Below are 56,161 nucleotides of genomic sequence, written 5' to 3' on the forward strand. Positions count from 1 at the left end.
TGGTAACGAATAGAAGGCGCCCAAACAGCATCTCCATGTCGAACTGTTCTGTAATGTTCTATAGGAAATAAATTTTGCAATGCATATCCAACCAATTCCCAGTTTACAAGATCTTTAGAATGAAGAATAGGAAGTCCCGGCACGCTATTAAAACTTGATGCCGTCATGTAATAGCCATCTTCTCCGACACAAACATCAGGATCGGAATAATCTACATGTAAAATTGGGTTTTTGTACTTTCCATTTCCTAGGTCTGCATTCCAGCCTTGTCCAGCTGCTACTAAAGACCAAAAGAATACTAAAGCCAGCAATAATTGTTTGAATTTCATTGTGTTGATTTTTATTATATAATTCACTTCATTAAAAAATCATAGCGATAATCTATATTCTTTTAAAGTTTAGTTTCTATCTGTTCAATTAAAACTCAGTACATAGAAGTATCCTCAACCACAAGGATACTTCATGAAAGTACTGAAACCACTTAATTAACAAAACTTAAGAAAACTTAAGGCAACCATCTTGTATCTCCGACTCTGTTGGTCACGATTGGAGAATTTGGATCTTTAATCATCAAATTGCCATTAGCAGGATCTGCAAATATATTCTGCGCACTAACTCCTAATTCTGTTCCTTGAATTGCAGAAGCTCCTAATAGATAATTTGTTGTTGTATAATTATTACCGTATGTCGTTGTTGTATTAGCTGCAATTGCCTGAATTACTTTTCCGCAAGCAGAAGCCATTAAAACATTTTTAAAGATTAGGGTAGATCCTACCGCAGACGGGATATTAATTAACGCTCTGTTATAAGCATAATCGTAAATCGTAATATTTTGATATTCTAAATGAATTGGATATGCCGATGTACCGTAATCCCAAAGATTTTTAAAGTTTCGATTCTGATCTGTTGTCTGATAATAATCTCGCATGAAAGTACAATTAGAGAAAACTGCTTTCTTTACATTATCAGCACCCGCAGAACCAAAGGCAAATGTTCCGTAAGGTCCTGTGTGTCCACCAACTTGATCAAACGTACAGTAGCTCATATTAAATTCGCCTATTTCTTTGTATTTACCATTACCTTGATGTCTCCAGAAACCGCGTTTGAAGTAATTGAAAACACAATTGTAGAATATAATCTGGTCTATTTTCCAAGCTGTTCCACTGTTAAAGAAATAACTTGCATCGATGGTTTGATAGAAACGAATATTTTCAAAAGAAAGAGAAGACAAATAAGATCCTTCGGCGATATTCCAGTTTCCATTCATTTCAATCTGAGGACGTTCTCCTTGAGTTCCTCCTGTCAGTTTAAATCCTTTTGAAATGGTAAATGGTGTAATTTTAAATAATGAACCCGCTTCTAAGAAATATTCTGTTCCTTCTGGAATAGTTGGATCGTCATTGTTAGTTCTTAAAATAGCATCCAAGTCCATTCCTTTTGTTATAATAATAGTAGAAGCTGAAGGTCCAGCAGAACGGAATGAAACCTGATTATACGGCTTATCATAACGTCTTGGTTTATTGTTATCAAAGATGTTTACATTGTATAAAGTATTCTTTTCTAAACCAACTACTTTAGCTTCTCCTTTACTCATCTCATCGGCAGTTAATTTACGTCCGATAGCAGGAATTTCGGCAGATTGTGCAGGCGCAACCGAAATACTGTCAACTGGATTTTTAGAAGAAACTGCCCAAGTTACTGTAACATCTGTTTCGGTAATATTTACTCTTTCTACAGGATTCAAAATTGCATCAAAAGGAGGACGATCTTCTGTCAATGCATTCGTATACGCCCATTGAGAATTGTAAGCACCGTTTACATGATTGGATCTTACTCGAATATAAAACTGTGTTTTATAAGGAATATCGTCCATTAAGATTTGCGTTTCGGTTGTAGTATACGATTTGTACAAACTTTTATAGTAGTTGTCTAAATGCAATTCTACCGTATAAGACGCTGCGTCGTTTACTTTGTACCAAACTACGGCAATCGAATTACTTTTTACTAAAGGAGCAGTCAGTACAAATTTTGGCTGAAATAAATCTTCTACAGGTTTATAGCGAAATTCATCATTATCGCAAGATTGAAGCATTTCTCCAAAAATAATTATTCCGATAAGGGATAAAATATAAATTAGTTTTCTTGAATTTTTCATGATTGATTCAATTAAAAATTAAAACCATATAAGTTTTGAATGGCTCCACGGTGATCTGTAATCACTTTTGATGGATAAGGACATAAATAACGCAAAGGAGTAGTTGGAGAAACCGATGACGAATTATTGTAGTTTATAAATCCTCTAAAACTCCATTTGATTTCATTTATTGGTTCGTAACTAGCTGTATCATTATTTAATGAATACCAACTCATCGCAAATGGATGCACAGTATAACCAGCAGGATTAGCTGTCAATATTTGATTAATTCCTTGTATGTCAAGAATTTTTCTGCTAGAATTTGCTGGATCTGTTACAAGTTTATAATAAACATTTCCTGGAACCTGATCAATACCTGGAACATAAGCTCCATTGGCAACGCGCCCCCAGTTAAATAGTTTGAAATACTGATTATAAACCACTTCACTATATTTATTCCAACGAGCCAAGTCGAATTTACGTTTGCTTTCTCCTCCAAATTCCCATTTACGTTCGTCCATAATCGCGTTAAAGAAAAGTTCTGGTGATGATTTAGAAGCTACATAATTATCAACTTTAGTTCCCCAATCTGCTTGCGCGAAAGCTCTTCTTCTCACACGTCTTAAACATTCTTTAGCATCTTCGCGTGGGCCAAAAAGTTCGTTTACAGCTTCGGCATACATTAACAATACATCTGCAAAACGCATCCAAGAATAATTTACTCCTGTACCTTTTTCACTAGTGCCTCCTAAAGGGCTAGTCATATACAATTTAGACCATTTTCCAACAGCTAAACGGGCCAAGCCTAGACGCATTTCCTGATTTAAGTTTAGGTCGTAACCATAAGGAGCACACGTAACATCTCGTCGCAAATCTTTATTATCGAATGAAAAAAGATATTCTCCACATAAACTAAGCATTCCTGAAGCAGATCCGTAAGGATGATTTCCTTGTGCAATTGGAATTCCTGCGAAATAACCATACTCTCCAGAAGAGTTTTTAAGCATTGGAATAGAGAACATCACATCATCATTAACCGGCGTTTCCCAATTGTTTTGTTTAATCCAAAATTCTTTAAATCCTAATTTCAAATCATGTTGTCTTCCTAGAATTACCTTTTCTAAATATTGAATTGCAATGTCATAGTAAAGCTCATAATTTTTCCCTCTTTCCATATGACCAATACTTGCCGGATTGTTTTCGTCTGGGCGAAGAGTCCAACCGCCACGAGTAAGCGCTAATAAACCTATTAAGCCTTGATTAAAACTTCTTGAAGCACGCTCTACACCATAATCTAATTCGCTAGCATTTTTCATTAAAGGTTCAACCGACTTTAAATCATCAATAAGGAATTCTAAAATGGTATTTCTATCTGTAACTCCTACAGCAAAATTTTCATCTCCTGTTGAAGATTTAGTACGAAAAACAACATCACCCCAAATACGAATCATATCTAAATACACCATCGCACGGATTGTTTTCACTTCTCCATACATTTGTGTTACATTTGAAGGTTGTGTTTTTGGATCAGCTTTATACAAATCTGAGCTTTCAATTCCTTCAAGAACATCATTAGCCATATTAATAATTTTATACATGGCACTCCAAGTAGAGTTTAATGTTGTCCAATATGGTTTTGGATCATAACAAGCAATGTCCGAACCGTTTCCGTTTACTGTATTGGTTCCAACACCAGACATTTCTACATCGGTATTGGTATTAAAAACAAAAGCAACACGGTTAGAATAAGCGTCTTCAGCAAGCATTAAAGTATAAACGCCCGCAACAGCAGATTGCATGTCTTTTTCTGATTTAAAAACTTCTGCTTGGGTAAAGCCCGATCCAGGCTGTACATCTAAGTACTCTTCGCAGGCTGTAAAAGTCAGCGTAAAAATCAACAGAAAACTTAATAATATCTTTTTCATCATTTTGTGATTTAATTCGTTTAATTAAAATGACAGCTGTACTCCAAAAGCGTAATTACGCGTTCTCGGATAAGCATTGTAATCTATATTTGGCGTTAGACCAGTTTCTAAATTGATATCTGGGTCATATCCTGAATAATTGGTCCAAACAAATAAATTACTTCCTGTAGCATACAATCTCACTCGGCTTAAGCCAATTGCTTTACTTTGCTGTTTTGGAATTGTGTAACCAATACTCAAGGTGTTTAGTCTTAAGAAAGAACCATCTTCAACTGCGTAAGACATCGCAATAGGACGGCCAATACTTACAGGATTCCACATTGTAGCATTTTCATTTTGTTTTGCCAATAATTCTGGAGAATAACGAAGATCATTACCCATATCGTCATAATTTCTCCAACGATTATTCAAACCTACTTCCATTCCAAAATTGTTTTGGTTATTTTGGAAGAAAGAAGTCATCATAATCTTGTTGGCATTATACACATCAAAACCATACATGAAATTGAAGAATGCTGTTAAATCGAAGTTTTTCCAAACAGCATTTACACCAAATCCACCAGAAAAATCAGGATTGGTATCTCCAATTACTTTTCTGTCTTTATCACCAATTACATAGCTGTTTGGGTCTGAAGGATCAACAGGAGTTAGTTTCTTAAACTTCGCACTTCCAGGAACTGGTTCGCCAGAAAGATTTTTAGAATTGGCAACTCCATCTTTTAGTTTCCATACTCTTGTTACAGCATCAAAAGATTCAAAATCGTCCATAGTATAGAAACCATCATTTACGAAACCATAAATCAAGCCTTTTGTTCCGCCTACATACGCACGATAATCATCATCATTTAACAATTGAGTTCCTGCCCATCCAGAACTTAAAATCCATTCTTGTTCACCGCTTGCCAGTTTGTCAATTTTATTTTTGTTGTAACCAATGTTAAAAGTCAAATCAACCTGAAAATCTTTTTTCTTAATCACACTTCCATTAACCGCCAATTCAACCCCTTTATTAGAAGTTTGTCCGACATTGGTCATCATTTTCGTAAACCCTGAAACTGATGCGATATCAGACGGAACCAATAAATCTTTTACTTTATTGTAATAGAAATCAAGTGTTCCTGTTAATCTTTCTTTGAAGAAACCAAAATCAAGACCAACGTTAGCCGTATATGTTGTTTCCCATTTTACGTTTGGATTGTTTAGATATTGGCTGTTATAGAAATTATAGTAATATTGATTTTCTTCTCCCCATCCTACAGAACGATCTCTGGAAACGCCATAATATTTTGCATATAAATCTGCTTTTATTCTGTCATTTCCAGAAGCTCCATAACTCAAACGAAGTTTAAGATTAGAAACAGTCTGACTTTCTTTTAAGAAACTTTCGTTTGAAATTCTCCATGCAAAAGCACCAGCAGGAAAAACTCCCCATCTATTATCTGGACCGAACTTTGTAGAACCATCAGTACGAACAGTAAACGTAAAAAGATAACGATCATCGTAACCGTAATTGGCTCTTCCAAAGAATGAAGAAATTCTATTTGGAGATTCAGCTTGTGAACCATTATCAAAAGGAGTTCCTAAAGCCAAATTATCTAAAGCTTTTGGCCCTGAAATATCATCAGGAAAATAACGGGAACGGTAAAATTTTGCCTTAGATTCCTGATCTTTTATTTCCTGTCCGATCATTAACTGAAAATCGTGACGCTCATTTACTTTAAATCCGTAATTTAATACGTTATTCAACTGCCAGCGTGGCGATTGTGTCATAGACCAATATACTACAGGTAAATTGTTGTTATCGGTAGCGGTACGTGTATCTGTACCCCAGAAACGTCCATCTTCTTGATATTTATATTCATAACCAAAAGAAGAACGCAAAGTCAATCCTTTTTTGATTGTCCATGTTAAAGCTCCAGTTGTATTGAATATTCTAGTAATACGTTTGCGGTAATTTTTGTCTGCTTCTTCAAGCGGATTAAAACGAGGTTTTGTTTGATAATCTTCAGGATCGAAATAAGTATTATCCTCTGGCAAAGTCATATAATCTTCTAAACCTGCTGTTGGCGCTTCGCGCAAAGCTCTAAGCAAACTAACACCTTCTGTTCCTGATCCGTCAATAGTTTGATTGGTCAAACGCGTCTGATACTCAAAAGTTAAGTTATCTGTTAACTTGGAATTCATTATTAAGTAAACATAATTCTGACGCATTCCCGTTCCGACTAAAGCTCCTGGCTGATCCTGATTTACAAACGTAAATTTGAATTTCGTTTTCTCACTTCCTCCATTTACATTGATATCTGTATATCTTGCAATTGGATTGCTTCCAAAAATTTCATCTTGCCAATCTATACCTTTGTTTCCTTTATAAATGTATAATTCGTTAGCTTTGCCGTATTGATTATAAAAACCAGTTGGATTAGAACTTCCTTTACGTGCATTCTCATATTGTAGCATTACAAACTCATACGGATCCATTACATCCATATGTTTGGCCAATGTTTTAATCTGAGTATAGTTATGAATGTTTACTTGAACTTTTCCTGCTTTTGGAACTTTGGTTGTAACTATAATTACTCCATTCGCACCTCTCGCACCGTAAACTGCTGTAGACGCCGCATCTTTTAAAACTTCCACAGATTCAATATCTGTTGGCGGAATATCATTTAAATTCGCAACCTCAAAACCGTCAACTAAAATCAATGGCGAATTGTCTTCTGTAATAGATCCTCCTCCACGAATTCTAATTTTCACTTCTGCTCCTGGCGAACCATCAACAGTAGTAACCTGAACTCCCGGAAGTCTTCCTGTCAAAGCTTCTGCTACGTTTGCTGTTGGTACTTTTGCCAGTTCCGTTCCTTTTATACTGGCAACGGCTCCTGTTAAGTTTTTACGTTTTTGAGTACCATATCCAATAATTACGACTTCATTTAATTCACTATTGGCTTCTTTCATCAAAACGGTAATTCCAGAAGTTCGACCTTTTACGGCTACAGTCTCATCTGTTAAACCAATAAATTTGACAATCAAAACTGCTGTTTCTGGGTTATTTACAGCAATACTAAACTTACCGTCAAAATCAGTAACTGTATTAGTGTTTTCATTTTTTACAATAATTGTTGCGCCTGGAATACCTCCCATATTATCCCTTACTGTACCGCTTACAGTAACGCGCTTCTGAGCATAAGCACTAACTGTCAGAAATAGGACGGTTAGAATGCTCCAGATATATTTTTTTATCTTCATAACTAGAATATTTCTTTAATTATTTTAAAAGCCAGATAATTAGATTTTACAGGAATTTGCAAAAAGCCATAATGCCGATACATTGTATTACACGTTCCTGCCTTTATGAAATCAATCAAAAGGCTAATTATATTTTGTAAGTATTTTAGAAAGCAGAATTTTAAAGTGCGTTCAAATAGAAATCCGCATTTGTAACTTTGTTGGCTTCAATGGCGAAAGTTCCTTCAATCTCTTTTGTTTTTACCACCTGCTGGTTCTGGTCTAAACATTCGATTTTAATTCGCACATTATTTACAGGATCGCCCGTTTGAAATAGAATAAAATCTTCTGCGTAATTAATTCCGCCACTTGTTGTAGCCTTGCTTCTAGTTACGAACATATCTTCTTTTATATAAGTTCCGTCCGAAACTTTATAACCGCTTCGTTTTACAGAAATGGTAGCTTTTATAGTCGTATAGCTTCTATCTGCATTTACATCTAAAGATTTTAAACGAAGTATTCCTGTTCGAGTCAGAATGTTCAGCGTAAGAGGTTGATCAAAAGGCGAAGCATAAGGCATCGCATCGGAAAGATTTACATGCTGATTGGCTAATGCCGGCTGTGGCACAATAAGGTCATTCAGATTTGTTGGAGACGGAATCATCTCCGCTGGATAATCTGAGGCTACAAATTTGTATTTTCCATCATCTAGCGAAAAAGGATAAAGCGAACTGTAGTTAGCAAAATACTCTCCGTTGTCTTTGTACACAAAAAGCGGTCTGGTAGAAATTCCGACATTCAAATTCCACGGTACATCGTTTAATTGAAAATCTAGTAGTTTTACTGTAGAGCTTTCGTATTTAAAATCGTCACTTGAGCAAGAACTTAATATTGAAAGCAATATCCCCGCTCCAAATATTAGTTGTTTCATGATTTTCATAACAGCAAAATTTAAAGATGACTACTATTTTGCTTTTCGAACTTTCTACAGCCGTAGCTTATAGATTTTGTTTTTGAGAGTTGTGTTAAAAATTTGGTTTGGTTCATAATTTTGGTTTTAAGGTTAGTTAGTAAAAATCCGTTAAGATTATGAAGCAAAACTAGATATAGCGTATTGTAATGAGGGGTAAATTTTGCTTTTCGAAAAGGGTTAAATCGCTATTTTACCTTAAAAACATATGTTTTTACCAATTATTTACCCTGTTTTTTATTTCATGTAAAAAATAAGTCACAAATAAAAACACATATCACAATATGATTTACAAATATTGAAAAAACAAAAAAAAGCAATTTAAACGTATTGAAAACCTATTCATATTATTATATCACTTTAGTTCTGATAGTGCCCCAGCGGGGCATAATATTTATAGAAATTCAATTATACAGAGTAAAAAAAGCTCCAGCGGAGCGACATATTACTAACATTGTAAATAATTATGTCGCTCCGCTGGAGCTCGTATGCAGATAATGAACACGATTTCTATAAATATTTCGCTTCTCCGAAGCTTACAAAAAATTATTAAATACCTATAGAAAACATTTCATTTCCTTAACGAAATTGTCGGCGATATTCTGCAGGAGTATAATTGTATTTTGATTTAAAACATTTTCCGAAATATTTCAAATCACTGAAACCGACTTCAAAACAGATTTCTTTAATCAATAAATCTTCATTTTTTAGCAGATTCGCCGCTTCATTTAATTTCATGTCTCTTATAAAAACAACTGGAGAAACTCCCGTAACATCTTTCAACTTATTGAAGAAACTCGCGCGTGACATACACATCAATTTTCCTAATTCATCTACAGAAAAATCGGTCTTAGAAATGTTTTCTTTTACAAGCTCTATGACTCTCAGCATAAATTTATTGTCTTTATCTGAAATCTGTAAAGGCTCTTCTTTTGCAATTTGTGCAATACTTCCTGTTGAATACAACTGCTGTAAACGAATGCGCTGTTCCAAAACATTTTTTACTCTTGCTTTTAAGAAACTCACATTAAAAGGCTTTGTAATATAATCATCAGCTCCATATTCCATTCCTGCTAATTTACTTTCAATAGCCGTTTTTGCACTCAGTAAAATCACAGGAACATGACTGATTGCAAAGTTGTTTCTAATAATTTTAAGCATTTCAATACCATCCATTTCCGGCATCATAATATCGCTGATTACAAAATCTGGAGATAATTCTTCCGCTTTCAAGTGTCCCTCTTCTCCATTTTCAGCTGTGTAAATAATATAGTCGTCTTTTAAAATGGAAAGAATAAAATTTCTTAATTCCGGATCATCTTCAACTATTAAACCAACTGGTTTTTCTCTTATTTCCTCTGCAACTGGTTCCTCAGTTACTATTTCATCTACTTGAATATCTTCTGTAAAATGTTCATCTGTGTCTTCAAAATGAATTTCCACATCATCAGAAAAGTGATCATAGCCTTTTTGGAAATTAATTTCAAAACTGCTTCCCTTTCCTAATTTGGTTTCAACTGAAATTTCCGCTCCGTGTTTTTCAACCGAATCTTTTACAATCGAAAGCCCGATTCCTGTACTTGGATTAAAAGGGTTTTCATTGTAATTAGAAAAACGTACAAAAAGTTTTTTCTGAACTACAGCGCTAATTCCCGGGCCATTATCACTAACTTTTAAGCAGACATTCTTTTCTGTTTCTTCTACTTTTACTTCAATAACATTTCCTTTTTTACAATATTTAAAAGCATTGGAAAGCAAATTCACTAAAATTTTATCCAAATTATCAGGGTCAACCCAAATATGCGGTTTTGTCTCGCTGATACTTACTTTCAATTGTATATTTCGGCGCAAACTTACTTCTGTAAAACCTTCACAGACTTCTTTTACAAATTCGCCTAAATCAATTTCACGCACTTCTAGCTTTCTATCTTGCATTCTTCTAAAATCCAGAATCTGATTGACTAAATTCAATAATTTATTACTGTATTTTTCAATAATCCGAAGCTGTGATTTTGCTGATTCATCTAACTTATTATCCGAAAGCATCACTTCTAATGGAGCAGTAATCATCGTAAGCGGTGTACGGATTTCATGTGAAATATCAGTAAAGAAATTTAGCTTTAAGGCGCTAACTTCTTTTTCTACACGTACATCATTTCGCAGTTTTAGAATTGTAGCAATTGCACGTCTTACCAGTAAAAACAAACCAACAGCTAATACCAAATAACAGAAATAAGCAAAATAAGTTCCCCAAATAGAAGGCTTTATTGTTATTTTAATTTGCCTTTCATTATCCAACCACAAATTATGTCCGTTTGTGGAAGATACTATTAAGGTATAAGTTCCTCTTCCCAGATTAGTATAATTAATTGACTGCCCGCCTTTAAGATAATTCCAATCTTTATCGATTCCTTCTAATTTATATCGGTAAACAATATTCTCATTTTTGACATGATCTAAAGCCGAAAACTGAACTCTAAAAAAATTCTGATCGTGTTTTAAAGTAACTTCAGTTAAAAGATCAGGATTCTTTGGCGTTTCAGGATTTACTTCAAATAATTCTTTATTGTTAACCAAAAATCCTGAAATGGCTAAATAGGGTTTAAACTTTGAAGGTTTGATGGCTTCGGGCTTAAAATAAATTATTCCATCTGAATAACCGGTTACAATTTCACCGTTGGATAATCTGCATTTGGTTGCTTCCGAAAATATTTCAGTTCCAATAATCGATTTTAATTCTGGAAAAGTTTCACTGCTGTTATCTTTTGGATCAAAACGAACGATCTGATTATCGCCCATGAGCCATATTTTTCCAAATTTATCTTCTTGCATGCCAACGACACCTTCTAAAGGAAATCCGAAGTTTTCACTCCAAAATGTTTCCTCTTTTATTTGATCTTTTTTATCGATATCAACCAGAATAAGTCCTTTTCCGTTTGTAGATAATGCCAATTTTCCTTTTGAAGTCACAATAATATCCAAAATGTCATTTCCTGAAGCCTGAAAATGATCTTTAAACTGCATTTTATCTGTGGATAGTTTTTCGTCAGATAAAGAAAATAATCGATAAGAGGAAACAAAGAAAATTCTATGATCTTTGGTTTCTACAACCGAACGGACTTTATCTGCTCTGCCGATTGGATAATTTTTAAGTTCATTTCGATAACTGATAAAACTCGTTTTCCCCGCCGATTCTTTAATCAAATTAAGTCCGCCTCCCCAAGTTGCCAAATAAATCTGGCCATTTGAAGATTGAAAAATTTTATAAATATCATCAGAACTAATGCTGTATAAATTGTCTTTATCATATTTGTACTGTTTCACAGAAAAGCTGAAAGAAGACGATTTTGGAGTCAGACAAAAAATACCATTTCCTCTTGTTCCAATCCATATTCGGCCTTTGTTATCCTGCATCATACTATAGATATCGGCTCCCCAGCCCGGACTGTTTGGAGACAAAGTACCGTCTGAACCTAAATTACCTATTCTCTTTTTTTGTGCATCGAAAATTTCAATTTTCTCATCACGACTGGCAACCCAGAGATTTCTTTCTCTGTCTTCCATCAAACTTCGCACATTGTGTTTTTTATGGTTTCCTGATGCGCTTAAATTTAATTTTAGAAAATTACTGTTATTAAAAACAATCAAATCTAAACCTTGTTTATGAGAACAAAACCAAAGATTTCCGAGTTTATCAAACGCTGCTGTATGCATTACATCTGAAAATGTTTCCTTAGATTCTTTGATGCATCTGATAACAGAAAACAATCTGTTCTGTTTTTCATCCCAATACGAAAAAGCGCCTTTGCCAGACTGAAGCCAAACGGTTCCATTTGGAGAAGTCAGCAAAAAACTTTTCTGTCTTCCCGCTGCAGCAGAAGGTTCGCTTGGATCTACTTCAAGTTTCTTCAATTTTTCAGTAGTCAGATCGAACATAAATATTCCAGAATTTGGAGTATCAAACCAAAATCGACGTAAAGATGTAAGTCCTAAAAAATTAATGCTTTCATGCGGAAGACCAGCTAATGAAATACTGTTATAATTATTGAATTTTCCTGTTTTAATATCGTACGTACAGAAACCTTCCTTCTTTTTTACAATCAATATTTTGCTGTCACCAATTTCTTTTAAAAGCAGAATATCATCTTGAATTCCTAAATCTAAATCAAAAAATGTAGTTGATTTTTTATTGTATCTGATAAATTTTCCGTGATCACCTCCAAACCAAAGATCGTCTTTTGTTTCAACAGCAATATTAAACGAATTTCCTTTTCCTGCGTGTTCTGACGCATTAGTAAAGAAATATTCAGGCTGTTTAGCTCCTTTATTTAATCTTGAAAGTCCTGCATTGGATAAAAACCATGTTATTCCAGCTTTATCTTCTAATACATCAGCAATTTTTCCAAAATTTCTAGTGTTGTTGAAACTAACTTTTCTAATTTGTCCATTACTTTCAAAAGCTATCATTTCGTTTTTATCTTTTGGAAAAAGCCATGTTCTTCCGGAAGCCATGATTTTGAATTGTTCAAAAGCGAATTCATCAGGTTTTCCTTCGATTGCATTATGAAACTTTAATTCGTTGGTGTCAAAATAATAAACATCATTTTTTTCCGACTGAATCCAGATTCTTCCATTAGTATCAAAATTAAATTTAGAAACACGATTGGATTGTATGTTTAATGAAACGTCTTCTTGTCCGACTTTAAATTTTCTAAAAATATTTCCGTCATAACGAATTAGACCGTTAAAAGTAGCCAGCCAGATAAATCCTTTTTTATCCTGCTGAATTCCCAAAACTCTTGACTGGCTTAATTTACCATCATTCGAGAAATGAGTCAAAACGCCCTGAGGCTGAGATATACCTTTAATACAGATAAAAGAAAATAGAAAGACGAGTAAAGTGTGTTTCAACATGGTAAGTTTTTCATTTTGGCAGGAATAACAAAAATATCAAAATTCTTTACCTAACCTAGAACTGAGGGCTTAAATAGCAGAATGTCCTCCTTTAATTAGCAATTTATCTCCCTTCGCTCTTTTTCGAAAATTGATAAAAATAGACTCTAAGCTTTACAGCACCCTTTAAATAGCAATTAATACTCAGCTAAAAAATACTAAGATTTAATTTTGTATTTTCAAATGTTCTAAACACTTACGAAAAAACCACATTAAAAAAAGAATAACTATCAAACCAAAAAACACCCAAATAATTTGATGAAAAAAGTTTACAAATTGGTGTTAATGTTAAACTTTGCTACATTAACCACTTTCGCACAGGAAAACCCTGCCTTTAAAAATCCTAACTTACCTATTGAACAGCGCGTAAATGATTTAGTTTCCCGAATGACTGTCGAGGAAAAAATCAGTCAGTTGATGGATTCTGCGCCTGCAATTGAACGTCTTGGCATTCCAGAATATAATTGGTGGAATGAATCCTTGCATGGCGTTGCTAGAGCAGGATTTGCTACTGTTTTTCCGCAGTCTATTTCAATTGCTTCTTCTTGGGATCGTCAATTAGTTTTGGATGTTGCCAATGCCATTTCAGATGAAGCTCGTGCTAAACATCATGAATATTTAAGACGAGGACAACATGGAATCTATCAAGGATTAACATTTTGGTCGCCAAACGTCAATATTTTTCGTGATCCACGCTGGGGACGCGGGCATGAAACTTATGGAGAAGATCCATATCTAACTGGCCAGTTGGGACTTAATTATGTAAAAGGCCTTCAAGGTACCGATCCAAAATATTTAAAAGTAGTCGCTACAGCCAAACATTACGCGGTACATTCTGGCCCAGAACCTTCTCGTCACGAATTTAATGCCAATGTTAGCGATATAGATTTGTATGAAACCTATTTACCAGCATTCCGCACTCTTGTAAAAGATGGAAACGTTTATTCTGTTATGGGGGCTTATAATCGTTTTAGAGGCGAATCTTGCAGTGCCAGTCCGTTTTTGTTTAATATTTTGAGAAATGACTGGGGCTTTCAAGGTTATATTGTTTCAGACTGCGGCGCTGTGACCGACATTTGGAAATATCATAAAATTACAAATGATGCCGCTTCGGCTTCGGCTCTTGCTGTAAAAGAAGGTTTGGATTTGGAATGTGGCAGCAGTTATCAATCTTTAAAAGAAGCATTGGATCGCAAACTACTTTCAGAAGCAGATATCGATTTGACTATTAAACGTCTATTTACGGCTCGTTTTAAATTAGGAATGTTTGATCCTGACGAAATTGTACCTTATGCTCAGATTCCGTTTTCAGTCAATAATAATGCTGCAAATGACTGGCTGGCGAGAATCGCTTCACAAAAAAGTATTGTTCTTTTAAAAAATCAAAATAATGCTTTACCGCTTTCTAAAAACTTAAAAACAATTGCGGTAATTGGCCCAAATGCCAACGATGTACAATCTTTATGGGGCAATTACAGCGGCGTTCCAAGTAATCCTGTAACGGTTTTAAAAGGTATTCAAAATAAAATAGAACCTAATGCAAAAGTACTTTATGCAAAAGGAACTGATCTTGCCAAAGGTGTTCCAGAAATGACGGTTATTCCATCTATTTATTTTCAAAATGAAAACGGAAAACAAGGTTTAACTGGCGAATATTATGATAACAGCAAATGGCAAGGAAATCCGCTTTTTACACGAAATGATGATAATATTGATTTTCATTGGGATATTAATACACCAGATCCAAGAATGAAAATGGGGAATTACAGTGTAAAATGGTCGGGCTATCTAACTGTACCAAAATCTGGAATTTACGAAATATCAGACTGGGCAAAACCTTTTATGACTGTTGAAATTGAAACTGGAAAATCAACGGGTGGAAAAAACAATCATCATCCGAGAATTCGTCCTCAGAAAATTCAATTAGAAGCAGGAAAAAAATATAAAATTGAGGTCAAATATCAAAACTTCTATGGAGATGCTATAGCTCAGCTTTTATGGGCAGAACCCCAAGAAAATGTTTTGAAAGAAGCCGTGGAAACTGCTAATAAAGCAGATGCAGTCGTTTTAGTTTTAGGACTTAACGAACGTCTGGAAGGCGAAGAAATGAAAGTCGAAGCCGATGGTTTTGAAGGTGGCGATCGTACAAGCCTTAATTTACCAGCCAATCAAGAAGAATTAATGAAAGCTTTAGTTGCTACAGGAAAACCAGTTATTTTAGTTTTAATTAACGGAAGTGCGCTTTCCATCAATTGGGCAAATGATAATGTGCCTGCAATATTAACAGCAGGATATCCAGGACAGCAAGGAGGAAACGCGATTGCCGATGTGCTTTTTGGCGATTACAATCCAGCTGGGCGATTACCAGTTACGTATTATAAATCTGTAGATCAGCTTCCCGCTTTTGAAAACTATGATATGAAGGGACGCACTTATCGTTATTTCGACAAAAAACCTTTATATCCTTTTGGTTTTGGCTTAAGTTATACCAAATTCAAATACAGCAACTTACAGCTTCTATCAACTGCAACAGCAGATAAAGATTTGAAAGTATCTGTTGATGTAACTAATGTTGGAGAACGTGACGGCGAAGAAGTAGTTGAGTTATATATTAAAGATGAAAAAGCTTCAACTCCTCGTCCGATCATTCAATTGGAAGGTTTTGAACGTATCAACTTAAAGAAAGGCGAAACCAAAACAGTTGATTTTATTTTAACTCCAAGACAATTATCATTAATCAATAAGAAAAAACAAAGAGTTGTAGAACCAGGATGGTTTACGATTTCAGTTGGAGGAAAACAGCCAGATGGTTCTGCTGATGTTCAGACTGGAAGAATAAATTTTACAGGCAAAACAGTATCACTTGAAAAATAATTTTCAAATTAAAAATGTATAAAAAAGAGCTTCAAAAAATTGAAGCTCTTTTTTATTCAAACCAAATCGTTGATGGATACAAAATCAATACACTTCTATTTCTCCTATTTTCAATAAAGATTGAGAAGTTTTGCTTTCAAAATAAAATCTAACTTTTGAAGATTTCACTTTATCAAACTCGATTTCATTTATAGTATTTGCAACTAATTGAGTTGAGCTTGAAAGTTTTTTCCATTCTCCATTTTCTAAAATTGATATTTTACATATTGCATCAATAAACTTTTTGCTTTTTTCGTCTATAAATGATAAAACAGTTTTGTGAAACTCTTTTTCTGTTCCAAAGTCAATTTCTATCCAGTTTTCTTTTTCTGAAGAAAGTTCGCATTCATAATAATTTCTCACATTATCAAAATACCAAATTCTTCCATCGTTTAATTTATTCAATTCTTTTACATCTGAATCTGATGAAGAAACTTTTGGATAATCTTTTTCTTTAATATTCACAGCCAAATTGAGTTCTTCTTTTGAAGGTTGATCAATATTCTTTACATCCGAAAGATTTATTGTTTTCTTTCCTAAAATAGAAGGTTTCAAAACCATTTTTCCATCAACATAAACAGATAATCCTTTTCCTTTTTTATAATGATTTCCATTTTTATCATATAAAATAGTCAAGTTCTGACCATGATAGCGAATATTCTCTAAACAGAAATTAGCAATCCTTATTTTAAAAAGGTTTAGCTATAGTGAGGTACAAATAAGGTACATTTTTTTTTGATTAAAAAATCTTACAAAAACAACCATCGTAAAGAGCCGTTTTTCTGGAAAACAATCATGCTTTCAACAGAACATTTCAATAATGTAGTTGCACAAATATATTAAATAATTGAAATAATAATACTCTTGATAAGTTATTTAACAGCTACTTCCTCTTATGGTGTTCTATAAGATGCCTCACTTAACTTATTTCAAATAGAAACTAACCCTTAACCAATTAGCAAAAGATGATTTACCAGAAATTATTTTCTCAATTATTTTCCAACATTTCGTCAAAAATGAACTTCTAAATTTTTCTCCTTGTTATTTCATAACGAACTTATCCGCTCGAAAAAAAAAATCTTAAAATATATTTTTTTAAAATTTTTAAAGAAAAAAACTCACTTGACTTAATATAATATGGTCAAAATGACTGTATTATTTCAGCTCACTAGATTTCAGCGATTCGCAAAAAATGTTAGTTTTACACTTCAAAACCAACAATTTGTAAAATCATAAAGTTTTAAGGACCTGAAGCTTCAAATGTGACAAAAGACACACAACAGCCAATTTAGATTATATAATTTCGTCCTCAGAATAAGAGTTATTTCTTGTGAATCTCTGAATTACAAGTTGAAATCAGAAGTTAATGAAATGACTAGTGTTTAAGGATATTACTGCTATTACAAAAAACCACGTATGCTTAACCACACCCAAAATTCAGAAAATGGCAGTTTTCGGGCTATTCTGCAATTTAGCATCTCTTCTATTTATTTGAAAAGATAAGGTTGCTTATTAAATGATGGACCAATAAAGAATTGCCTGCCAGCAGTTCTTTCCATATTAGCTGAGATTTTTTTTTACCCATTCTACTATATCGATTTCGTTAAATCAACAAACTCAAATTGAGAAAGAAAAAAAAAGAAAATTATGACCAACCAAACTCAAACCATTTTTACATTCGGCAATAAGCTGGCGGAAGGAAACGCATCAATGAAAGAGCTGCTCGGCGGCAAAGGCGCCAATCTCTGCGAAATGAATTTAATAGGAATACCCGTGCCGCCCGGATTTACCATTACAACTGATATGTGCAGGCTGTATCACAGCAGCGGAGAAAATCAGGTTTTGGAATTTATGTTCAATGATCTTTTCAAGGCCATGCAGTTTATAGAGGAGCAGACCGGAACCAAATTCGGCGATGCCACTAATCCATGCCTTGTTTCTGTCCGTTCAGGATCCCGCGTCTCAATGCCTGGAATGATGGACACAGTCCTGAATCTGGGATTGAACGAAAAATCAGTTCAGGGCTTAATTGACAAGACCGGCAACGCCAGATTTGCATGGGACTCCTACAGGCGATTTATCCAAATGTATGCTGCCGTGGTAATGGGCGTCAAAGCAGCTACTGACCAGGACGAGGACCCTTTCGAAAACATTATACAGGAAGCAAAAAAAGCAAAAGGAATTAAGCAGGATAATGACTTTACGGCTCAAGACCTAAAAGAAATTACTGCCCGCTTTAAAGAGATAGTTAAAAAGGAATCGGGTAAAGACTTCCCATCGGATCCCTGGGAACAGCTTGGGGGAGCTGTGATTGCGGTATTTAACAGCTGGATGAACGACAGAGCCGTATATTACCGTGAACTAAACCACATACCGCACCACTGGGGTACCGCGGTAACCGTTCAGGCCATGGTATTCGGAAATATGGGCGACCATTCTGCAACGGGCGTTGCTTTTACACGGGACGCTGGTACCGGAGAAAATCTCTTTAACGGAGAGTATCTCATCAATGCCCAGGGTGAAGATGTGGTGGCAGGCATCCGCACGCCCAGACAGATCACCATTGAGGGTTCCAAGAGATGGGCCGCTTTGTGCGGCGTGACTGAAGAAAGGCGAAGCGAAGAATTTCCTTCATTGGAGGAAACTATGCCTGACTTATTTCGGCAGCTGGCAGAAGCCGGCGCGATTCTCGAATCCCATTTCAGGGACATGCAGGACATAGAGTTCACCATCCAGGAAGGAAAACTTTGGATCCTTCAGACCAGAAACGGCAAGCGCACCGGTGCCGCCATGGTAAAAATGGCTGTAGATATGCAGCAGGAAAACCTTATCGGCCAGCAGGATGCAATAATGCGAATAGACCCCAACAGGCTGGATGAGCTGCTTCATCCCATATTTGATCCATCGGCCGCATTAAAATGCAGAGAGCTTGGCCAAGGACTTCCCGCCTCGCCCGGCGCAGCTTCCGGCCGTATGGTTTTCTCTGCCGCTGATGCGCAAAACTGGACAGCGGACGGCGAGCAGGTTATCCTGGTGCGCACAGAGACTTCTCCTGAAGACTTGAAAGGAATGGTGGTAGCAGAGGGTATACTTACTGCAAGAGGCGGCATGACATCGCACGCCGCTGTGGTTGCCAGAGGGATGGGAAAATGCTGCGTGGCTGGAGCCGAAGCCGTAAAAATTGATTACAAAACGAGAACAGCTCTATTTGGCGGCGAAATTCTCCAAGAGGGAGACTGGATATCGCTGGACGGATCTACCGGCAGAATCTATAAAGGCAAAATTAAAACCACCGAAGCCGAACTCAGCATTGACTTTGACCGGCTAATGCTTATGGCAGACCTGCATGCGCGCATGCAGGTGAGGACTAACGCGGACACTCCGCAGGATGTGCAGACCGCAAAACGTTTCGGCGCTAGAGGAATCGGACTCTGCAGGACCGAACATATGTTTTTTGAAGATGGCAAGATTACGGCGATGAGGGAAATGATTCTTGCCGAGAACGAGGACGGAAGGCGAAAAGCGCTTGCCAGACTCCTGCCTATGCAGCGAAGGGATTTTGAATCGATTTTCAGCACTATGGACGGACTGCCGGTTACTATACGCCTGCTTGATCCTCCCCTTCACGAGTTCGTGCCGCACGAGGACAGCAGCCAGAAGAGACTCGCGGACCAGATGGGAATTTCCCAAAAGACGGTCAGGGAAAAAATAGACAGCCTGCATGAATTTAATCCCATGCTGGGACACCGCGGCTGCAGGCTTGGCAACACCTATCCTGAAATTACCGAAATGCAGACCAGAGCGATTTTGGAAGCAGCTTTAAACCTGAAGAAGGAGTGCATTATAAGCAGGCCTGAGATTATGATCCCTCTTACAGGAACTGTTGAAGAAATGGAGTTTCAGAAACAGATAATAGAGGCAGCGGCTCAAGCCGTTTTCGATGACTATAATGACCGCATTGACTATCTGGTAGGCACTATGATTGAGGTGCCCAGGGCAGCGCTTACTGCCGATAAGATTGCAGAGTCCGCCGAATTCTTTTCCTTCGGCACCAATGACCTGACCCAGATGACCTACGGCTATTCGCGCGATGACGCCGGAAAATTCCTGCCCCTGTATCTGGAGAAAGGCATATTAAAACACGACCCATTCCAAATACTGGATCAGGAAGGCGTCGGCCAGCTGGTCAATATTGCTGTCAAGAAGGGGCTTTCTTCACGAAAAAACCTGAAAATAGGAATCTGCGGCGAGCACGGAGGCGAACCCGCTTCTGTAGAGTTCTGCCATAATGCAGGGCTCCATTATGTCAGCTGCTCGCCCTACAGGGTGCCGATAGCAAGGCTGGCTGCAGCTCAGGCATCCATTAAGCAAAAAAGGGCAGAAACTGAAATGCTGGAAAAACTCCAGATATAAAACCTCCCACAATTTACAGAACATGATTTTAAGCCAATAATCATTTTTTTTTAATTTAATTGTTTCTTGATTTTCATTGCAATTTCCGGATCTTGTCCTTCATGGAGCCGCAATGAAAGAAAAGAGCTGTCTTATTAGGACAGCTCTTTTTGATTTCTCCACAATCAAACATTTTAATCTTTTTATGCCATTACAATGCCCTGCAGTTTATGTTACCTTGCTGTGTTGCTTCTCTGCTCAATTTCCCTTCTTATTTCCGAAATGGTTTTTATCCTTCCCGATTTAATCCAGTCCAGCAGTTCGGTTTTTATAAAATACAGTTTTTTGCCCTGTTTGTTTACCGGTATTTCATTGCGGCACACTTTGGAATAAATGGTGGCCACTGAAAGGTTAACCAGCTTGGAAGCTTGTATGATAGTGAGAAGTTCCGGATCGAAATCCTCAGAATTGCGGCCGTTTCTGATTTCCTTTACCATGCGCTCGATATTTTCCATGCGCATGGCAAGAGTTCCCAAAATATTAGGAAGATCTTCAAATGTGAATGGTTTCATGACGCTGTTATTTTACGTATCTCAAAATCAAAAAAATAAATCCTGCTGCCCCTGGTTTTCTTAAAAGAAGGCTCATAACGCAGATAGCCGTACTCGTGAAGTTCCTGCAGACATTTATGATAGGTCTGCTTGGAAGATATCTTGGCTACAGGCGAGAGCTGCACCCTGAAAATTTCAATTGGATTGCTGAATTCCCTGCCAGCCCGAAAACAGAGCAGCGCAGTATAAATGGCAATATGCGCGCTGCTGATCCGAAAATCTTTTTCGATTGCCGAAAAGAAATCGGTTAAGGGTTTTAGATTTTCCATAAGACACCATTTTTATTGGATCCGCACAGCTCTTTTATTCTTCTGCCTTACATTCTTCTTTGCTGCGCCGGTTTTCTGCTTCTCATTTTTAATGTTTCTTCCCCTGAGGGCCGAAAGGTTAATTTTTTTGAGATTCCCATCATAAATATCCACCGTCTTAAACTGCGGATTGGCGGTCAGCGTAAAGCTGTACTCTCTTTCCTTTACTTCCAGGACAGCGGTCACGGCTTCTCCATTTCTCAATGCCTTTTCCAGCTCATCAATCTTATCTGCATTTTTATCTTTTAAAGGCAGCCTTTCAATGGCATTTTTCAAATCAAATCCGTAATCTGAACGGAATTCTTTGATTCGGTACGAGCCTTCAGCATTTCTGTCATTAAGGTCAAGCTGGATATAAGATCCGTCCTTCTCAACGGCTCTGCCGCTTAGAAGATGATACGCTTCCCTTGTATTATAGGACGTTGGGACGTTTCCGAAAAAATGCTCTCTGAAACTCTCAGAACTGCTTTCGTAATGTAAAGACGTCTTGAATCCCTCAAAGCTGTAGCCACCAGAAATATCCTTGACAAACAGCAGCTGATGATCCATATGTTCCTTTTCATTCTCATAATTGGAAACTAAAACGGTAAACCGGTCCCTGCCTGATTCCAGTTCCTGCAGCATCTTTTCTCTTGGAATTTTAAATCCTGCACTTTGAACGGCATCAAACAGCTTTTCCCTGCTTTTTAGAGATTTTTTCTGAAATGAAGCGGAATGCCGGTCTTCAGCTGTCAAAATATGAAATGTTTTTCGCAGCAGATGAACAAATCTGTTGGGATAAAGCACCTTCTCCAGTTTTTCCTTCTCAATCTGAATCCTTTTTAAAAGATATAGTTCGTCAGGATTCTCCGTTGCTTTAAACTTCGATAGCAGATAGGCAAAATGTTTAACCTTCTCAGATAGAAGCGGGCTGTCCTTTACATCATCGGATGGGAACAGTATTCCCATTCTTTCTTCGCGGGCTTTGAATTCAAGCATCTCCCGTTCCACTCTGTTTGAAAACTGTTCCATAATCTGATTTTTTATTATTTGCTTTTACAGGGATGCTCCCTGTCTTCGCGACTGCTTCTTTTTCTTCCCGCCCGCCTCTTCGGATTCGCCCTCTGTGTCTTGTCCCTTTTTAACTTCCTTGGAAACGCCTGCAGACTGCGACTCGCTTTTTTTCTGATCTTTGCTCTCACGATCGTTGATGCGCTGCATGCTGGAATCATACATTTTAACGGTTTTAAACTGCGGATTGGCTTCCACAAAACGCTTTCTTTCCTCACCGTTAACCACCACGGTCACCGACTGGATATTGCCTTTTTTAAGGGAGTTTATCAGATCTTCCTTAAATTTGGGCGTCTCAAGTTCTTTTATGGAATGCTTTTCCAGCGATGCTTCGAGATTGTATCCGTAATTCTGATGGTAGTGCGTCATTTTAAAGTTGCCGTTTGCCTCTGCGTCCTTGAAATTTAAAGACACCCACGCATTGTAGCCCTCTCCCTGCTTATTGACCAGATCCTTGTTTACCGATCTTCCTTCCAGCAGGTTGAAAGCCTCTTTCATGGTGTAATTGTTCTCTTTGCCCACATAAAAAATCTGCTCCAGGCTATGTGGCTCACCTTCCTTATGAAGCATGGCCTTATAGGAATTGAAAAAATAGAGGTCGCTCTGGTCTGACTTTTTGAAGTTGAGTTCCGATTTGAGTATGCCGCCCTCAAAATTTGCCTCGTGGGAAATCATAAATTCCTTTTCCCCTTTTTCCAGCTGCTCTTTCAATGCGGGCTGCAGCGCTTCCCCAAAACCAGTGTATTTAATCTGGTCTGCTAAAAAATCTAGATTTTTCTGATTCATAACCGTAGTTTTTAAATTAATTTCTTCCGTTTGGTTCTTTTCTATAAGCTGCTTTGCCGCTTGCGTGAGATCAAGAACCTTATTGATTGCATTATGCAGGCCGCTGTCCATAACCGTTTTTAAGTCACGGTGCAGTTCGGCTGTGGGCATGCTCTTAAAATACTGCTTCCCGTCAGTCATTACGAAACAGTATTCTCGGGCGTCCATTGAACTCCTGAAAAACTCAACGCTGTCGGCATCGCAAAGCTTGTGCACCGGAAATGCTGCATGGGTGTATCCGAGAATTTTGAATTGTTCCACTGCTGAAATCATAAATTCTATTTCATCCGTATTTAGCTTCAAACTAAAATTATCGAGATTATATGACATTGCTTGGAGGATTTACAGCGGAAATATTTTACCGGCGAAACTTCCTTTAATGTCCACCTCAAGATGTCTGCCTCCATTATTTTCGATAAGCTGGATCGTCAGACACCTCTGCTCCGGTATTGTAAATTTCGGCAGCGCATACACAGCAGCTGCTTCAGATTTATCAGCAACAGTTTTCAGTTCGTTCAGTGCAAAGACGGGCATGATCTCAATCTCCTGCGATGCTGTGCGTCTGGATTTTTTCTGGTCCCTGATGAAAAAACGCAGCTGGTCGATCTCATAATTTATTTTAGATGCATTCTCAACTGCCAGCCTGAAATACATTATGTCGTCGTGAATGAATATGCCGCTCACTGTGAGCTTCATCTCAAATTTTGATCGCTTCAGCCCGTCTAGCTTTTTCTTTTTTGACAGTGCAAGCCCCGCAAACTGTTCAATTTTCTGCTGGTTTTCAATTTCCGCCGGAAAGGCTGCACCATGATTGGCTGCCGTCCGATTATCTATGGCAATATTCAGATCAGGGCAGTCGTCATTATAATTCAGGACAAAGACATAAAATCGGCTGTCCGCAGTCACCACAGTAAGATTGGTTTGGACGAAGCCTTTTTTGCCTGCTTTGACCAGCAGGATATTTTCGACCCCTTTCGCCTTCTGCACCAGTATATCCCCACTCCCTTTATCCATGCTTTTGATGGCATAGGGAAAAACGATGCTTGTTGTTTTATAAAAGCTGATCTCCAGACTCTTAATATCGGTGGAAGGATCTTCATTTCTGGAAACCGGCTGTCCAAGGAATGGAGCAGCGTTTAAAAGCAGCATTGCAAAAATTATTCTCAGTATTTTTTTCATAGTGTCATCTAATTATCATATTTTTGTTTTTCATCATAGAGCAGCACCCGGTATCCGGCTTTGACTGCCACTTTCACCAGTTTGACTTTTTTGCTCAGCAGGCTCTTTGCCGCTTCAACGCCCATCCCCGCGGCCTGGGCGCCCCATGAATCGCTTACGCCTGAAAGTCCTATGCTCTGCATGGAGCGGTCCGCTGAGGCTTTCGCCACATCCCTGTCAATATTCCCTGGAATGCAGATGCCTTTTATGCCGTCCAGATCGTAGACCTGGAGTTCGACGGGCAGTATGGAATTCTGATAACGGACTGCCTCAATTTTGATTTCAAGCCTTTCACCTTTTAAGGAAGCCGTTCCGAATACAAACGTATTACGGGGTACCGGCACTCCATTAAGTGAAATATCCCCCGTAAGCCTTATCTTCACAATCGAACCGCTGGTCAGAGTCTGCGTCTCATGCACCACTGCCGGCAGCGCGTTCTGACCGCTATCAGTATTCTTTTCATCTTCAAAAGAATAAAAACGGTTTTCCGCAGGCTGTGAAGAAAGGTTTAAAGATGGCTGCAACAGGGACGAGTTTTCATTTTTTTTGTCCATGCTTACGGAATAAACATTTTTCTGCCTGTCCCTGCTGTTTTTCCTCAGCTTTTCCTGAACGCGTTCGGGGTACTGTATATCCAAAATATTTTCCAGCATCCCTCCCAGCTGCGCCAATTCGGGATCTGGCTCAGACGGCGCATTCATCGCCGCCATCAGCTGTTCCAAGTTTTTCATTTCCGCCGATTCGCCGTAAGGCGGTTTCTGGTACTGGAATTCTCTCATGTCCTGATCATGTCCATTTACCGTAGGAGGTTCTGCAATTGCCTTCTGGAGCGCCTGAAGTTTCTGGTACATCCTCTGCTCATTTTCCGGCTTTAAAAAACCTTTGTTAAGTCCGCCATTTTGGCTTGTCATTGAAGTTACATCCGACTCAAAAGAGCCGCCAAATTCAAGATTACTATCGTCTGCCTTACTTATCGAGTAATTGGGATCTTTTTTCTTCAGCTCCTCCAGTTTCAATGAATCCGATGATGCCTTATCATAGTAGCTCATTTTATCCAATGAAGAATCCTCCTTTAACTTTGGGTTTGGAAGCAGCATATTAAATCCCGGTTTCTTATCTGCCGAAAGCGCTGTTTCTTTTCCTTTGCCTCCACCAAGAAGCCAGAAGAGGATTGTTATAAATGGAAGTACAAGCAGAGGAAGCGCCAGCATCATCTTGCGGTTGTTTCGGTCTTTCACCGAAAGGATCTTATTTTCCATGATTTCTTATATTATAGTTAGCTGTATTATTCTCTGAACACTCTGCAATCTCTTAAAAGCCTTCAGGCTTTGAATTGTAATTCTTATCCAGATCGGATGAACCGGATTCATGCACTATACTGTCTATACGGCTGTTCAGGCCGGAATGAATATCCTTCCTTTTACGGGAGAGTTCCGGAAAATCCAAAACTTTGCCCTGTTCCCGGCAGACAGGCTTAATGACCGATATTCCGTCAATTTTAATAGATTCGGTGCGGTACAGCAGTAAGCTGCTCGTTATTTTGTAAAGACAAAAAACGGTTCCGGCAAATATGAATATGATCAGACAAATCCGAAGCTGTGATTTGGACAGCTTTTCTGTTATCCCAGTCATTTTCGTCACCCACCAAAATCTGATTATAAGATAAATTCGTGAATCCCTATTAATCTTTTTACGTCTTCTAAATAAGCTGCTCATGGTTTTCTGCTTACAGTTCCAAGGTCTTTATTCTCAATTGTATTAAATCGCTCAATGAGAAAACCGTGCGGGTTATTATCGCTCCTTGAAACATTCCGGAGAGTTCCCTCCGTAATAAGGTTTCTGCTTAAAATGCTGGTTGTTCTAATAATGCTCTGCCTGGAAAAACATTTAAAGCGGTAGGGATATTCATTAATATCAATTTTTACGCTGTCTACAACAATTGTCTGGCTTATATTTCCTGATATAATTCCGGAATAATAACTGTTTTCTTTTAGATCATCATAGATGCGCTTAACCGAATTGTCGGCCAGATACAGTGCTTTTGTCACATTGGCCTTAATCACTTTATCATCAGGATCAAGGCTGAAGAAATATTGGTGAAATGTCTTTATATGATCCCTTGCCTCAACCGGCACGTTATCTTTACGGTCTGAGGCGTATGCTTCCAGCGCTTTTCCGTTTGCAAGGATATAAACCTTATCCTGCATCAACGCCACAGAGCTGAAACTTTTATAAAGCGCATAACATGTAATGACCGTACTGCCTGCAACGACCAGAATTGTAAATCCTCGTACATGGCGGAAAGCCGTATCTATATTTTTCATCTTGCTGAACATAACCGAATGCTTTTAATTTTTAGAATTTCCTTTGAGCTTTTCGCTCATGTAGCTGCCCTTCTCTTCAAAATAAGGAGAAGAGGCCGATGAAGCGGCCATGCTCTGCCTCATTTCTCCCGCAGCATTGCCCATCGTATCCATTACCATCCCTGCTCCAGTTGCTGCTCCGCCGATTACAGAAGAAGTTGAGCCGCCAAACAGACTGGTCACTTTCTGCCCCAGAGCGCTTCCGCCTGAAGCGTGTACAATATAGTTGGCAACGGAAGGAACAGTAAAATACCCTACAATGCCTATAATCATGAAAATCAAGTAGCCCGTCTTGTGGGCCACTCATTCGGAGGATATGAAACTGCCTTTGCCATAACCCAGACCCCACTATTTGCTGCGGCAATTGCCGGGGGAGCGATAACGGATCTGAATAGTTTTTATCATACTATAAACAGCAGCTCCGGCAGATCTGAAATGTGGCGTTTTGGAACAGAGCAGTGGTCCATGCGCAAAACACCATATGAGGCACCTGATTCCTATCTATCCAACTCTCCGCTGACACACGTTAAGCAACTACAAACTCCTCTGCTATTATGGGCAGGAAAAAATGACTGGCAGGTGGATACGCATCAGAGTTTAGAATTTTATTTGGCACTGCGCAGGCTTGGCAAAAAAGGAATTATGCTTTTGTATCCGAATGAAATGCATTCATTATCAAACCCTGTAAATCAAACCGATCTTACTGACAGAATTTTGCAATGGTTTGATTTTTTCCTTAAAGGCAACAAGCCTGAAGACTGGATCGAGAAAGGAATTCAATAAACTGTAAATCAAAACAATGCAGTGCCGTTTTGGCACTGCATTGTCTTTTTTAGTGAAACATTTTAATTTACGGGTTTGTACAACGGGATTACACAATTGTTGGATTGATTGTCGTACGCCAGAGGGCCAGTTGTACCGCTAATGTGACAGAGAGGATTAATTGGGTCATCATCACAGTCTACTGCGATGTTTCCGCATTTTCCGTTAGCAAGGGCATTAAATCCCTGTCTGTACGAAACGCTGCTTTTCTTTGAAGCGCTCTGCATCGAAGTAGTGGCAAAAGCCCCTGCCAAAGCCAAGGCGATTACCCCAGCTGGCAGCATGTTTTTGAAAAATAAGGTTTTCATAATATTAATTTTTTATATGAATGTCTGATCTACTTTTTTCTACAGGTTTTCGATCTCTCTCCTGACACCGGCCGGTATTTCTTTCCAAATAAAAAATACTATCGAGACAGCATTTCTTTTTTGATTATCTGATTGAATCTGTATACAGCCAAACGACTCCCGATTAGCGCATACAAATTATTTTCTGTTACTGCAAAAGAATTAAGTTTCATGTTCCCAATATTATAAATGGGAAAGCTGAGAAGGTATTTATTGGTTTTAAGCTCATATACATCAATTATACAGGCGCGTTCCCAAAGTTTATTGCTTTCGTAGCTCCCTTTGATCTTGGAGTTCACAAATAGTAGATTTTTATATACTGCCGCATTCGCGTTTACAATAAATGATGGCGCTGACATCGCGCGTTCGGTATCATCATTAAGAGACGCAACTTTTATTTTCGCATGTTTTATGGTATCAATAGTATGCCCCCTGTAGGATAAACCACCTTTTTGATCGGCAACGATAAACTCATTTCTGTAGTAGTAGAGATAAATTATTTTTCGCAGCTCAGAACTGTAGAGCAGTATCCCATCAGTATCAAATATACCGTCAACCTGCTTTTGAAGCAGATCTCTGCAGTAGATCGTCTTAGTAACAGCTTTCTTGTTAAAAACGCCAATTACATTTGCCGCATTTTTCGCATTATTAGATCTGAATACCAAACTATTATCATCCACTGCCACAGCTCTGGTAAAGAATGGAATTCCATTAAATTCATCATTTATTTTCCAATTCTTTATGCTTCCCGTCAGGTAGACTGGAACACTGCCGTCAAATAAATAAAAAGACGAGTCACGAACCATTACCGTAACTTTCTTAAAGTATATATTTTCCGCATCCAAGGTAATGTTATGGTATTGCTGTTTATAGTTACTTTGATCTATAGATCTAACGGTAGCGGGCGTAGTAAAATTACCAAGATAGAATTTGCTAAGGTCTGAACCCGCAAAATAATAAGAGTTATATTTTAGATCTATTTCATGTACATACTCCGCAGGATGTGAAGGAAATCGTCTGATAAAAGGATTGTCCTCATGCATTATTTTTTCAGAAGAAATAAACAGTGCAACAACTGCAACGATACTAGCTACAGCCAAGAAACCGATTTTCATTATTACGCTTCTGAATTTTAAACCATGTGACGTAATATCATTTGAGCCGCGTCTAAGTACAATTGCCCCGGCTGCAAGAAAAACAAATAAAATATTAAACGCAAGGTGTGCATTCCAACTCATTTTAGCTAGAACACCTCCGCAGGAGCACGGCACAAAGGAACTGAAGTGAAGGATAATAAAAATATACGAAGTGAACATTACCATAAGACTAAAAGCGGCAAATAAACCAAATAGCCTGAGTCTTGGGATGCACAGCAGTATTGCAATTGTGATTTCAATAATTGGAACCATGTATGATACCCATCTTGCATAAGCGCTTAAAAGCGGCGACTGTCCCAGCTGCACCTGAAAATTCTCAAAATCCAGAATTTTGCTTACCGCCGCATAAACAAAAAGCAGCACAAAAAGCATGCATATAATTTCAATGATAATGTTGCGTATTTGAGGTTTAAGAGTCATAGGATTAACTGATTAGACATGTAACAAAATGCGTTTAGAAAAAAACATAAGCAAATGTAAATCAGTATTTTCGCATAAAACATATCAAAATCACGGATAAATTTTTCCAAATTAAGGTTTTTGCCCTAAAACCGCCTCTGAAAGAAAAAGCGCGCTGCAAATCGGCTAGATTTGCAGCGCGGCGGGGACGCATTTCGTCATAAATGCAGGCAGCGAGAACTGCCTGCATCAAACTTTAAAAAATAAATTCAATTCTGCGCTGCATACGAACCGATTCCCTTAACGGCAAAATCAAGACACAGGTCAAAAGCTTTCTGCGAGCGCAGCTGTGCCGTACCACCCATCAGAATAGATGAGAGTTTTGCCTCGTCATTCTTGTACTTTCTCACATTCTGAAAATAGCCCGTAACGGCGTTATACGCCCCAAAAACTGTTCCTTTGGTAGTTTCGGTCTGCTGTGAGGGATGGCTCATGGCATACTCAAAGGCATTTTCCACCATATTGTTAAAGACGGCAGACAGCTCTGCGCTTTTTCCCTCCTGCAGTTTTTTGAGTACTTCCCTGCTCGGCGCCATAGCGTGCTGAATAAGCTTTTTAACTTCCCTATCTGAGATGCTGGTCTTAGACCAATAGTTAAAAACCTCCTCAAGGTTTGTCCCCAGCTGGTCGCTGATTCCCATTACTTTGTGCGCCTGCTCCAAACGGTCTTTGGCGTTGGAAGTGTGGCGGATGCGCACCGTATTGGTTTTGGACTGCATAGCGGCGTTAAGGGTATTGGCGCAAACTATACGGATTGGGGTAAAAGCAGCGGTAATGCTGCCGCTTCCATCATGAGAGGTGGTCAGAAAAAGATACTTTTCTATCAAATCGTCTTTCCCCACCCTGATATAATCGGGCAGTTTGGCGGTTATAAAAATGCGTTCGCCGCTGCCGAGCGCTCCTGCGGTTTCATATAAGATGCCGTCCCCTCCCACTATGCTGTCAAAGAACGAAAATGCATCCCTGTTCTGCACTATATGGTAGTCTTTCCCCACCACCCCTAAAACCGTATCGGTATCGGTTCGAACGGTGCTGCAATAGTTTGGAATCTCCAATTTTCCCGATAAGATCACGTCTTCGGTGACGATGGGAGAAGAAGGCGTAAACAGCCTTCTTTTCTCCACCTCAAAATCAAGTCCTGCGTGTCTTATCGCTTCTGCGCTTGTCAGATAGTCTTCCACTATCTGCCCCAGATTGTGCCACGGCTTTTCCTTTACGCTGAAAAAGCTGTGTCTGCCTGTCTGCTCATTGAAATGAATCTGATGTGCCATGATTTCCAGTTTTTAAATTCACATATAAGGCTTCAAAACGGCAGGTCGTCGGGAGTGTTCTCATTGGCGCTGCCTGCCGCTTTTCTGCTCTTGGCATTTTTCGCGCTGCCTTTTTCCACATTTTGGTCATCATCAATTCTTTTGACAAAAACCAGGATGCTTAATGAATTGACGTGGAAATCGATGCTTCCCACGGGATTCCCCTCATTGTTGATATACACATGCTGTCCGATTCTTCCCGACACCTGAACCACCGCTCCTTTCTTGATGTACTCTGCGGTTTTCACGCTCAGCCAATACGAGCAGTTGATATAAACCGTAACCTCTTTGTACTCGGCACTTCCTTTGGGTTTATAGCGGTCATTGACTGCAATGCTGAAATTAACCACCTCTTTTTCTCCTGCTTTGCGCACTACAGCATCCGCTGTAACTCTTCCTGTAATTTCCATAACTTTAAAATTTAATGGCATAAATGCCGATTACTGATAAATGATTGAACCGTTTCCCTTAAATCCGCTTCGCTTTAAAAACTGTTTTCAAAAGAAAAAACGGAAAAAAAGAAAGCACAGATCAAGCGGCAGATAAAGGATGCGGAGTGCTATAAGTCCCGAAGGGCGGTTGAAGTGAAACGGAGTCCGTTATGCGCATGCAGCAGACGGCTGCCGCTATCTTGGCTGCCCTTTTTAGCCGTTTCGAATGAAAACAGAGCCTTACACAACCGGCTTAAAAATTCAGGTACTTAGGATTGTCTGCCAACTCTAAATTTATAAAGCACCGAGCCGTTCAAAAACTTACCCGAACAGCCTCATAGACGTCCCCGCCTTTGAGTGTCTGCTCGCCGGGACGGCACAAAAAAGCCGAAACCTAAGTTTCGGCTAAAGCTGTTTTTTTCGTATTGAGGCGAGTTTTAATCTGATGCAAGTTCTGATTGAGAAGCTTCAGAATCTTTTTGTGATGCGGGGAATGCTCATTTTTATTTCCTCTGCACTGCACCACTTCCAATGAAGGAAGCGCCACCTCGATGGTTTCCACAGGCATGTCCTGATATTTGGCAGACAGGATAAGGGAATTTTTCTTTTTATAATATTCATTTTCAAATACGCAGTGCCGCAGCGCATCCCCCTCGTTTAAAAAATCACGGACGCTCTCCATGACGTTTATCCTTAAATTTTCCTTTGCAAACTCCAAGCCGAAAAAAGGCTTCTTGTGCTCTTCATAGACAAGCTGCGACTGCTCTATTTCGGCGCGCAGTTCTGCGATTCGTTTTCTCCTCTGTATTTTTCGCTTCCTGTCAACCAGCCTGTCGTGTTCCTGCTCCAGATTTTCAGGGCAGACCAGATCGGTAATGGTCAAATCTTTCTTAAACCATCGAAGCAGGCTGATATAGTCCTCCCAAATCGTAAAATCGGCTATCTTATAACCGTATTTCATGCAGGTTCTGACTGCCTGCCAGTTCTCTCTGACATGCTGCGAATGTGCCGTCAGATAATGTTTGAGCATATCGGTCTGTCCTGCTTTTAGCAGCGTTTCGGCATGCGGGTCTTTTAGGATTGCGGCAAAAAGAATCTGCGGAGCAATGCCGTAAAACGAGCCTTTAAATCCGTTTCTCTTTAAAAGCGGCAGCGCCTTTGAAGTCGGACAGACCTTATAGGGATTGATGCGGTATTTCTGTCCGCTTTGAAAACTAGCAGGACGGATTTCAAGGGCGGTGTAGTATTTCCACGAATCATAATGGTTTGAAAAGACATTGGTGCTGAGCGAGAGCGTGCGCACCTCGCCCCCGCCGCTAATCCAATGCTGCATCACTTCCTTATGGTAAAACGTCGGCAGGCAGTTCTTTTTCATGTCCTTGTGCGAACAGATGATGCGCACAACCTGATACCCTGCGCAGACATGCAGCGCTGCCCAGTATTCTATTTCCTTGAAATGCACCTGATTGTACTGCTGCATTCTGAGTTTCCCTCTGCATGCGGTGCAGTTCATATACTTTTGGCAGGCTGCCTTTTGCGCATCAGGCTTCCATGAGTGCGCACATTCAAGGCAGTGGAATTTCCCTCTTGAGAGCACGCCCCATTTGAGAAAGATATTCTTCTCTGCCCAAAGCTGCATTTTTTCCGTAATAAGCGGCAGTGTTCCGCTTAAGTCTGTCAGCTCCTTTTCGATGATGGTTTTCGGTATCATAGGTCAAAGAGCGTTAGGGTGTCAGACTTAGACTTTTTAGCTGCGGCAACTTTTTTTGAAAAAGCTGCTTCTGCCGCAACTTTATTTACCGACGCTCCAGAATCTACATGTGCATCGGCTGTATTCTGCACATCCAAATTATTTTGGCTTTCAGCTGTACTTTGGTCAGTAGTGCGGTTTTCAGAAACTTCGGCATCATTATCGGCATCAGCAGGCTGCGGCACTTCCGCAGGACAGCTGAACAAATCATTTGCAGCAGGCTTTATCACTTCCACTCTGCATTTTATGGGAGCAGGCACTCCAATTGTATCATCTGTGTAATATTTGACCGCCATGTCAAATATTTCCTGATTATCAAAACCGCAGCATCCCGTCTTTTTGACCTCGCCGAAAATGTAATTGAAACAGCTCTCCAAGCTTTTGGCAGCTTTGCCGTAATGCTGCGCAAAAACGGCATCAACCTTCGCGGCTTCATTGAGATAGTTCTCAATGGCGGTATTAAATTTGTCAGCCCCTTTCATAACTCATTGCTTTAAGATTAATCATATGCTTGTTCTTATCTTAAAATCCGCCTGTCCAAAAAATTGTTTTCAAAAGAAAAAACGGAAAAAAAGAAAGCACAGATAAAGCGCCGGTAAAGGATGCGGAGTGCTATAAGTCCCGAAGGGCGGATGGAATGCAATGGAGTCAGTTATGCGCATGCAGCAGACAGCCAGCGCTATCTTGGCTGCCCTTTTTAGCCGTTTCAATTGAAAACCAAAACGTCTGCATATCTCTGAAAGGATTATCTTTAAAGAGAAATAGGTATTAATGTTTATCATCTCAAAAATCGATTGATAGCCAGAGGGCGGATAACAGCGCGTTATGTGAGTCAACGCAGAGAATTATCATGACCAGAACTTTGATTAGAACAACAGACCAGAAGAGTTAAATATCAGGGGAGAAACGAAGATCTGAAGAAATGCGGCGACGCTTCAGTTTAGGGACGCAAAAAAATGTGAAGAAATATACAGCTGGCAGTTTCCAGCTTTTAATTTCATGCAAGTGAATAATAAATTTAAAATTTCCACAGAATAAATGGCATATTCTGTGGAAATTTTAGTTACTTAAACCTAAATTTCTAAACCTCCTGATTGAGGCAAGATCTGCTTTTTTTAAATAAAAAATTACACAACCTGAAGAATACGCAATGAACGACTATTTTGAAAAAAACTGCAACACATCTAACTGGCTGGAAAGCTCCTATTTCCATAATAAGCTTAAAAATCTGAAAGGCTCTGTCAAACTGATCAAGCAGGACGCTTATGGGTATAATGGTGAAACACAATTATTCGAAATGGAAAACGGCAGCGATAATTTCTCTTTTGAGTTTAACAGGGAAAAAGAGATCATCAGAGAACTGGGAGGACAGGGAGTAATTGAAACAACCTATAAAGACTTTAAAAAACACAAAAAACTATCCGAAACAAACACTTACACCAACACGGTTGAATTGTTTGAGTATGATGAAGAAACAGATCTGGCCAATAGATACATCAAAATAAAGGACGGCGTAAGGACCGAGCAGGAGCTGAAAATCAGCATTCATAAAGACGGCTCAATAATCCATTCAAATCTGGATTTTGAAGTGCACTATAATACTGACGGCAACATAGTGCATGAAAAAAGCAGGAACAGTGGATTAGAATTTGTTTATGACTATTCCGGTTACGGTAAAAAAGGATATTATACCAGGACACAGCGTATAGGGGATCAAATCGGTTTTGTTCAAAAATACGGTAACAGCAGCAGATGCTTAATTGAGCTGATACTGTACAGAGATAATGTATTATCCAGCAGAACCATGCTGTTTTTTGATGAAAATGGTAATCTTATCCAGAATATGCGCTTCTTTGATGATGGGTCGTACGATAATCATTATTATTTCTATAATGACAGAAATCTATTGATTGAGGATAAAATTTCGCTCCCTAACGGCTATTACGGCACCGATCATTTATTTGAGTATGATCAGCATGACAATCTCATAAAGACAACCAATACGTCATATCAGTACAAATATGACCAGCAGGGGAACTGGATAGAAAGAATTGAAACCTATAGAAATGATATATATGGGAAAATAACTAGGGAGTTTACTTATTTTCCCTCAGGGCTTCATGTAGTTTAGCATCTGCAGTTTTAGGTAAAAAATTAAAGCCGAATATTTATGCGAGATATTGAGAAGTGCGTGCCATAAAATTTCAAAATATAACTAAATTTGCAATATGCATCTCCTTCAGGAATAACAAATTAGTTCCAAGCAGTTTCAATAAATAGAGAAATCAATTGATTCTTTTACTACAATTTTAAAGAACTAAAATAAGAATTAATAAAAAGTTTCAGACCAGCATCAAAGCGGGCTTAAAAAGGGTATTTATACCTAATTCGAACTAAAATTATGTCTATATCTTAACGCAAATTTTGAATTTGAGCCCGTTCTTATAATACCTATTGGCTATCAGCCAAATAAATTAATAATTGAGAAAATTTTTAGCAAGGCAATCGAGATAAACGATAATCCTTTTATATATTGAATTAGATTTTTGATAATCAGAAATTGAATGCAAAAAAAGTACCTCATAGAGTATATCCCAAATAAAAAAGACAAAATAAATATTAGCCGTTAGCATCCAAAATTTCAAATTGCAACCTAGTATAAATTTAAAAATTAAGACTATCAAAATATGACACCCGACGAAGCCCAAGAACTGAGAATATTTTTAACAAACCAGCTTATTGAGCACGGTTTTTCCTCTATTGCAGAGCAAGCCAACAGGAGACTGCTGGAAAGATTGGAGTACGACCCCAAAGGATTGCAGGTTGCGAATGATCCTAATCCGGAACAGCAGCTAATAGATTTTCTTAGCGAGACCATTGAGGTATTTCGAAACAACTCCAATGAAAACTATAGTGAAATGCTCGCCAAAATTAATAAAAATCTAGATGGCGAGAAAATTGAAGGCATTTTGGTAGAACTTCCAGGAGAATCGGAAGAGTATGACCTGACCGGCCTTCCCAATTACCGGGAGATATACGAAAGCCTCGGCATGATTCGCGAAAATTTACTAAATGACAGATAACAGCAAAGATGACAACAGCGCAAATCGACCAAATTAAAGACGACATTTCAGCCGTGCTCCGAAAGCATGCTAAAGTTTCCCTTTCGCGTTCCAAAGGCCTATTAAATATTTCGGACCTGACTGGAAAACTGTACGAGGCATCTGTTTTGGCAGAAGTAATTGAAAAACTGGTAACCGTTGAAAATTTAACGGTAAGACTTGCAGGAAGCGGCAAATATCTGAAACTTAAACAGAAAGGAGGTCCTATCAGCCGTGACTATCCCTATTTCCAAATTTCACAGGGAGGCCAGCCATTCGCAGAGCTCTTTATGGATATCTATTTTACCACTTTGAGCAGCTCGCGAAGATCAGGTGCACCGGGCAGCCGCCGCGGTGACTTTCATGAGCTGGACCTTGCCCTCTTAGTTCCTGATGTCAAGTCCAGGCCAGAACCTGAAGAAATTCTGATTGCCATTGAATGCAAAAACACTACACTGCAAAAAAGTACCATCAGGGAACTGCTGGGTTTCAGAAGAGAGCTTTCCATGCTGAGCGGGGCTGAAGATACCGGGTTTACCAATTGGCCTGCAGACACAATCCCTGCCGATCCGCCATCAATTCATATGCTGTATACCACCCATGGTTCAATTCTGTCCCATTATCGGGAAAACTGCGAGGTATTTGGAATTAAACTGGTTCATCATAGCATGTAGTTGATGAAACCCAATAAAAACTACTAAATATCTGTTTTTCTACACCGCAGCAATTTAACCACATTTAGAATACCAATGAGCGAATTTGACATTACCGGCAGAATTTTACTGCCTTATCTTAGAGATTTAGGAATCGATCCCTCGGAAATTACCTTTGAAGATTCTTTTTCCATACGCCTGGGAAGAAACAAGCATGCAACGGGCAGATCTGATATGCTCATCAAAAGGCATGGCAGGAATCTTTTTGTCATTGAGGTAAAAGCAGATTCCAAACAGCTTACGGATGCGGATAGGGATCAGGGAATTTCCTATGCGAGGCTATTGGATGAAATAGCGCCCTTTACCATAGTTTCCAACGGAATCTCGACTAAAATATATGATTCCATTACCAAAGAAGAGCTGTCGGGCAATATTTCAGAAAAATCGGCCTACTGCAGAAATGGATACTTGTTGTCATCAGACGAGGATTTAAAGCTCAGATATGAAGCTCTAAAAAACTTCATTGCCATGTCTTCTGAAAACCTGAGGCTCTTCTGCGAAATGCAGGTTAATGACCGAATGGGAATGATCATCGGTGATTCCGACAGCCGCTATGCCAAATTCATAAAAAAACTATACATTCAGCGAAAGGACCTGGCAGAGACATTCAAAGTCTTTACAAATTCCACTGATTCGGTCTTTGGACTTGTTGGCGTCGCTGGGGCAGGCAAAACTAACACAATGTGTGCCCTGGCACTGCAAAAACTGGGGGACTCCTTTGTTTTCTTCTATAATTGTGCGATAATTACTTCTCCCGTGGAATGTATTGCACAGGATCTTAACATCGCTTTTTCCAACAGGACAGAAAAAGATATTGCTCTCAAAAAACTTGACGAACTGGGTCGTTATGCGGGCAAGAACGTTCTAATTTTTATCGATGCCGTTGACGAGAGCACCAATCCAAACATCGCGCAGGAATTAAGCGAAATAGCTCTAATTGCAAAAGATGCAGATAAAATAAAGGTCATTGTCAGCTGCAAATCCAACGTTTGGAGCACGGTTCTGAAAATAAAGAATAAGCCCACACAACTCTATAAGGAAGTGAACAGCTTCCACAATTATAACGGCAGTTTAGAAAACCCGGGCTATCACTTAACGGAATTCACTGACGAAGAATTAACTGCCATTCTTCCCCTTTATCAGAGGGAATTCGGTTTTAAAGGTGACATTTCAAATGAACTTCTTCCTGAATTAAGGAATGGATTCTTTTTAAAGATATTCTGCGAAGTCTACACTGGAAAACAGATTCCTCAAAAGATCAGTGACAGGGAACTTATCGCAAAATACCTGAAACAGACCCTTGAAGAAACCGATATCAGATATGAGGCCGGAACAAGAACACTTGCCGCCATTGGAAATCTGTTGATGGATCATACCTATACTCATACCGAAATCCATAATGATGACGGCATAGATGTGAACTATATCGTTGAAAGATTAAACTACGCCCTGGACCAGGAAATACCGGAAGATTTGTTCACCCGAAATATCCTGATCAGATCCAACAATGAGGATTCCTACAATGTATCATTCTACTACTCTAAAATCCGCGATTACATCATCTGCTTCCAAATTCATAAATTGGATAAAAAAAGTGATGACGAGTTTAATGATCTCCTCACCTATTTCTATAAAAACCACATTGGCAAAAGCGCTATTGACTTTTATGTTGACAATGCCTGCCAAACCCATAAAAGTACGCTGGCTAAATTTAAGAAAGACAAATGCCTTTCTTACCTTGCCGCATATAATTCTTATCTGGATGAAAACTTTTCGACCTTCAAAGAGAAGTTCACCCCCTACACATCAGGAGAAATCGGTATTATTCTGCCGGAAGACCTAGTTAAGGGCGATGGTTATGCTTTTTTTCCTGTTTCGGAACAAAGTAGTGACAAAGTGGTTTATCTCGATCTCCGAAATCCTTTTGATGGCCCCTATGATAGCAATCCATTTTTTGAAACCGGGGCCACATCCTACAATATGAGCAACATCCTCTTACTGGTCAAAAACCAGGAAACAATGGTGAAGCAGGTCATCTACAAACAGCTCAGGGAAATAGTCGGCAAAGAGTCCATTGCTACCTTAAGCCCGGAAACACTGCTATTGGAAAAGCTATCCGCTATAGTGTACTACCATCATAAAAGATTAAACTATGACTATAAAATTAATGATTTTTACATGCCACGATATCAGCAGATATACCCTATTGATCTTTTAGATCTGAAAGAAAGGATTAAAATGTTTAAAATCAGAGAGCACCATAAATACCAAAATATTACAAAACAGCAGCTAGAAGAGATTATTGAACGTACCATAACAGAAAATCTGCCAATTCCCGCTTATAGAACAAAGGGAAATGTTCCACCAATTGAGGGACTGACAAAGATAGTGGATATGCTGATCGAAAAAGGATACGGTCAGATTGACAGCCATTATCTTCCAGAGCCTGATCTTTCCATACAGGAAACTAAAGAAATATATCAACAGAAAAGACTGGAGAATTCGAGAACAAAACGGACAATACAGTTCAGTGAAAGTCAGGCAAAGAAATATACTAAAAGCTTTTTCAGGCATCTGGAATCGTGCTATAAAGAATTTGTAGAATACAACTTTCCAACTTTAAAAGAATCTTTTGAATTCTACAATAGTATGCCACACGAATACATTGTTTACCTTCACGATGCTGATATCCTTAAGTGGGGCAATATTGGATACCGCCGATCGCAGACAGATGAGTTCGGATTGTATTACAAAGGTTTTGAGGAAACAGAAAATGCATTTACCCAACATGGAATTATATGCCTCAGACATTTTTCAATGGAACGGCTCCTGAAGATCGAAGAGTCCTACCGATATAATGTTCAGGTATTCGAAGGAATCAGCGCTTCAGAACTTGAGGAAAATTGCGTTCTGAGAGGCTGGATTTATAAAATGCTGGAAAGTGACATTGATCACATAATAAAAATGCACGAGAATTAAACATAAAAACAATAAAAATCTATTACTGAATGCGTGGCACTTTTTATTACGGCTGCTCCATTGGAAAATGCAAACACTATCGCATTATGATCAGCAATCAGAGCTGCCAATCAGATTTGTTTTTTTTTACAAAACAAAAATAACATGATCTAAGAAATCGGTTTTATCAAAAACATTATTATCCGAATTACGGTCAAATAGCTGTAAGGTTATTTTCGAGGGATTGCTTTGTGTCCTTCTGCAAGCCAAAAAAAGTTATTTTTACATGAGATTCTAGATATCGGAAAGGAGAAGGCAATTCGACTTTGAACAAAATGCCACGTTGATTAGTGATGTTGCCAGAGATCGCAGTTAAAGCGCGTCTGTTGTCATGTCTTACGACAGTAAAAGAAAAGGCGGACAATTGCGATTAACCGGATTTAATAAGAAAGTAGATTGCAGAAAATAAAAGCCGATAAGATGAACGATAAATAGATTATCTCTTATTAAATAACAAAATCTAAACATTGTTTAAACATCCAATATGAGATTTCCCGACAATTACACCACCGATAGAAGGATCAAATCATTGAGTTCGCGCCTGGAAACTGTTGCTAAGGATTCCCATAGTAGAACCTTTTACGTAAATTCAGCCATCAAATCAGAAAATTTAAAGTACAATCTAACCGGCGTACTCTCCAAGATTATCTTAAAGTTGCAGTTGACAAACGGTACAAAGAAAGATTTTATGCAAACCATAGAGCTTTACAACTCCTTACATAAAACAAAAATCAAGTACGGCGATTTTACAGCTATAAATTGGATTACGGAATCAGATCAGGAAACGGTCATACCTGAACGGTTAAGAAATTTTTTATTTAGAATTGGTCATGACAGAGAGAATGGAAAAACCGTTACAATACCTGTAGAGTCGAAGGGACTAATCGAAATTCTGCAATTGTATTACAACCGATTCTATTTAAATAGAAGGCTGCTGATTTCAAGTAAAGATCTTGCCGGAATTGTCAGAAAGGGCCATCCCTCAGTTAAGACCGCATTTCTTTTAGAAAAAGGCATCGTAGAAAAGACTAAAGATTCCAAAAGCTACCAATGGATGGATTCGAACCAATACGTCCAGCATTTGGGCTCCGAAATTGCCGCTATATTGTGGGATGAGTTTGGAGGTGAAACTTCCGACTACGAGTCTTTCAGGCAGTATTATTCTTTGATCCGCGCCGCTGGCCTCTGGCCGGTAGACCTGAAGAATTATCTAACGCAAAGGAGCTGTGCTTCCTTAATAAATCTTTCCATAAAATTTTTATATAATCAGCAGGATCTGAAGCAGTCTGCCTCTGAATTCAGCAAAATATGGATGAATGCAGCTGATTATATGGACAGGGGCTCTTCCCTTGAAATTCCTGTAATTGCCTTTGACTATTCCGATGCCTACTCATTCATTAAAAGTATCAAAAGTGCCGAATTTCTCTTTCCGGACATATTTTACTTTCAAAGCACTCGAAACCATTTCCTGTTGCTGCTCCATATCATCATAGAAAATACCCCCGAACATCCGAATCCACATGAGAACGTTTTAAAACTGATTCAGAATTTAGAACTCCCGATTGTGGCATGGAATAGTATTGAACGTATTCCAACTTATTACCCACAGCTAATACCATTCCTGCTCACCGACACGGATCTTGCTCCGCTGGCTTTCCAGCTTATAGATAAAATCAAGATAAACGAGAATTTTTCGCCTGACGATTCCAATGAACGGAACCACGCGCAAAATCGTGAAGAGATCAATGGATACTGGATGGAAATGTTTACGGTTTTTCTTGAAAAATCAGAATCGATAAGCGCTGAAAAAGAAAAAATAGGAACTGCCCTAGCTAGAATCCTAGGTGATCTGGCCATGAGCGTTTTTACCAGTGGCGGGCGGACGGCCAATAACAGGACTGATCATATGTTGTACAGAAAAAGACTTGAAAACGTGATCAAGAAATTAAGCACATTAAGACTTTCGAATTCCCATTCCTACGGCGCTGCTTTGAATCCAAGAATTATTTTTTCTTATCTGCCCGTCATGGCAGAATATATCAGCGATCAGATTTTGCTTTCTGAGGGACCAGATAACGGTTACCTGCGAATGAACTCTGCTTGGACTAGCTTGGGAATTGAAATGCTGAAACTTATAAACCTTCGAAGTTCGGAGGCAGAGATAACCAAGGCCCAAAGAATGGCACTTCAAGATAGCGGCAGCATGCTGACAGGGGCCATTAAAGATTATCTTGTCCACTATTATACCGTGCAGGAAATTAACATAGCGATCTACGATGAAGGTAAGACTAAAGTGACCGTTTCACGAACTGAACGCGAGTTTGGATTTGAAATAATCGATTGGGGTTACCTTACATTATGTCTGGAGAAAGAGACATTGCTTGAGAACCTGGACAGTAAAATTATTGGCTCGCTAAATTTTTTAAAAAAGGGCGACAAATATGACAGGCAGAACAAGGATCAGTCTATCAAGCTCAAACTATATATCAAGTTATTGCTGCTTGCATATCTGGAGATAAATGAAAATGAAAATAAAAATGAATATGATATTCAAGGTCTGCCGGTATACTCAGTTAAGGAGAAGCTCGAAAAATGGATTATAGCCTATGCGCTTTGCTATTCTGTAGAAGATATGCTTAATGGCAGAACTGATATCTTCAACGAGCTTTACAGCAGTTTTGGTTATCTCCCGTACCATATCGATCTGGCTGACCTCTTATACAGATGTATTGCCTATTTCACAATTGATAGGCAGGAAAAATTTGTCAAAGATTATGTCGGGCAGAACAGCGATATCTCCCGCCTTCTTGCGGCAATCAATATATTTGAGAAAAAAAATCTGCAGGAAATCGTCTCTGATCGAATAAGTAAAATAGATGTTGGTAAGTATATAGCCTCAAAATTTATGATAACAGATCTCGAATATGCTTTGAGGGAAGCCATAATCTCTGAGAATCATTGGGAGCTGGCAGAAGAGCTGCTCTTAAAAGTCCAAAGTCATTATAAAGGGCTTAAAGGAAAATATGAGAATTCAGAAGACTTCCTGTTCGAGATAAATCTTCTTCTTGCTTATAGACAAAAGCAATATGACAAACTAAAAAATCTGGAAATTCCAGAAAAAAAATACAGAATACAAGGTGAAAACAAAAAAAGCAGGAACCTAAAGAACTATTATATTGCGTTATTTGAGATCAATAACCGCAAGAACTATGACAAAGCAATTGAAATATTTCAAGAGCTGCAGTCGGATGACCCCAAAAACATACGGTATGCTTTTCAGTTATATCGCGCACAAACCCTTAAAGCAATTGATTCATAGATGGATTTACAACTACTTCGCCAAGCCGCTGAGACCTGGAACAACACTATAGCTGCTCTTAATAATCAAGAGAAAGAAGGACTTAATGAATTAGACCAGCACATCCATATGATTGATCTGCATCATCTTGATTTTAAAAGTGATGCCATTAAAATTGCCAGCATAATCAGCCAGCTTTCCAAAAACAATCTGTATAATCAGGAGATTATTGCTCTTATCTACAATTTTTATATTGATGGCGGGCATCATGAAAAAGCGTACGATTATATTAAAAATGCCGAAAAGCATCTTAATGGCTTAACGGAAAAAATAGAGCCAAAAATCGAGATGCTTATCAATGATGCATTCTCTACAAAACTTGAAAGCAGTCTGCAGGGCAGCTTTTCACAGATCCTTACGCTATCCCCTGAATCATTAGTAAGGATTGTTCCAACACAATTGAATGACAAAAGGGTTTTGGACGAATTCATACTCAACGAATTCGTCCAGACAGTAAAAATCATTAAAGAGAAAATTGACGGTTTGAGTCAGATTACCTTTGAAGATAAGTACAATGATCTGCTTCTGGCAATTCTAAGACTTAGGCTGCCGATATGGGGTTGGGAAATTTCCGATCAGGCCAGAATTGGGAAATCCCCCACTAAAAAGGGTGCGGGAGAGTCTGACCTTATCATCAGGGCGGGAGGAAATATCATTGCTCTGGTGGAAGCTCTGGTGCTGGGCAAAAGAAACCGGACCTCGACACAGAAGCATATAAAGAAAACTACAACCTATGCAGACTTTGTCGAGAGATATTACATGATTATTTATTACACCGGCACGGCTGTCGGTTTCGATAAAACTTGGGAATCTTACAAGGATGATGCCTCACTGACTTCCTTTACCAAAGATTTCGAATTTGATGCTGCAAGGGGATATGTTGACCTCACGGCGAAATTTCCCAATACAAAAAGTATGCGGATAGCAAAATCTTTCCATGGCGATAGGGAATTTTTTCATCTGTTCATTGATCTGAGTCGCTAATTTTTAATAGCCAATATTATTTTAACTGAAAGGAAAGCAGGAATTTAAAAAAAATAAAATGATTCCAAAACCAATAGACAGCAGCCTGAAAATCAAAGTCAATACTATCCTAAAGTCGGCAAAAAGAAGAGCCGACAAGGCATTTGCTGATAATATTTTATCCCGTACCAAGGTTCTCGATGATTTCGAAAGTCTTAAATTAATTGACCGAGAATACAAAGCTTTAAAGAAGGAGATTAAGAAATCAGATTATCCGTTCTATATTCACAACAGCAGCACGCCTGAATGGGTGCTTTCCCAATATGCAAGCCGGACTTATCTGTTGGATGTTGATGAAAGCAGGGAACTGGAAAAAGCGATATATCTTGGAAAATACAGAAGCAATCTCCTCAAGAGCATAATGAAGATAGTAAAACGCGTACCTCCCTATTCATATGAGAAGTTCATGAATGGTGAAGTCTGCAGATTTTTCCTGTTTTTCGGTGAATATCAGAATTTAGCTGAAGGGGATTATTACAGGATAATAAAATGGCAGACTGAAAATATTATCAGAATTATTAGCTATGAATGCGCAATGCTGATAAAAAAAATTCAGAACTACTGTCAGATTAAAGAAAATCCTATCTCGTTTATTGAATCGGAAAACTTGCTTATTGACCAACTTTTGGCCTACAAGGGATCTGATGGAGGTGAGATCAAAAATATGCTCTCAAAAATGTACATTTTTGATGATTTTGACCTAAATAATTACAAGGATTATTTGCTGCATGAAAATCATAGAACATACCAAAATCAAGAGTTCCACTGGCATAAAGCAGATTACCACATAATCAAACCGATGGCAGACTATCTGGAGCTGGAACCTGTAACTGTCTTCACCAGTGAAATTTTAATTTTTCAGACAATTGACAAAATAGCGGTATGGTTTAAGGAAATTCTTGAAGGGGCTGATATTCAAAAAGAATATGTTTTGCCTGATTATCCAAAGGAATTAGATAGGATTGAAAATGAAGCGAAAGAGGAAATCGAAAGGGTATCAGATCTTATGTGCGATTATATTAATGACGAAACCAACAGTGAAAAAGATATAAAATCCTATATGATCAATTTATATGACAACAATCGCTCCAAGTTAAATGCGATCAAGGACAAAAGAGTGCTGGAGCTCATATCCAATGACAAAAAACATGTGCTCATAGATTTTTTCACCACCAACTCTTTTTTCAGCAATAATCCGGAGAAAGTTGAATCCAATCTTAAAGAGCTTATCATCGTACATGAGCTGTCTTGGGACATTTTGGTGGCGTATAATGATATGTTCGGCACTAAAAACATTTACGACATAAGGGATTACGGAGTTTCGGAAATTACCATGCTGCTCAATAAAATGGTTCTGAATAAAAAACTTTATAAAACAGGAAAAAAAGCCATGGATGATTTTTTCCTTCATTTTCAAAAGTACAGCTTGCCATTTGATTATCATATCAAGAATATTCAGGAAGTGCTGTCCGAGGTTTTTACCACCGCCATGAAAAACCTGCAAGCTATTTTGGACGATGCGCAGCCCACAAACAAGGTGATCTTTCTACAAAGCAGGATCAAGGAAATAAAACAGCGGGAGCTTCAATTGAGACATCTAGAAACGGAATATAATTATGAACCCACCAGAAATAAATACTCGGACCTGCTCAAGGAATTTTTAACAATTGAAGCCGATTTTATAAAAGAAACCATCGCCATTTCACATACTCTCCCAACGCGTAAGGAACCATTGCAATTGGAAATGAAGGCAACCTTTGAAAACATGATAAGCAAAGAGAATCAGATTTTCATAAGCAGGATGCTGGAGGATTTAAGCATCACGCAGGATGGAAGTGCAATAATTGGCGAAAGAAGGAAAGGCGCCATTCGAGGCATCGTGGAAGCACTTAAAGAGAAGAGGATTTTACCGGATAAAAGTCTCGAGCTGCTCTGTAAAATTATAGGAGATAAAATAGGCTTAAAAATAAATTCGAAACTAGACTTTACAAATACTTCGGAAAGATATAAAAAAGAGGCCGGTCAGTATATTGCTGAGAACCATCAAAACTAGAATAAATTTTATAAGGTCTTATCCCTCCGGCTGCGTAATAAATCATACATAGCTGAATATTTGCATGATTAACAGGTAAATATTTTAAATTATGATTATGGTTACTATCAAAATAAAAAATTATTTCAATTTAAGACTGCTGCTTAGAAAAAGCAAAATAAGCTTAAAGCTGCAAGTCGGGAAGCTAAAGTTTCAGTGCTGCTTCAAAAGACCTGTCTTTGCTAAACGGTCTGCTAGGCACTGGATGCAGGTAAGAAATATGCTGCTGCTAATTAGACTTTTAGTGAAGTTATGGTTTTACAGCAAATTATTTTGAAACTAAGCAAAACTGCCAGTAAAAGAGTTTAAAAAAAACAATCCATTCATATAGCTTGGATCTGGTCAATTTTGAAAGAAAATAGTCGAATAAATAAAGTCCGCTTCACTTATTTACAATGACGGAAAAATATCTTAGCTACGCTGAAAAAAGTTTCACTACTTTCAATCTGCTGGCTTCTATTAACTGGTATGCAATTTTACTTTTTCCAGTAAATAATCAAGTGTCAATGGTTCAGTATAGTTAATTTCTATTAAAACGATTCCTAGCTGTAAACAAATATTTCTTTTTTTCTCGTCCCGTTTTTGTAAGTTTTCAAATGCCTTGCTCCCGCCCCAAGCCTTAATGGGATGAAAATGCTGCTGACCTTGATATTCAAATGCCAATTTTCTTTGAGGCAGATAAATGTCCAGTTCTAAGTTTTCAAGCCAATCCGGACGGATATTTCGTTCGATAGCATCAAGGGGAAAAGCATTAGTAACTAACCGAAACAGAATCGTCTCACTAATCCAGCCTTCGCCGATTTTCCTGAATCCAAACTCTGTCCTTGCTGCATTTTCAGGTAATCTAGCTAATTCCCTGGCATATCTGGCTGCTAATAATCTTTCTTCTTCACTCTCAAAAGCCGTACTTTCCATCATCAATTTCCTTGTCAGCTTCAATTTTTCAATTACTTCTGAAGGACAAATGTCGGGAAGAAAGTTAAAATTATTAAAGCCAAGTTTTAAGGAGCTTAATTGAATGTACCAGCCATAATACTGCTTAAAGTTTCCGCCATACATTTCGTGGCACCATCGTAAAGAAGGTATTGTCATATTGCAGCGATGACAAAGTTTTGGTCGAAATTTAAAAACTGCGTCAATACGGTTTTTGGGTTTTATTTTTTTCAGATATGAGCTTGGAAAAGGTGGCTGCCAGGGTGTTTTGGTAATTTCTTTTTTATCTTCTGAAATAGATTCTGACAATTCGAAATAATTTATTACTGCCTGCTGAGAACACAAACAAAGAAATTGTTCACTGTTTTTTTGCTCGGAAAAAGAAATAAACGTTCCATAATGTTCGGGATAATGAACATAAGGAAATGGTAATTTTTCGACTTGTGTTGGTGATCTTAAAGCAACTTCTGGAAGCTGCGCATTATGATAAGCGATATTTCTTGTTGTTTTTTTTGCCATTTTTATCACCAATGGTTATTAGAATTTGGTTGTACAAAGTATATGCTGAAAATTCGATCACATTGCCTAAATCTTTCTGGTCCTCAAATTACCGGTAAAAACTAAATCTTCAAAATAATATGTCCCGCAAATTTCCAGTCTGCCGGGATATTCTCTTCTGAAAGAATGTCCGCCAATTACTTGTTTTTCTCCTAAAACGGTCCAGACAATCTTCAAATTATTTTCTTCAAGAAATTTTAAAAAAGAATCTTTTCGTACAAGCAGGTAGGACTTCGAATTATGGTGGACGTTTGCGGCAAAACATTCTAACTCGTTGCGGTTATTGACAAACTCTCCTTCTTTTTTGCTGTATTTTAAATCCATTCCATTATACAGAACGGTGCTTGGTTTTAAAAAACTGATTGTCTGATCCTTGGAGTGATCACCTTCTGCTTCCCATAAAAACGATACAGTTGTGACATTGACCTGCGCAACATAATTGCCCGAATTCTTGTCGTATACCTTCCTCCATTCCCCGCCCCCATAATACTCGCTCGTAAAATGACGCTGTGCCGGCGACCAATAGTACTCCCTGCTGAACATTTCATATCTGCTGCTGCTTTCCGGCATCCATCTCCCTTCAAAATCCTGTTGGACTGCCCAATTCTTAAATGCAGAATATTCTTCATCCTTAACAAGATAGCTCCTGACTTGATACCATAGCTCTTTATGCGGCTGTTCCCACTTTTCTTCTCCAATTTTTTTTTGTTCCGACCATGAAGGATAACCTTCCAAAATGAGCCACTGCTGATTTTTATCGTCTGTTATCTGGATTATATCTTCCATGGGGGGCAGAGCAGAGTCGTCATTTACCCAGGCTTGATTAGTGCCGCTCCAGTCAAACTTTTTTTTGCTGCCCCACCAGAATCCCTCCGACTCTTCATCATCATAAGTTCCGGTTTCACTAATCAGCATTGTCGGATCGATATCTCTATCGTAAGGATCCCAAGGTCCCTCATACGCTTTTTCCGTTTCATTCCCCAACCTTTCCGGCATTATAAAATTATCTGCCAGCAAAGCCATATATTCATAGTACGCTATCCATTGATATTTTTTTCCAATCCTGTCATGAGGTTTGGTTTGTCTTCCCCTTCCCGTGCCTATTTCTTTGTCGAAAGAAAGATGCAGCTCAGGATCCCATCCTAGCTCGATAGCCCTTGACAGTATTAATCTTTGTGAAATCCTTAAATCAAAATGTTCGCCGGTATTTATAATCTTTTGATTGTGATCTAAAAACGGCTCTATTTCCCGCTCATATTCTATAAGCAGTTCACCCGCCACTGATTTTTTAAAATCATTTCTAATTTCCTCTAATTCCTCTTCCGTTTTTCGTCCAACAGCAATTTTAAATTTAATCTCGCCGTCTCCTATCATAAAACCGTCTTCAGGATCTTTAGTTATTATGGGATTCAGTTTCTTCAATAACTTCAATTGTTTCGCACTTAACCTGCCTTTAAAATCTTTGAAAACCTGTCTTCTGTCAATTGCTATTTCCCCAAATTTACAGCCTGACCATTCAGACATATTACTATTGGTGCCGATTGTATATCTTGAAAAATCACCAAAGCCCATAACAGAGCTCCATATATGACGGTATTTTTCATTATCATATTTTTGCTCCAAATCTTCCAATGATGGAATATTTTCCGGCCATTTGCTATCATAAGGAGGACGGACTTTTGTTAATTCAAAACTTAGACCGATATCAAGATAATCGGCATATTCAATTATACCTCTAGCATAATCTCTTAATAAAATGTGCGGAATTACGCCTTTTGGATTATTAAATATGATATTGAACACATACTCACAGACTTCTTTAATTTTATTTTTATGGTTTGTTCTTACAACGCATCCGTAAGCAACGGCAAATAATCTCTCATAGACATATGGATCATTAACCTGCTCAAATAGTTTTAAAATTTGAAGCAGCACATCGAGTCTTTCTTCTAATAATGAAACCAAAGCTTTTGTAGAACAATCCCTCAGTTTTCTATTTGTTGAAGTATGAAACCATACTAAAGCAATGCAGGAAAGCAATAGGGATTCGTCAGAAATGTGTGATTTGTCCGTCGGATTCCAGGCCCAATCAATAAGTCTTTTTACCGAGGAGTCATCGGTATATCTATTTTTAAGAAACTGCGTCCATTCCGCATCGCGCTCAGCGAGTGAGAAATTCATTAAATGGTTATGGAGAAAGCGGGCATTGTAATAATGATCTGGGATACCTGTAGCTGCAAGAATTGTTTCCCAAAAAAGATCATGCGTGCCAATAAAGGAAAAAACGTGTTTATTTACATATTCTTCCGATTCTTTATTTATGGTGTCGAACTTTCTCCACAGTAAGCTTTCGACGAAGGATTCCACCACAGGATATTTATATTTAAGCTTTGGCAGAAGCGTATAAAACTCATATCCTTTTTTCTCAGGAACCTGAATCGAAAAAGCTTCAACCAGTCCTTTATTGCTGTAAATTTCACTTTCACTTCGCACAAAATTATAAAGTCTGCCTCCTTTTTGGAACTCCGCTGTCAAATCAGTGCTTTGTTCAAGTAAATATTGGACCGTCAGGTGGTCCTCAAATCTTTCATATGCTAAATACACCCCTTCTTCATAAGTATTGTCTTCTTTCCAAAAAAGGTTCTTAGAAAGTACTCCTTCGGTAATTAGTTCGTCTATAAAAGCTTTTTTATCTATAAAACTGGCAATTGAGTCATTCACAACCCTATGAGCCATTTCATATGGGATATAGTTGAATTGGTTGTCAACTTTGCATTTAATTAAAGCATAAATAGACTTCTGCACAAGATTTAAGCTGTCGGAGTACCCGACTCTCTTAGGCTTTGACAACACAAAATTTACGTTTTTTACAAAAAAATTAATAATAGACGAAATGCCCTGAAGGCCGTCCGGAATTCTGGTTAATCCAGCCTTGTTGATTCCGTCACAAAACAGCTTTAAAAAAAGTGGGTTCTGAAACTCAGGATGCAGTAAAGGCACATTGGGAAGCGCAATCTTGTAATTGTCAAAAAATAATCTGCTGGCTTCGTATTCGATGTTCCTAAATCCATAGTGAGGATGCTCTACAATGCCAAGACCAGAGATTTCTTCTTCAGGAAAGATTATTTTTTTATAGGAAGACCTTACAGTCAGTACTAGACCCAGCCAGCTGTATTTTTTTATTTCATCAATAAAACTTTTTATATACTCGCTCCAGAAGTAATTGCCTTTTCCTTCATTGACAGCATCAATAAAAATAATTATTCTCTTTCCCGACTCAGCAGCCCGGCCATTAAGCTTTTTTAGTAAATCTTCAGCTTTAGAATTAATTTGAAGCCTTTTAAAAATCTGCGTCCATGGGTCTTCTTCTGTGACGAAATGCTGTCCCAGAAGAAAGACACTTTCATGTCCATTCTGTATTCTTCTGGAAACTATGTCTGCAATCAGGTGAGACTTGCCGATTCCAGCCTCGCCATCGAGCAGTAGAAAAGGATTATTTGCCAGCTGGAATAAAGAACTTCGGAGCGAACTTTTGAAAGTCTTAAGCTCAGCCTCAAATTCCCTTATATTTCGTAATTCATAACCATATTCATGAAAGTAATTGTAATCATTCTTTTCTTTCTGTATTTTACGTTCTTCGGTTATGTAATAATTATAAATTTCCTGCACATCCTTATAAATTATATGGTGCAGCTGGTCGAACTCACTTATTGGAATTAAAGCGGTTCCTAAAAAATCTGTTTTATGGAACAATTTATCTATTCCATCTAAGGCAAGCTCTAAACTTTTTAGATTTCCATCCACTTCAGGCCGACCTTTCAATAGTTGTTTCCCCTTCAGCAGAAGTTTATCAAATTGTTTGGTTACGTTCTTCTTAAAGTCTTCTGTTCTTCCCAGTCCTTCGAAGATTTTTGATACATGAAGATTTACGTTTAAGTCCGGTGTATATCTTTTACCAAGATCAATTATAGATGATTGAGCTTGCTCATTGAACCATCTCTGGTCAGGTTCAAAGCTCATTTGAGAATATATAGCTTCAACCTTTGAACTTATCGTGTCAATTTTACGTTCTACTCTGCTGACAGCTTCACCCAGACTAAAAATTTTGGCTTTAAAATTTTCTTCTATAAATAGTTTTTTGAGCTGGTTGTCATTTTTAACTTTTTCAGTGAAAATTTCATAAAAAGAAATGATCTCGATTGTACTGGGAATGATAATGTTTGGATTAGTTTCAAATAAGCTTATAACCGCATTATAATCCGCGGGTGAATTCTTAAATAAGGTATATTTATTAAGCTCAGCAAACAAAATTTGGGAATGGTAAAATGGAATTTTATCCGAATTTTTATCAATTGATTTTCCGGACTCAAATTCGTTTATAGTTGCATAAATTATGGCAACTAATTTCGTTTGGTAGCTTTTTACGGGAAACAAAAACTTGCGTAACCTTCCGTAACCTTCGTCTGTAATGAACTGATCAACAAATTTGGCAGATACATATACTAATACAGTAATTGATAAGGGTTCCATTTATTTTTACACTTTTTTTTAATTATATAAATTCGGCATCTTAGAATTCCTAATTAGCTGCTAATTATGCATTCGCTTCAACGAAGTACATCTTATTTGTTAAATAAACAGGTCATCTGAAAAAAACCGCAACAATTGCCGGTCATAATAATAACAAAAATCTACAACATTTAAAAACAATCCGTAAAGAATAGAGAAATAAAAAACAATAATTAACTAACTAACTAACTAACTAACTAACTAACTAACTAACTAACTAACTAACTAACTAACTAACTAACTAACTAACTAACTAACTAACTAACTAACTATTACAGCTCGCCCACTTTTTACAAACCAACAAAAAAGCCCTCATTTCTGAGAGCTTCTATTCTTATTTTAATACTATCAAACTATAAAGAGCTGGCTTTTATCCTTACGATTCTGCCGTCCTTCATCACAACCAGATCACTGTTGTTTTTCTTTTTAAACTCAATTAATTTCTCAGAAACAGTTTTCATAGCCTCTATAATTTTCTTCTGAGTCGGTGTTGTTGTTGTTTTATATTCTCCCCATCATTTGGTGTTTTTGAGCTTATTGAACTTGGTTACATTACTAATTTCAGTTTCACTGCCTAATATTTTTTGTGCTATTAATTCGGCTTTAATGGCTATATTATCAAAAATCAACGCCTCATTAACAATAGGCAAATATATATCAAATAAATTATTGATTCCATTTTTATATCTGCGTTTGATAACATCTGTTTCAATATTGTGTCCGCCTTCCTGAACTCTTGTTTTAACTCTTTCAATAGCCATATCAATACTAAAGTGAATTACTGCTGAAAGAAAAAGAACTGATATTGAAAGACAGACAGATCAGCAGGCCGAAAATCTCAACCAATGATGCTGTACTGCTTGCAGAGCAGCAGTTTAAAAAATATCTGCCTAAAATCCTGGACTCCCATGATGCACGACTTGATCTGCAGGAATCCTATAAGAAAAGAAGGAATTAAACAATCTTCCTTTTTACATAAACGACTAACTCCAGCCAACATCCCCTTCACCGGCCAAATCAAAAAATAAAGCCAATCTAAAAAACTAGCTAACTAACTCTTATTTCGAACATCGCCGCCACGTCACCAGCATTTTGTCTGGCTTGACTCCATATTTTTCGATTCAAGATATTATAAAAATAAAAAAACAGCCTGAAAGCTGTTTTAATTTTGATGCGATATTGCTATAAACAGCTGATTTTCTGTAAAAGTCAAATGCAATAATTAACCGCCACATCTGATTCTTTACCGCATCAGTACACAATTATTTTTGCGGTAGTATGAGGCACAGTATCAAAAACACCATCATGCACCATCCCTGAGATTTGATTTGCTGCACGTGCATTATTCTCTCCTTATGTCGGCTATCTTCTTCAAAACCTCGTGTTCCTTAAGTTTTATGTATTCCCTTGTTACCACAATGACTCCTTGGTTATTCGGAAAGACGGCTTTCATTTTTACCAGGCTGGCCTTAAACTTATCTTCGATTCCAAAGAAAAACACCGGCTGCCGGCTGCTGGAAGCCTGCTGGTCCAAATACAGTTCGTACTTAATTTTACTGTCACTGCTGATAAAATCCACCCTGCTGATCTCTTTTCCTTTATATACGACCCTGCTTTCAACATAGGACTCATTCCTATACCAGCCGTAATAGAAATTCAAACCCAGAATTTTATTTTTGAGATCCTGCCACGGGATTTTTTTTGTTTCATTTCTCAAAGATGCTCCCAAATCCTTAAACTGGTCTTTTTTTAGGTCTATCAGATTATATGTGCCTACGGATTCCGTGAAGATCACCTTTTCATTATTGAATTGCGTCTGATCGGTCTGCATCAATTTCTCAATAGCCAGATCACCTGCCACGAAGATGCTGTCATCAGAAAATTTCATTGCAGGCTGCTTACCGAGAGGATCTGAACTGGAAGTAGTGATTACGTAAACCCCCGATTCATGATCGCTTCCAGCAGGCGTGCAGGCGGTGTGGAACAGAGAAAGAAAAAAAAATATAAACGTAAAGCTCATTTTCCTAAAAGTTGCTGTAGTACCCACCTGATTGAAGAATAGCTGTCATGTTAGCATATCTGCTGTTAGTAATCTGCCTGGTGATTCCTATTCCGCTCAAGAGCCCTGAAACAAAAAATTGTGCTCCATACAGACCCGGAATATTGTCATGGTCCAATTGGGTCCACGAAATAGAACCGTGAACGCCTACTATAAAACTAGATCCCTCCGTGATGCTTTGTATCCGCACCCTCTTATCGTACGGGCCAATGTATCTTTCTCCCAGATCAACGACAACAATGTTCTCACGCGCCTGAATGGTATAGACGTCTGCGATTTGACGCGCGATGGTCCATTGATACCTTAAATTGAACAAATTCTGGCCAAAAGTTAGCACATCTACACTTGCATAAGGATCTACTGAGCCCTGCCATGGCTCAACTGTCGCATTAAGGGGATCATCCGGAGCCAAATTAGAGACGGCAGCCATTTTTCCAGACGGCTTCGCTTTGCTGCTGGTTTGAGAAGAACTTAGAAGACTGCCTTTTTCTGGATGGTTATCCAAATAATGGACGATCGTCTCCCATTGATCTTTACTGAAATTGCTTTTATCTGGTGTCCTTAAGAGTTTCATGGCGTAATCGTCTGAAGCGGCAGACGGACTTTCCTTCTCATTTGAACAAGAGATCAGCAAACAAATTCCTAAAATTAAAGTCAGGTTTTTCATTGTATTTCTTTTAAAAAATTAATAACGTAAAACAAACACTTAAAAATTAAAAAAGCAAATAAATACTACAAATATATTTTTTTTAACACAAAATAACCTATATACAAAATTAATATACTTTAAATACGGTTATCTCGCTGAGGCGTCACGACCCCTTGAACCAATCGGCAGACTACAGCCAGCTGTTTTGAGCTTCCCTCGCATATAGCGTTCCTTCTGCAAATGCTTACCGGGCCGCATTACTGCATTTAACACTTAGGATATTTTAATGTCTGCGCAGGCAAGGCTAAAAATGTATTCATCCTGCATCTAAAGCTGCAGCTTCGATACGCTGCACAATCTATAAGTAAGAGTGCAGAATACGGAAAATGGGTGGAACTTTTTTTGTTAAAAAACGTTCTCGTCCGCAGAAACAAAACACAACAACCTGAATAACAAAAGATTAAACTATTTTTTATTTTCAAATTTTCATTTTAGTCGCAAAATTCATAATGTATCGAGGTACTGCACTATCAATACCAGCAAAATTCATCAACAAAAAACAAATCATTTCCTGAATTATTTCTTCTAAAAATTCAGCACCTGAACAGGCACTGCTGAGACTGTATTTTTAACTGGATTCATCATCCCGACAGATCCTCTGACAAAGCGACACGAACCGCCGGCCAAAATAAAAATAAAAATAATCTTCAAAGAATAAATCAAATAGAAGAATACAAAAAAGCACAATCAAAACTAACTAACTAACTAACTAACTAACTAACTAACTAACTAACTAACTAACTAACTAACTAACTAACTAACTAACTAACTAACTAACTAACTAACTAACTAACTAACTAACTAACTAACTAACTAACTAACTAACTAACTAACTAACTAACTAACTAACTAACTAACTAACTAA

General features: G+C 38.2%; 37 protein-coding genes (1 of these 37 running past the window's edge). 10 read left to right on the forward strand and 27 right to left on the reverse strand.

Going from position 1 to position 56,161, the window contains the following annotated elements; all coding sequences use genetic code 11:
* The 6 genes from HNP35_RS22785 to HNP35_RS22810 form a co-directional block, all read right to left on the reverse strand.
* A protein-coding gene (locus HNP35_RS22785; RefSeq protein WP_184167863.1) for a glycoside hydrolase family 43 protein crosses the window boundary here: on the reverse strand, positions 1 to 329 show its start. It extends 1,315 nt beyond the left edge of the window; only the first 329 of its 1,644 coding nucleotides appear in the window; its start codon is at positions 327 to 329; its stop codon lies off the left edge, out of view.
* 176 nt (positions 330 to 505) lie between these two features.
* Positions 506 to 2,155, reverse strand: a complete 1,650-nt coding sequence (locus HNP35_RS22790) for a DUF5123 domain-containing protein (RefSeq protein ID WP_184167865.1) — start codon at positions 2,153 to 2,155, stop codon at positions 506 to 508.
* A gap of 11 nt (positions 2,156 to 2,166) precedes the next feature.
* Positions 2,167 to 4,059 (reverse strand): RagB/SusD family nutrient uptake outer membrane protein, encoded by a 1,893-nt coding sequence (locus tag HNP35_RS22795; RefSeq protein ID WP_246453659.1) that lies wholly within the window; start codon positions 4,057 to 4,059, stop codon positions 2,167 to 2,169.
* Between the two features lie 24 nt (positions 4,060 to 4,083).
* Positions 4,084 to 7,305, reverse strand: coding sequence for a SusC/RagA family TonB-linked outer membrane protein (locus HNP35_RS22800; RefSeq protein WP_221433490.1), 3,222 nt, complete (start codon positions 7,303 to 7,305; stop codon positions 4,084 to 4,086).
* A gap of 160 nt (positions 7,306 to 7,465) precedes the next feature.
* On the reverse strand, positions 7,466 to 8,215 hold the full coding sequence (locus HNP35_RS22805; protein ID WP_184167869.1) for a hypothetical protein: 750 nt from the start codon (positions 8,213 to 8,215) through the stop codon (positions 7,466 to 7,468).
* 618 nt (positions 8,216 to 8,833) lie between these two features.
* Positions 8,834 to 13,168 (reverse strand): hybrid sensor histidine kinase/response regulator transcription factor, encoded by a 4,335-nt coding sequence (locus HNP35_RS22810; RefSeq protein WP_184167871.1) that lies wholly within the window; start codon positions 13,166 to 13,168, stop codon positions 8,834 to 8,836.
* Between the two features lie 297 nt (positions 13,169 to 13,465).
* Here HNP35_RS22810 and HNP35_RS22815 point away from each other — a divergent pair, with 297 nt between their 5' ends.
* Positions 13,466 to 16,081 (forward strand): glycoside hydrolase family 3 C-terminal domain-containing protein, encoded by a 2,616-nt coding sequence (locus HNP35_RS22815; RefSeq protein ID WP_184167873.1) that lies wholly within the window; start codon positions 13,466 to 13,468, stop codon positions 16,079 to 16,081.
* A gap of 84 nt (positions 16,082 to 16,165) precedes the next feature.
* Here HNP35_RS22815 and HNP35_RS22820 read toward each other — a convergent pair whose 3' ends face one another.
* Entirely contained in the window at positions 16,166 to 16,756 is a 591-nt protein-coding gene (locus HNP35_RS22820; protein ID WP_184167875.1) for a discoidin domain-containing protein, read from the reverse strand.
* 1,011 nt (positions 16,757 to 17,767) lie between these two features.
* Here HNP35_RS22820 and ppdK point away from each other — a divergent pair.
* A complete protein-coding gene (gene ppdK, locus HNP35_RS22825; protein ID WP_184167877.1) occupies positions 17,768 to 20,533 on the forward strand; it encodes a pyruvate, phosphate dikinase in 2,766 nt (921 codons plus the stop codon).
* A gap of 212 nt (positions 20,534 to 20,745) precedes the next feature.
* Here ppdK and HNP35_RS22830 read toward each other — a convergent pair whose 3' ends face one another.
* The 9 genes from HNP35_RS22830 to HNP35_RS22870 form a co-directional block, all read right to left on the reverse strand.
* Positions 20,746 to 21,084 (reverse strand): helix-turn-helix domain-containing protein, encoded by a 339-nt coding sequence (locus tag HNP35_RS22830; RefSeq protein ID WP_184167879.1) that lies wholly within the window; start codon positions 21,082 to 21,084, stop codon positions 20,746 to 20,748.
* Positions 21,081 to 21,392: a hypothetical protein gene (locus HNP35_RS22835; RefSeq protein WP_184167881.1), complete on the reverse strand. Its 312-nt coding sequence runs from the start codon at positions 21,390 to 21,392 to the stop codon at positions 21,081 to 21,083. Before HNP35_RS22835 ends, HNP35_RS22830 begins: the two co-directional genes overlap by 4 nt.
* A 12-nt stretch (positions 21,393 to 21,404) precedes the next feature.
* Positions 21,405 to 22,442, reverse strand: coding sequence for a hypothetical protein (locus tag HNP35_RS22840; RefSeq protein ID WP_184167883.1), 1,038 nt, complete (start codon positions 22,440 to 22,442; stop codon positions 21,405 to 21,407).
* A 24-nt stretch (positions 22,443 to 22,466) separates the two neighbouring features.
* Complete coding sequence (locus tag HNP35_RS22845) at positions 22,467 to 23,636, reverse strand: hypothetical protein (RefSeq protein WP_246453661.1); 1,170 nt, start codon at positions 23,634 to 23,636, stop codon at positions 22,467 to 22,469.
* 12 nt (positions 23,637 to 23,648) lie between these two features.
* Positions 23,649 to 24,485, reverse strand: a complete 837-nt coding sequence (gene traN / locus HNP35_RS22850; protein WP_184167885.1) for a conjugative transposon protein TraN — start codon at positions 24,483 to 24,485, stop codon at positions 23,649 to 23,651.
* An 8-nt stretch (positions 24,486 to 24,493) separates the two neighbouring features.
* Positions 24,494 to 25,783, reverse strand: a complete 1,290-nt coding sequence (traM, locus tag HNP35_RS22855; RefSeq protein WP_184167887.1) for a conjugative transposon protein TraM — start codon at positions 25,781 to 25,783, stop codon at positions 24,494 to 24,496.
* Positions 25,784 to 25,835: 52 nt separating this feature from the next.
* Entirely contained in the window at positions 25,836 to 26,156 is a 321-nt protein-coding gene (locus HNP35_RS22860) for a hypothetical protein (protein ID WP_184167889.1), read from the reverse strand.
* A gap of 80 nt (positions 26,157 to 26,236) precedes the next feature.
* On the reverse strand, positions 26,237 to 26,860 hold the full coding sequence (gene traK / locus HNP35_RS22865) for a conjugative transposon protein TraK (protein ID WP_184167891.1): 624 nt from the start codon (positions 26,858 to 26,860) through the stop codon (positions 26,237 to 26,239).
* A gap of 12 nt (positions 26,861 to 26,872) precedes the next feature.
* Entirely contained in the window at positions 26,873 to 27,160 is a 288-nt protein-coding gene (locus HNP35_RS22870; RefSeq protein WP_184167937.1) for a hypothetical protein, read from the reverse strand.
* A 21-nt stretch (positions 27,161 to 27,181) separates the two neighbouring features.
* On the opposite strand from HNP35_RS22870, the gene HNP35_RS22875 reads away from it, so the two are divergent.
* Complete coding sequence (locus tag HNP35_RS22875) at positions 27,182 to 27,670, forward strand: prolyl oligopeptidase family serine peptidase (RefSeq protein ID WP_184167893.1); 489 nt, start codon at positions 27,182 to 27,184, stop codon at positions 27,668 to 27,670.
* Positions 27,671 to 27,732: 62 nt separating this feature from the next.
* On the opposite strand, the gene HNP35_RS22880 is transcribed toward HNP35_RS22875, so the two are convergent.
* From HNP35_RS22880 to HNP35_RS22905, 6 genes are all read right to left on the reverse strand, one after another.
* On the reverse strand, positions 27,733 to 28,017 hold the full coding sequence (locus HNP35_RS22880) for a DUF6520 family protein (RefSeq protein WP_184167895.1): 285 nt from the start codon (positions 28,015 to 28,017) through the stop codon (positions 27,733 to 27,735).
* Between the two features lie 98 nt (positions 28,018 to 28,115).
* Positions 28,116 to 29,633 (reverse strand): MauE/DoxX family redox-associated membrane protein, encoded by a 1,518-nt coding sequence (locus HNP35_RS22885; RefSeq protein WP_184167897.1) that lies wholly within the window; start codon positions 29,631 to 29,633, stop codon positions 28,116 to 28,118.
* 248 nt (positions 29,634 to 29,881) lie between these two features.
* Positions 29,882 to 30,943 carry a DUF932 domain-containing protein gene (locus HNP35_RS22890; protein ID WP_184167899.1) on the reverse strand — a complete coding sequence of 354 codons (1,062 nt, stop codon included), beginning with the start codon at positions 30,941 to 30,943 and terminating at the stop codon, positions 29,882 to 29,884.
* A 32-nt stretch (positions 30,944 to 30,975) separates the two neighbouring features.
* Complete coding sequence (locus tag HNP35_RS22895) at positions 30,976 to 31,392, reverse strand: single-stranded DNA-binding protein (RefSeq protein ID WP_184167901.1); 417 nt, start codon at positions 31,390 to 31,392, stop codon at positions 30,976 to 30,978.
* A gap of 415 nt (positions 31,393 to 31,807) precedes the next feature.
* The gene (locus HNP35_RS22900; protein WP_184167903.1) at positions 31,808 to 33,124 is read right to left on the reverse strand and encodes a PcfJ domain-containing protein; all 1,317 of its coding nucleotides are present in this window, start codon (positions 33,122 to 33,124) and stop codon (positions 31,808 to 31,810) included.
* Positions 33,121 to 33,645, reverse strand: coding sequence for a PcfK-like family protein (locus HNP35_RS22905; protein WP_184167905.1), 525 nt, complete (start codon positions 33,643 to 33,645; stop codon positions 33,121 to 33,123). Before HNP35_RS22905 ends, HNP35_RS22900 begins: the two co-directional genes overlap by 4 nt.
* Positions 33,646 to 34,313: 668 nt before the next feature.
* On the opposite strand from HNP35_RS22905, the gene HNP35_RS22910 reads away from it, so the two are divergent.
* The 7 genes from HNP35_RS22910 (at position 34,314) to HNP35_RS22940 (ending at position 46,429) form a co-directional block, all read left to right on the forward strand.
* Entirely contained in the window at positions 34,314 to 35,294 is a 981-nt protein-coding gene (locus HNP35_RS22910; RefSeq protein ID WP_184167907.1) for a hypothetical protein, read from the forward strand.
* 556 nt (positions 35,295 to 35,850) lie between these two features.
* Positions 35,851 to 36,246 carry a hypothetical protein gene (locus tag HNP35_RS22915; protein ID WP_184167909.1) on the forward strand — a complete coding sequence of 132 codons (396 nt, stop codon included), beginning with the start codon at positions 35,851 to 35,853 and terminating at the stop codon, positions 36,244 to 36,246.
* An 8-nt stretch (positions 36,247 to 36,254) separates the two neighbouring features.
* Positions 36,255 to 36,938 carry a hypothetical protein gene (locus HNP35_RS22920; RefSeq protein ID WP_184167911.1) on the forward strand — a complete coding sequence of 228 codons (684 nt, stop codon included), beginning with the start codon at positions 36,255 to 36,257 and terminating at the stop codon, positions 36,936 to 36,938.
* 75 nt (positions 36,939 to 37,013) lie between these two features.
* On the forward strand, positions 37,014 to 39,956 hold the full coding sequence (locus HNP35_RS22925) for a type I restriction enzyme HsdR N-terminal domain-containing protein (protein ID WP_184167913.1): 2,943 nt from the start codon (positions 37,014 to 37,016) through the stop codon (positions 39,954 to 39,956).
* A 523-nt stretch (positions 39,957 to 40,479) separates the two neighbouring features.
* Positions 40,480 to 43,314, forward strand: a complete 2,835-nt coding sequence (locus HNP35_RS22930) for a hypothetical protein (RefSeq protein WP_184167915.1) — start codon at positions 40,480 to 40,482, stop codon at positions 43,312 to 43,314.
* A complete protein-coding gene (locus tag HNP35_RS22935; RefSeq protein WP_184167917.1) occupies positions 43,315 to 44,337 on the forward strand; it encodes a hypothetical protein in 1,023 nt (340 codons plus the stop codon).
* Between the two features lie 58 nt (positions 44,338 to 44,395).
* The gene (locus HNP35_RS22940; RefSeq protein WP_184167919.1) at positions 44,396 to 46,429 is read left to right on the forward strand and encodes a hypothetical protein; all 2,034 of its coding nucleotides are present in this window, start codon (positions 44,396 to 44,398) and stop codon (positions 46,427 to 46,429) included.
* A 498-nt stretch (positions 46,430 to 46,927) separates the two neighbouring features.
* Here the strand turns inward: HNP35_RS22940 and HNP35_RS22945 are convergent, their stop codons facing one another.
* The 5 genes from HNP35_RS22945 to HNP35_RS22965 all read right to left on the reverse strand — a co-directional run bounded on the left by HNP35_RS22945 (position 46,928) and on the right by HNP35_RS22965 (position 55,254).
* Complete coding sequence (locus tag HNP35_RS22945) at positions 46,928 to 47,920, reverse strand: hypothetical protein (protein WP_184167921.1); 993 nt, start codon at positions 47,918 to 47,920, stop codon at positions 46,928 to 46,930.
* A 66-nt stretch (positions 47,921 to 47,986) separates the two neighbouring features.
* The gene (avs2, locus tag HNP35_RS22950; RefSeq protein ID WP_184167923.1) at positions 47,987 to 52,489 is read right to left on the reverse strand and encodes an AVAST type 2 anti-phage system protein Avs2; all 4,503 of its coding nucleotides are present in this window, start codon (positions 52,487 to 52,489) and stop codon (positions 47,987 to 47,989) included.
* A gap of 554 nt (positions 52,490 to 53,043) precedes the next feature.
* Positions 53,044 to 53,289 (reverse strand): hypothetical protein, encoded by a 246-nt coding sequence (locus HNP35_RS22955; protein ID WP_246453663.1) that lies wholly within the window; start codon positions 53,287 to 53,289, stop codon positions 53,044 to 53,046.
* A gap of 581 nt (positions 53,290 to 53,870) precedes the next feature.
* Positions 53,871 to 54,548, reverse strand: a complete 678-nt coding sequence (locus tag HNP35_RS22960; protein WP_184167926.1) for a hypothetical protein — start codon at positions 54,546 to 54,548, stop codon at positions 53,871 to 53,873.
* A gap of 4 nt (positions 54,549 to 54,552) precedes the next feature.
* Positions 54,553 to 55,254 (reverse strand): hypothetical protein, encoded by a 702-nt coding sequence (locus tag HNP35_RS22965; RefSeq protein WP_184167928.1) that lies wholly within the window; start codon positions 55,252 to 55,254, stop codon positions 54,553 to 54,555.
* Between the last annotated feature and the right edge of the window lie 907 nt (positions 55,255 to 56,161).

Source organism: Flavobacterium notoginsengisoli, assembly GCF_014207905.1.
Classification (GTDB): Bacteria; Bacteroidota; Bacteroidia; order Flavobacteriales; family Flavobacteriaceae; genus Flavobacterium; species Flavobacterium notoginsengisoli_A.

Bases quoted from the DNA above. Each gene is read 5' to 3' on its own strand.
- HNP35_RS22790 (WP_184167865.1), bottom strand. From the start codon at position 2,155: ATGAAAAATTCAAGAAAACTAATTTATATTTTATCCCTTATCGGAATA.
- HNP35_RS22795 (WP_246453659.1), bottom strand. From the start codon at position 4,059: ATGAAAAAGATATTATTAAGTTTTCTGTTGATTTTTACGCTGACTTTT.
- HNP35_RS22800 (WP_221433490.1), bottom strand. From the start codon at position 7,305: ATGAAGATAAAAAAATATATCTGGAGCATTCTAACCGTCCTATTTCTG.
- HNP35_RS22805 (WP_184167869.1), bottom strand. From the start codon at position 8,215: ATGAAACAACTAATATTTGGAGCGGGGATATTGCTTTCAATATTAAGT.
- HNP35_RS22810 (WP_184167871.1), bottom strand. From the start codon at position 13,168: ATGTTGAAACACACTTTACTCGTCTTTCTATTTTCTTTTATCTGTATT.
- HNP35_RS22815 (WP_184167873.1), top strand. From the start codon at position 13,466: ATGAAAAAAGTTTACAAATTGGTGTTAATGTTAAACTTTGCTACATTA.
- ppdK (WP_184167877.1), top strand. From the start codon at position 17,768: ATGACCAACCAAACTCAAACCATTTTTACATTCGGCAATAAGCTGGCG.
- HNP35_RS22830 (WP_184167879.1), bottom strand. From the start codon at position 21,084: ATGAAACCATTCACATTTGAAGATCTTCCTAATATTTTGGGAACTCTT.
- HNP35_RS22835 (WP_184167881.1), bottom strand. From the start codon at position 21,392: ATGGAAAATCTAAAACCCTTAACCGATTTCTTTTCGGCAATCGAAAAA.
- HNP35_RS22840 (WP_184167883.1), bottom strand. From the start codon at position 22,442: ATGGAACAGTTTTCAAACAGAGTGGAACGGGAGATGCTTGAATTCAAA.
- HNP35_RS22845 (WP_246453661.1), bottom strand. From the start codon at position 23,636: ATGTCATATAATCTCGATAATTTTAGTTTGAAGCTAAATACGGATGAA.
- traN (WP_184167885.1), bottom strand. From the start codon at position 24,485: ATGAAAAAAATACTGAGAATAATTTTTGCAATGCTGCTTTTAAACGCT.
- traM (WP_184167887.1), bottom strand. From the start codon at position 25,783: ATGGAAAATAAGATCCTTTCGGTGAAAGACCGAAACAACCGCAAGATG.
- HNP35_RS22860 (WP_184167889.1), bottom strand. From the start codon at position 26,156: ATGACTGGGATAACAGAAAAGCTGTCCAAATCACAGCTTCGGATTTGT.
- traK (WP_184167891.1), bottom strand. From the start codon at position 26,860: ATGTTCAGCAAGATGAAAAATATAGATACGGCTTTCCGCCATGTACGA.
- HNP35_RS22870 (WP_184167937.1), bottom strand. From the start codon at position 27,160: ATGATTATAGGCATTGTAGGGTATTTTACTGTTCCTTCCGTTGCCAAC.
- HNP35_RS22880 (WP_184167895.1), bottom strand. From the start codon at position 28,017: ATGAAAACCTTATTTTTCAAAAACATGCTGCCAGCTGGGGTAATCGCC.
- HNP35_RS22885 (WP_184167897.1), bottom strand. From the start codon at position 29,633: ATGACTCTTAAACCTCAAATACGCAACATTATCATTGAAATTATATGC.
- HNP35_RS22890 (WP_184167899.1), bottom strand. From the start codon at position 30,943: ATGGCACATCAGATTCATTTCAATGAGCAGACAGGCAGACACAGCTTT.
- HNP35_RS22895 (WP_184167901.1), bottom strand. From the start codon at position 31,392: ATGGAAATTACAGGAAGAGTTACAGCGGATGCTGTAGTGCGCAAAGCA.
- HNP35_RS22900 (WP_184167903.1), bottom strand. From the start codon at position 33,124: ATGATACCGAAAACCATCATCGAAAAGGAGCTGACAGACTTAAGCGGA.
- HNP35_RS22905 (WP_184167905.1), bottom strand. From the start codon at position 33,645: ATGAAAGGGGCTGACAAATTTAATACCGCCATTGAGAACTATCTCAAT.
- HNP35_RS22910 (WP_184167907.1), top strand. From the start codon at position 34,314: ATGAACGACTATTTTGAAAAAAACTGCAACACATCTAACTGGCTGGAA.
- HNP35_RS22915 (WP_184167909.1), top strand. From the start codon at position 35,851: ATGACACCCGACGAAGCCCAAGAACTGAGAATATTTTTAACAAACCAG.
- HNP35_RS22920 (WP_184167911.1), top strand. From the start codon at position 36,255: ATGACAACAGCGCAAATCGACCAAATTAAAGACGACATTTCAGCCGTG.
- HNP35_RS22925 (WP_184167913.1), top strand. From the start codon at position 37,014: ATGAGCGAATTTGACATTACCGGCAGAATTTTACTGCCTTATCTTAGA.
- HNP35_RS22930 (WP_184167915.1), top strand. From the start codon at position 40,480: ATGAGATTTCCCGACAATTACACCACCGATAGAAGGATCAAATCATTG.
- HNP35_RS22935 (WP_184167917.1), top strand. From the start codon at position 43,315: ATGGATTTACAACTACTTCGCCAAGCCGCTGAGACCTGGAACAACACT.
- HNP35_RS22940 (WP_184167919.1), top strand. From the start codon at position 44,396: ATGATTCCAAAACCAATAGACAGCAGCCTGAAAATCAAAGTCAATACT.
- HNP35_RS22945 (WP_184167921.1), bottom strand. From the start codon at position 47,920: ATGGCAAAAAAAACAACAAGAAATATCGCTTATCATAATGCGCAGCTT.
- avs2 (WP_184167923.1), bottom strand. From the start codon at position 52,489: ATGGAACCCTTATCAATTACTGTATTAGTATATGTATCTGCCAAATTT.
- HNP35_RS22955 (WP_246453663.1), bottom strand. From the start codon at position 53,289: ATGGCTATTGAAAGAGTTAAAACAAGAGTTCAGGAAGGCGGACACAAT.
- HNP35_RS22960 (WP_184167926.1), bottom strand. From the start codon at position 54,548: ATGAGCTTTACGTTTATATTTTTTTTTCTTTCTCTGTTCCACACCGCC.
- HNP35_RS22965 (WP_184167928.1), bottom strand. From the start codon at position 55,254: ATGAAAAACCTGACTTTAATTTTAGGAATTTGTTTGCTGATCTCTTGT.